The following is a 56,420-nucleotide window of genomic DNA, read 5'->3' on the forward strand; positions in this document are numbered from 1 at the left end:
CACAAGGTGGTACTCGAAGCCGGCAGCGAAATGACGCTCAACGCTGGCGGCAGCTTCCTCAAGCTCGACGGCGGCGGTGTCACCCTGGCCGGCCCCAAGGTCAAGATCAACGCCGGGGGCAGCCCCGGCTCGGGCTCCGGCCAGGCAGTGGAGACACCGCTGCTGCCGGGCAGGGCCGTGCCGGAAGAGCATGAGGCGATACCGCCCACCGTGCTGCCCAAGCTCAAGGACTACCAGCTCAGCGAAGCCACGCTGCTGCCGCTGTGCGGCAAGATCAATGACACCCAATGCAGCCGCGAGGATTGTCCATGTCTAGCTGGCTGACGCGACTCCCCGAACGCACGCGGGATACGGGAGAACTGACATCCTGGGTCGACGCTCAGCGGCCCGCCTATCTCGTCCTCGACCAGCGTCGTTACCCCGAGGCCAGTGCTGATCTGCTGGGGCAAGCGGGCAAGTGCGACTTCGTCACGCTCTTCGCCACCACGCCATTGGCGCCGCTGATCGATGCCAGCCCCTGGCTCATCGAACTCGATGTCGGCAGCGAGGCCTGGCAGCACGGTGAGGCGCTATGCCGAGAGCAGCGCCTGGGCTGGGCCTTTCAGCCGGCGCATAACGCCGGGCTGGATGACCTGGCCGATCATCTACGCCGCCTGTTCGTGCTTGACGACTCCCACGGCGGGCAGTCGCTGATCAATATCCAGGACCCGACAGCCTGGACGGCGCTGCTCGCCGCAGGCAGCGACAATGCCTACGCCCAGCTCATCGGGCCGCTGGGGCAAGTCATCACACCCACGCCGCTGACGCACTGGCAGGCGTGGCAACCCGTCGATACCGCTGGCAAGCCCCCGGGCGGAACCATCCACGACGCCAAGGCGCCGCCTCTGACTCACGCAGTAGAGCAGGCCCTGAAAGACGGGCCACGCGCCTGGTGGCTCAGCCGGGTAACCCAGACGCCGCTTTCGGCGCTGCCGCCGGTGTGGCTGGAAAGACTGAAGCGGCTCGAGGCGGCAGGCATTCACCAGGCCCATCATATTCAGCGCCTGCTGCCGAGAGTGCGGCAAGCGCAGCATCCCGAAACGGACTGGTGGTCGCAGGCGAGTACCATGGAACGCCTTGACGCGGCCATGCCAGCCTGGCAGAAAGTCGACGCACTGGAGGCGCACGCATGACCCAGAAAACGTCAACCGAATGGCCTCCGTTCAGCGCGTCCGACAGCGACGGCGGCGCTATCTGCACAGAGAGCCAGCACGCCTGTCAGGCAACGGAGTGGGTGGATATCCTCTATCTGGTCGGCACCGGGCGCTTCTGGCTATTGACCAAAGAGGCCGCCGAGCTGCTTCACGAGGCCGCCCATGAGCTTCATCAGTGGGCCAGTATCGAAGACCCTGACCAGCGTAACGCCACGCTGTCCGAAAAGGCCGGGATCATGGAGTGCTTCCTGCCCGCCTCCCCCGGCAGTTTTCTCGCAGACGCAGAGCGCGATCGCTACACCGAGCTGGAACGGGAGCTGGCCAAGGCCAGGGTCTGGCACACCGGGCTGGACACCACCATCGAGACATCGCCTCTCCCCTCAGGGCGCGAAGCCGACGAGCGGCAATGCCGGTTGCGCTACCAACGCCAGCAGCAGGCCACCGAGATACGGCGCCTCGAGGATGAACTCAACGCCCTGCGTAATGCCGGACGGCGGGCCGGGCGTGACGCGGGCTATGTGGTTGACGGCGATGCCTACTACGGCCCCTGGGAGAGTGAGATCCAGCAGGCCCTGGAGACCTACCGCCGCACCCGCCGCGAAGCGATACGCCAGTACCAACAGGGGCCGGGCATGCGGGACGCCACAGAGGGCGACACCGAGCAGCGCTACACCCTGCAGGAGGTACTCACCGAGTACCAGGCATTCCTCGAGCACTGCGAGACGCAGCCCCCCAACGCCGCCAGCGCCCAGTGCCATCTCGCCGATATGATTCAAATGGCGGAGCTGCGTAGCGGCACGCTCTACGCCGCCTACCTGGAAAGCATTCTCCACCTGGCGGCACTAGGCATCGCCACGCCGGAATACGCCTTGGCCGCACCATCCGCATCGGACACCACCCTGCACGAGGGCGTCGGGGACTTCGATCACTACAACGACCTGCTACGCGAACAGGCCGATCTGCTGGCGGCGGTGGAGACCAAACTGGAAGAGTGGCAGACCGGCACCGCCGGCCACGCCGCCCTGCCGCTATTCCTGTTCGCCGACGAGCGTGAGCGCTACCAGCAGTTGAGCGAGCAGCTCGATGCCCTGCACGCACATGCCAAGCGAGCCGTGGACGCCATGCGCCCGCGGCGTGTGCTGTTCTGGCAGGCCGACCTGGCCGATGAGCGCAACGCCTTCGGCTATGAACAGCGCCACCTCGACCTGCTGGTGCGCAACGACTGGCCACTGCGTGAATATACCGCCGCCGGTGGCGAGCGCGAACTGTGCCATGTCAGCCTGCACCTGCTGATGGACTACATGAGCGATCCGGAGCGACGCCGTATCGCACCGCTACTCGACACCGACGGCGTGCTGCCGGCCACCCGCTCGGACGCCCCGGAAACGGCGCTGTCGCAGTGGCTCGATCTCAAGGGCTGCGAGCCCATCGACTGGCGCGGCGAGTGGCACGACGACCCGCTGGGCCTGTTCCAGCCCGAGGCGTTCTATCACTATCTCGATGAAGCGGGCTATGAAATCGACAGCCTGGCCAGCGACGACGCCAGAACCCGTTGGGGCGACACCCTGCAGCGCCTGCTGTTCACCGGCCCCGCCAGAGAGACCCTGCGGCTGTTCGACGCCAGCGCCCAGGCCCAGGCCCTGCGCCTGATCGGGCTGACCCAGGGCGAGCTCTCATCCACCATCACCCTCGACTTCCCCGAGCCGCTTCGCCTGGCCGACAACGCCAAGGCGGATGACGAATGGACGACCCGGCAAGGCAGCGTCGAGGCGTCCAGCGACTCGGGCCCCCTGCGCCGAGAGTGGACGCTCAAGGGCGACTACCATCTGGTGCGTGGCGAACTGATCCTGAACGTGCTGGACCTACCCGAGGAGGACGAGGCGCAATCCGCCACACTGCCGCTCAAGGATGGTGGCGAACTGGACCTGGGCCGCTACGCCCTGCGCCTGGAGACCGTGGCCAAGGGCTTCGCTGGCGCCAGCCTGGCTATGTCCGGTGCCCTGCGCCTCGCCTTCGACGGCGAGCCGAGCATCAGCGCCGATGAGCCGGTGCACCGCTTGGGCATCGGCGGCCGGCTCAACGCCTTTGTCGGCATGCGCGGCGGCCTCGAGCACCGCGGCGAGCTACGCTGGGAGCCGCCAGAAGACATCGCCATGCGTGCCCCCATGCACCAGGCGGTGGATGCCTTTACCCGGCGCAACCAACTGGACGAGCTGCAAGCGTGGCGCAGCCTGGGGGTGATCGCGTGGCACCGCGAGCATGGCGCGGGCTGGGGCGGCAGTGGCGACTTCCATCTCGGGCTGCGCAATGGCAAGTTCGTGCTGCGGGCCAAGGCCTCGGTGTTCTGCGGCAAGGGAGTCGGCGGCGGCGTGACCATGGAGCTCGACAATCGCCACCTGGACTTGTGGCTGACGATGCTGCACCGCGATCTGGTGGCCAGCGGATTCGAACGGGTCGACTGGCTGGATGACGACGCCTTCGAGGAACTCAGCAATCTCGGCTACGTGCTGATGATGACCCTGCTCAATGCCGGCCTGGTGATGGCCAAGGGGCGCGCCTGGCTCAGGCAACTGCGCGATGAGTTGACGGAAACGGATCGTGCGGGGCAGATCGCTTATGCACTGACCCGCCGTCTAAGGCGGGCCCAGGAAAACCTGCGTGTTGCCTGGGTCCAGCAGCTCACCCCCGAGGCCCTGGGTGCGCTGCTTTGGCTATTGACCAGCACACCGCGCGAATTTGAAGTCGAAGAGGCGGTTACCGGCGGTCGGGGCCGCGGGCCCAGGCGTAGGCGCTTTAACGAGCATGAGGCACGCGACCTGCAGCAGATGGCCATCGCCAACTGCGTGGGCTGGATTCACGACGGCATGCTCATCTGCACCTACGGCCCACTGCGGCCGGCATCCGGCCCCAACCCAGCTAGCCTGCTGTTCGAGAAAGCCCTGCTGCGGCTTGACCGCCATGGTCAACGCACCCATGACGTGCGTGGGCTTGGCTATTGCCGCAATCGTTATATCTTGGATCGGTTTATGAAAAGCTCGGCACTCTCAAACGAGCAATCCAATATTACGAAAGAAAGATATTTTACTGCCGCCAATAGTCTGGGCCGGCATGCCGACGCCCATTGCGAATACCTGCCCGATGGGCAAGGCGGTATGCGCGTGATCTACGAGGAACCCCAATGATCAAAGGATCTATAGCCCTGCTACTCTCTGCCCTGCTGCTTGGCCCGGCCAGCGGCTGGGCGCTGGATGCCGAGACCCAGGCCGCCAAGGACGAGGGCATGATTGCCTACAACCTTGGCTTTTTGCTCGATGCCGTCCCCCATCTGGAAGTGGCCGCCGAGGCCGGCGACGTCGACGCCATGTATTACCTGGGGGAATCCCATCGCATCGCCCATATGGGCATGACTCGCGAGGCCCTGGCGTGGTACCAGCGTGCCGCCGAACGGGGTGCCCCCTACGCCATGCTGCGCCTGGATGAAGGCGGCGCCTGCCGCCTGGGCGATGTGTGCCCCGAGGGCGGCGATGACTGGCGACAGGCGGCCCTGGAGGTCACCCTGCCTAAAGCGGAGGAAGGGGATCCCGGCGCCATGGGCGTGCTGTTCGATATCTATAGCGCTCTGGAGCAGCCCCAGGTGGCGGATGACTGGCTGGAGCGTGCCGGCAAAGCCGGCGACGCGGAGTCGCAGTACTGGCTAGGCATCCTGATCGGCGATGGCCTGGGTGACTACCCCGATGACGCACAGCGAGAGGAAGTCGCCGAGGCCTGGCTTCGCCGGGCCGCCGAACAAGGCCATGCCCCGGCCATGAACCGCCTCTCGGCCCTGCTAAGCCAGGAAGGTGAATATGAGGAAGCCTGGGAGTGGATGGATAATGCCTCGAATGAAGGGCATATCGATGGTCGCTTGGGCGTGGGCTGGTGCTACTTAGAGCCGGATCGTGATCAAAAGTGTCTGGTTAAACAGGACGTAGTGAAGGGATGGGCGATTCTATTCGCGATGGTTGAGGAATCGGGCAATGTCTCGGCGGAATGGTTGCTGAAGACCCGAGATGAATTGCTGACCAACGAACAGCTCGAAGAAGCCGAGGCTCTGGCCGAGGAGTGGCTGGCCAAGGAGCCGCCACTGTCCGAGTTCCCGCCCCGCTTTGGTTATTGACCATGCGCTGGATCAGTATCGGAGCCCTCGCCCTGCTGCTGCTTGGCCCGGCCAGCGGCTGGGCGCTGGATGCCGAGACCCAAGCCGCCAAGGACGAGGGCCTGCGCCTCTACAACGCTCATCTCCGCAGCCAGGCACCGCCCTACCTGGAGCCCGCCGCCGAGGCCGGCGATGCGGAGGCCATGTACTATCTCGGCGAGATTCACCGGCTGCGCCATATGGGCATGACCCGCGAGGCCCTGGCGTGGTACCAGCGTGCCGCCGAACAGGGCGACCCCTACGCCATGCTGCGCCTGGATGAAGGCGGCGCCTGCCGCCTGGGCGATGTGTGCCCCGAGGGCGGCGATGACTGGCGACAGGCGGCCCTGGAGGTCACCCTGCCTAAAGCGGAGGAAGGGGATCCCGGCGCCATGGGCGTGCTGTTTGACGTCTATAACACCCTGGGCCAACCGGAGGAGACCGTCGGTTGGCTCGAGCGTGCCAGTGAGGCCGGTCACGTGGAGTCACAGTACCGCATGGGGCATCTCATTCATGATGGCTATGGCGACTACCCAGGCGAGGCCGAGCGGCGAGAGGAAGCCGAAAGCTGGTATCGCCGGGCCGCCGAAGGGGGATATCCACCGGCCATGAACCACCTCTCTGCCCAATTAAGCCAGAGGAGGCAGTATAAGGAAGCCTGGGAGTGGATGGTCGAAGCATCTGAAGCAGGCGTTCTTGATGCTCGTCTGAGTGTTGGATGGTGCTATCTGGAGCCGGATACCGAAGAAAGATGCCAGGTCGAGCAGGATGTAGTGAAAGGATGGTCGATTCTGTCCGCGATGGTAGAGGAAACGAGTAACGACTCGGCAGAATGGGTACTTAAAACCCGCGGCGAATTGCTGAGCGACGAACAGCGCAAGCAAGCCGAGGTCCTGGCCGAGGAGTGGCTGGCCAAGGAGCCGCCGCTATCCCAGTTCCCACCCCGCTTCGGCTATTGACCATGCGCTATATCGGCATCGGAGCCCTCGCCCTCCTGCTGCTTAGCCCAGCCAGCGGCTGGGCGCTGGAGGCCGAGACCCAGGCCGCCAAGGGCGAGGAGACGCCCGACCCCAACACGGCGCAGGGCAAGGACAACAAAGTTCGCTGACGCTCAGCCACCGAACGGCGCGAGATCACCACGCCCTTCGCGCAGGATCTTGGGCGGCAGTTCGCGCAGGTCGATCACGCTGGTGGGCTCCAGGTGGCAGGCGCCGCCGTCGATGATCGCATCCAGATGGTTGTCATAGCGATCGCGGATATCTTCCGGATCGGTCATCGGCAGCGCTTCGCCCACCGGGATCAGCGTCACGCTCATCAGCGGCTCGCCCAGCGCCTCCAGCAGTGCGTGAGTGATGCGGTGGTCGGGTACGCGCACGCCGATGGAACGCCGCTTGGGATGCAGCAGCAGGCGCGGCACCTCGGAGGTAGCATTGAGGATGAAGGTGTAGGCCCCCGGGGTGTTGGCCTTGAGCAGGCGAAATACGCTGTTGTCGACCTTGGCGTAGGTGCCGATGTCGGAGAGGTCCGAGCACACCAGGGTGAAGTTGTGCTTGTCATCCAGGGAGCGCAGCCACTTGATCTTCTCGATCGCCTTCTTGTCGCCCAGGTGACAGCCCAGCGCATAGCCGGAGTCGGTGGGATAGGCGATCACCCCGCCCTGGCGCACGATCTGCACCGCCTGGTCGATCAGACGCTTCTGCGGATTGTCAGGATGGATCTGAAAAAACTGGCTCATGTCTGGATTCTCTTTCTGAATAGCTTCATGGCGCCCACTATAGCTTGCCGCGAGCCGACCCGTCGCAATTTGACGCGACGAAGTCGGCAAGCGAGGCGTGCGTCCATACCGGCGGCACGGCGGTGCGCGGCACCGGACTCATGCTGCCCGGCGCCAGGTGCCCGCCGGGGAAGTGAAAGTCGCTGCCGACCGAGGCGTGCAGACTGCGCTCGGCCAGCTGGCGTGCCAGGTCGCGCGTCACATCGGCGTTCTGAAAACCGCTGACGAGCTCGGCGGCCTGGCCGCCGGCAGCGGCGAAGTCGTCGAGCAGTAAGCCACGCTTGCGCCGGGTCAGGCCATGGCGCAGCGGGTGGGCCAGCACCGCCACCCCGCCCGCCTCGACAATCCAACCCACCACGTCGGCCAGGCCCGGCCAGTGGGCCTTGACGTCACCCGCCTTGCCATTGCCCAGGTGCTTGCGAAAGGCCGTGGCGATATCGGGCACCAGGCCCGCTGCCACCAGCGCCCGGGCAAAGTCGGGACGCCCCAGCGGGCGGTAGGGGCCGGCCTGCTCGCGCGCCTTGGCGAGGGCATCGTCGAGGCCGAGCTTTTCGATGCGCTGTGCGATCACCTCGGCACGTGCCTCGCGGGCCCGGGCCTGGGCCTGCAGGCCTTCGGCCAGGGCGCCCCGAGCACCGTGCGGCAACAGCCCTACCACATGGATCGAGATACCCTGCCAGCGGGTCGAGAGCTCGGTGGCAGGCAGCAGGCTGACACCGAGCCGACTTGCCGTCTCGGCGGCCTCAGCGACCCCATCCATGGTGTCGTGGTCGGTCAGCGCCATCAGCGTGACCCCACGCTCGGCACACAGCGCTACCAGGTTCGCGGGCGAGAGGGCACCATCCGAAGCGGTGGAGTGCATGTGCAGGTCGATCCCCAAGGGGCCGGGGTCCCCAGCGAATCGCTCGGGCAGGCAGGGCTTCAGCATGACGCAGGCAAGCAACTTTGTCAGAATAATGGCCCATGGTGCGCGTCCGACAAGGGTCGGTCAACGCACGGTTGGAGTCCGCGGTGAAACCGCCTGCCCGAGGAAACGCTGCGATGCTGTATGCAATCATCAGTGAAGACGTGAAGAACAGCCTGGAACGCCGCCTGGCTGCCCGCCCCGATCACCTGGCCCGACTGGAGAAGCTGCGCGACGAGGGTCGCCTGGTGCTGGTTGGCCCGCACCCCGCCGTGGATGCCGAAGACCCCGGCGAAGCGGGCTTCACGGGCAGCCTGGTTGTCGCCGAGTTCGATAGCCTGGAGACTGCACGGGCATGGGCCGATGCCGATCCGTACATGATCGCCGGGGTCTATGCCAAGGTAACCGTCAAGCCATTCAAGAAAGTCCTACCCTGAAGGCTGCCCCCCTGCCTCGCGCGATTATCCACAGGGGTTTTGCTCACAGCTTCTGTGGATAACGCTGTTGAAACGCCGCGGATGGCTTGCGTAATCCGCCATGCCACGCCGCCGCGACGCTATTGGTCAATTTTCAAGCAGCCCGCCAGGCCCTGGAGAACCCCGTGCCCCGCACTCCCGCCGCCCTACCACCGCTGGCCGCTCTCGAGCCCGCCCGCCTCGACTGGTGTTGCGACGACACCAGCGAGAGCGCCCCGCGCTCGACCCAGTTCGACGATGTCTACTTCTCGCGCCACGACGGCCGGGCAGAAACCGAGCATGTCTTCATCCAGGGCAACGACCTGCCCCGACGACTTGCCGCCTGGGACGAGGCGCGTCCCTTCGTGATCGGCGAGACCGGCTTCGGCACCGGGCTCAATATGCTCTGCGCCTGGGCCTGCTTCGACACCCATGCCCCGCCGCAAGCGCGGCTGCACCTGGTCTCCACCGAACGATTTCCGCTGCACCGCGACGACCTGTCGCGCGCGCTGGCCGCCTGGCCGGACCTGGCCAGCCGTGCCGAACGGCTGGTGCGCCAGTGGCCCGAGCCGGTGGCCGGAGTACACCGGCTTTGGCTCGACGAGCGGGTCACCCTGGACCTGCACTTCGGCGATGCCGCCGAGCGCCTGGCGCTGCTCGAGGGACGAGTGGATGCCTGGTTCCTGGACGGCTTCGCGCCGGCCAAGAATCCGGAGATGTGGCGGGCCGAGCTGTTCGAGGCCATGGCCGCCGTGTCGCGCCCGGGTGCAACCTTTGCCACCTTCACCTGCGCCGGGGTGGTCAAGCGCGGGCTGGCCGCGGCCGGCTTTACCTGGCACAAGGTGCCGGGCTACGGGCGCAAGCGCGAGATGCTCAGCGGCGAGATCGGCTCGCCGCCCGCCGACGAGCGCCGCGCGCAGACCCCCTGGTTCACCCCACCGCCGGCACGACCGCCGCGCCGCGTGGCGGTGATCGGGGCCGGGATCGCCGGCGCCAGCACTGCCGCCGCCCTGGCCCGGCGAGGTATCGAGGTCACGCTGATCGACCGCTTCGATCGCGCCGAGCTCGGCAATGTCCATCTGCAGGGGGCGCTCTACGTCAAGCTCGCGGTCGAGACCAACCTGCAGAGCCGCGCCTACCTGTCCGGGCTGCTCTACACTCGCCGCTGGCTGGACCAGCTCGATCCTGACCAGGCGCTGTGGCGCCCCAGCGGCGTGCTCCAGCTAGCCATGAACGAAAAGGAACAGGCGCGACAGGCGCGCTTCCTGGCCAACCACCCGCTGCCGGAAAGCGTGGTGCGTGGCCTCGACGCCGAGGCAGCCAGCGCCGCCGCGGGCATCCGCATCGAGACGCCAGCGCTGGACTATCCCGATGCCGGCTGGGTCAAGCCGCTGGAGCTGTGCGCACGCCTGGCCGCAACGCCGGGTATCACGCTGCGCCTCGGCGAAGTGGCGGCGCTGCAGAGTGGCGCGACGGGTTGGACCCTCGCCCTGGCCGACGGCGAGCGTATCGAGGCCGACCAGGTGGTGGTCGCCGCCGCCGGCGAAGCGGCCAGATTCTCCCAGCTATCGGCGCTGCCGCTGCAGCCGGTACGCGGCCAGGTCAGCCAGTTGGCCTTGCCCGAGGGCGCTCCGGCGTTGGGCCGCGTGGTGTGCGCCGGCGGCTACGTGCCGCCCGCCGCAGACGGGGTGCTCAACTTCGGCGCCACCTTCGCCCCCGGCGACACCGACATGACCGAGCGCGAGGGCGACCACGCCGCCAACCTGGCGGAGCTCGAACGCGGCCTGCCCCACTTCGTGGCGGCACTGCGCGAGGCTGGCGCCGAACTCATGCCCGAGCGACTCACCGCTCGCACAGGGGTACGTGCAGCTAGCCCCGACAAGTCGCCCTACGCCGGGCCGGTACCCGATACCCAGGCCTGGCGCGAGGCTTACGCCGTGCTGGCCAAGGACGCCAGCCGTGTTCCCGACGTGCCCGGGGAGCATCACAGCGGCCTGTGGATCAGCGCCGCCCACGGCTCGCGGGGACTGGCCAGCGCGCCGCTATGCGCCGAGCTGATCGCCTCGCGCATGTGCGACGAGCCGCTGCCGCTGGAGTGGCCGCTGGTGGATCACCTGCATCCGGGCCGGCGCGTGATTCGCGACCTGATCCAGGGCAAGTCGCCAGCCTTGCTACGGTGACTCCTCGACCAGGACCGACGGACAGCGCGTGACGAATCGCGGCCCCGGCCTGCCCAGGTGATAGCCCTGGCCGTAGTCGATGCCGAGTGCCTCGACGGCGGCCAGCACGTCCTCGTCCTCGATGAACTCGGCGATGGTGCTCACGCCGAGGCTCTGGGCCAGGGTGACGATGCTCTTGACGAAGGCCATGTACTTCTCGTCGCCGAGCATGTTGCGGATGAACTCGCCCTCGATCTTGATCACATCGATGGGGAACTGCTTGAGATAGCGGAATGAAGAGTAGCCCGAGCCGAAGTCGTCGATGGCGAAATTGAAGCCTTCCAGCTTGAGATCGAGGACGAACTTCTCCAGCAGCTTGAGGTTGCTGACCGTCTCGCGCTCGGTCAGCTCGAAGACGATGCGCTCCGGCAGGATGTCGTAGTCGATGGCCAACTGGTGAATATGGCTGATGAACTCGCCGATGATCAGCGACTTGGGCGAGAGGTTGATGAACAGCATGCCCTCGTAGCCCTGCTCACGGACCTGAGCGAAGGCCTTCTCGATCAGTTGGTAGTCCATCTTGTGAATCACGCCGATGCTCTCGGCGATATCGATGAACTCGCCGGCCGGCACCAGGCGGTCGTCGAGCTGGATGCGCATCAGCAGCTCGTGAATGTTCACCTCGCCGGTGCTGACGTTGGCGATGGGCTGGAAATACGGCACGATGCGCTGCTCTTCCAGCGCACTGAGCACCATCTGGTTCTTCTCGCCCGCTTCGCGGAACACCTCTGCCACTTCCTCCTGGTCCGGTAGCGCCACACAGTTCTTACCCTTGCGCTTGGCCTTGTACATCATGTTGTCGGCCATCAGGAAAAGATCGTGTGGGTTGGTGGCATGGCTGGGATAGCTGGCGATGCCAATGGAGCTCGTCGCCCTTACCGTGCTGCCATCGGGGGCAGTGAGCACCAGGCTGCTCAAATTGCCGGCAATACGCAGCGCCACCGAATAGGCCTGCTCCTCCTCGGTTTCGGGCAGGATGATGGTGAACTCGTCGCCGCCGTAGCGGGCCAGGAAGTCGCCGGGCCGCACCGACTGGTACAGGGTGTCGGCCACCGCATGCAGGAACTGGTCGCCGAAGGCATGGCCGTGACGATCGTTGACCGTCTTGAAGTTGTCGAGGTCGAGCATCAGCAGGCTGAAGTGATACCGATGCCGAGTCGCCCGGCCCACCTCGTAGACCAGCATGTCCTTGAAGATACGCTGGTTGTGCAGGTTGGTCAGCGGATCGCGGGTGGCGTAGAACTCCAGATCCTTGGTGTACTTGTAGATCGCCTTGACCGACCCCACCAGATTGAGCAGCGTCGACAGGATACCGTCGATGACGATATGCCGGATCGGATCCTGGGCCAGGTCGGACTGCACGCCAATGCCGACGATACCGCCGATCTTGGGCGTCTCGAGCAGCAGTGACTTGGTCTGCAGGCGAATGTCTTCCGGCGACAGCTGAGCCATCACCTCGCTTTCGCTGCAGCTGATCGCCGTATGGTGATACACCTTGATGATCGTACCGCCAGGCTGCCCGGCGTGCTTCTGCTCGAGCAGCTGGGTCAGCACCTTCTCGAAGGCGTCTCGCGTCTCGGCCGCCACCTCGCGATACCAGAAGACCTCAAGCTCGTAGCCCTCATCCTCCAACTGGAAGACGGTCACCAGGGTGTGCGCCTGGATGATGGTGTTGATGTCGGCCAGCAGCTCCTTGATGAACTCGCGCCAGTCGCGCACCACTTCGGAGGTGATGATGAACTTGCTCAGCAGGCGTATCTCGAATTCGAGGATATCCTTGTCCACCGCCACGTTCCTGAGCCGGCCGACCAGGGCATTGACCTGCTGCATGGCATCGTTGAGCTCGTGAAAGCGCACCGGGGTATCGCTGAGGTCGAGGTTGCGGAAGTCGGCTACGGAGTTGACCGCAGCCAGCCTGCCGCGGAACTGAACGAGGGTGGCCTCGATACGCTCGGCGAACAGCTTGGACATGCCCAGCGCCAGCAACAGGACCACCAGCGCTGAGACGATGAACAGGGCGACGTAGTTGAGCCGCATCTCACGGCTGATCGGCGCCAGGTCGTGCTGGATGTCGATGACGCCAAGGACGTCCCCCGTGGTGGCAACCAGCGGCATGATGCGCCGTACCTTGCCGTCTTCGCGCCACACACGATCAGTGCCCGAAGCCATGGCGGAGCGGATGACGATGTCCATGGGAGACGGGTCGGGTGACCCCAGGCGCTCGGATGCCCCGTTGCCACGGTAGAACTCGAAGCGGTAGCCGGAGTCCTCATGGGCCAGCCGGGTCTCCTCGATGAAGGCTTCCATCTGCTCGCCGCTCCACCCCTGGCTCATCACTTGCCGCATGGCATTGTAGCTCTGACGGGCCAGCAGCTCGGAGGTCTGCTCCGCCTTGCGGGTCAGGATGTTCTCGTAGAGCAGCGAGGAGACCAGGGTGACACCCAGGAAGACGGTCAGCGAGGCAGAAATGACCGCCACCAGGACGAATCCCTGGAGGGTTTTCAGGCAAGCAAGAAGCGAACGAGCAAACGACAGCATCACGAGACCCTGCACAAGGGCGCCAGCTCCGTCCCTGGAGGAGCCGCCGTCAGCAAAAATGAGAAGTGCCATTCTTGCTGGTGCAGGACTCTCAGCACATGACCTATATCAATTTACAGTTACATTTGCGACCAATTGCCACACATCGGGGTGCTGTCATTGGCTCAGTCCTCTTCGTCGTCGGCCAGGTCGCGGCCGAATTCGCGCCATTGGGCCAGCGTCATCACCTCGGTGGTCTCGGTCTGCAGGTCATGGGCAATCAGCAGATCGCCGCGCTCCAGCTGACGCTTTAGCTCGCCGACCCAGCCGCGCATGCCCTCGCCGGTGTCGGTGGTGTCGTAGCCCTGGCGGGTGACGAAGGCTTCCAGCAGGGCATCGAGGGTCTCTCCCGGCAGCATGCGGTAGGGCACCTCGATGAAGCGACCGCTCATGACGGCTCTCCTTCGCTGGCCGCGGCGCCCTCACCGCGCTCCCAGGCCGCCAGCCGCTCGAGGAAGGCGGCCTCGTCGAGGACCTCGACGCCCAGCTCCCGGGCCTTGGCCAGCTTGCTGCCGGCGGCCTCGCCGGCCACCACGCCGGTAGTCTTCTTGGAGACGCTGCCGGCCACCTTGGCCCCCAGCGCCTGCAGGCGCTCCTTGCCTTCGTCGCGGGTCATGCTTTCCAGGCTGCCGGTGAGCACCCAGGTCTGTCCGGCCAGCGGCTGGGGCCGCTCGCCAATGGTTTCCTCGGCCCAGGTCACGCCCTGTTCGCGCAGCGCGGCGATGGTCTCGCGGTTGTGCGCCTGTCGAAAGAAGGTATGCACGTGCGCGGCCACCACCGGACCGACATCCTCCACCGCTTCGAGTTCGGCCTGCTCGGCGGCCATCAGCGCATCCAGGGTGCCGAAGTGGCGCGCCAGATTGGCCGCCGTGGCCTCGCCCACTTCACGGATGCCCAGGGCGAAGATGAAGCGCGGCAGGGTGGTCTGCCTGGCCTTCTCGAGCGCTGCCACCAGATTGTCGGAGGACTTCTGGGCCATGCGCGGCAGGGTGGCCAGGTGCTCGGCCTCGAGGCGGAACAGGTCGGCAGGCGTCTTGACCCAGTCGCGCTCCACCAGCGCCTCGATCAGCTTTTCCCCCAGGCCGTCGATGTCCATGGCCCGGCGCGAGGCGAAGTGCTTGAGGGCCTCCTTGCGCTGGGCGGCGCAGTAGAGCCCGCCGGAGCAACGCGCCACCACCTCGCCCTCGAGGCGCTCGATCTCGGAGTCGCACACCGGGCAGCGATCGGGAAAGACGATATCGCGGGCATCTTTGGGGCGCCGCTCGGGTAGCACTCGCACCACCTGGGGAATGACGTCCCCGGCCCGCCGGATGACCACGCTGTCGCCGATCTTGACATCGAGGCGGGCGATCTCGTCGGCGTTGTGCAGGCTGGCGTTGGAGACGGTGACCCCCGCCACCGAGACCGGCTCGAGTCGCGCTACCGGTGTAATCGCCCCGGTACGCCCGACCTGGAATTCGACGTCGTTGAGGCGGGTGGTCTCTTCCTGGGCGGGAAACTTGAAGGACGTGGCCCAACGGGGAGCCCGGGCAACGAAGCCCAGCTCGCGCTGCAGGCGCAGGTCGTCGACCTTGATCACCACACCGTCGATATCGTAGCCGAGGCTGTCACGCTGCTCGCCCAGGCGACGACAGTAGTCGATGATGCCCTGACTTCCCGTGACCACCTGGAGCTGGGCGCTGGTGCGAAAACCGAAGCGCTTGAGGTGAGCCATCAGCTCACTGTGGCTGGCATCGCCCGGATCCGGCTCGATGCGCGCCACCTGGTAGGCACTGAACTCCAGCGGCCGGGTGGCGGTGATCCCGGGGTCGAGCTGCCTAAGGCTACCCGCCGCCGCATTGCGCGGGTTGGCGAATACCTTGCTGCCCTCCTCGCGCGCCCTCTCATTGAGGCGCTCGAAGCCTTGGTGGCTCATGATCACCTCGCCGCGCACCTCCAGTAGCTCGGGGGCATCGCCACGCAGCTTGAGCGGGATAGAGCGCAGCGTGCGCAGGTTGGAGGTAATGCCCTCGCCGGTCCGACCGTCGCCCCGAGTCGCACCGCTGATCAACACGCCGCGCTCGTAGACCAGCGCCACAGCGGCGCCATCGAGCTTGGGCTCGCAGCAGAAGCGAAGCGTCTCGCCATCGGCTTCCAGGCGGTCGGCGACACGCCGAACGAACGCCTCGACCTCCTCCTCGCTCAGTGCATTGTCGAGCGAGAGCATGGGCACCGCATGTTCGACCTCGGGAAAGCCGGCATCGGGAGGCGCCCCGACCCGCTGGGTCGGCGAATCGGGCGTGACCAGCTCGGGGTGGGCCTGCTCCAGCTCCTGCAGGCGCCGCAACTTGCGGTCATACTCGGCGTCGGTGAGATGCGGTTCGTCGAGCACGTAGTAGCGGTAGTTGGCGTCGTCGAGCTCGGCACGCAGCTTGGCGACTTCATCAAGAACGGTCTTGTCGGGCTGGCTCATTCGGTTGCGGATCTCAATGGCTGTTGTCTTGCCGCCCCTGAACACGACAACCCCGTGATCGCTCACGGGGTTGTCGTCGGGGTGCGGCATGGCACTCGAACAGGTATCAATTCACCTGATAGCGGTTGAGGCGGTTGCGGCGCTCGAACTCCTGCACGCGCTGGCGGGCAAACTCCACGGTCTGCGCAGTCATCACGCTGTGGTTCTCGTCCTTCAGCTCGCCACCCAGGTTACGCACGATGACCATCGCGGTCTCGACCATCGCCTCGAAGGCCGCAGCGGTATCCAGCGCTCCCGGCAGAGGCATCAGCAAGGTGACGCCGGGAGTACGAAACTCGTCCATTGCCTCGATCGGGAAGGTACCCGGCTTGAGCACGTTGACCATGGAGAACTGCAGCTCGCTGTCGGGATCCTCGGTCTCGAAGCGGTGGAAGATCCCCATGTCGCTGCTGTAACGCAGGCCGCAGGCCAGCATCAGGTCGAGCAGTGCCTCGCCGGAGAAGCCTTCGTCGTCGCGCGATAGCACGCTGATGACGATGATCTCGTCGGCCTGGCTCAATGTCTCGCGGGCGCGCTCGGCGCTGACGTTGTGGCGCAGCGCCCGGGCCAGGGTCGGATGGGCGCGAACCACCTCGTCGTCGATGTTGACGGCTTCGACGGTGGCGGCTGAGGCCACCGGCTGAGGGTGTTCGACGGGCTCCTCGAACGCGCTCTCCCGTGACCTTGCACGCGGCGGGGCGAACAGCGGATCGTCGTCATCGGCCATTTCTATGGCCTCGGCTTCCAGGCGACGTCGCTCGGCTTCCCGTGCGGCCTGGGCCTCGGCGGCCTCACGCTGACGCTGGGCTTCGAGGGCAGCCTTCTCGGCTCGTGCCTTCTCGCGCCGCGCCTTTTCCTCCTGCTTCTGCTCGCGGCGCTTCGCCAGACGCTGCTGCATGGAAAGGCCGAAGCGCTGGACCGATTGCCCCATGCGAAGCGAGCCGCTCTTGATCGAATGGCCCATGCCCTCGAGGTCGACCAGCCGGTAACGCTCGTCCTCGTCCTCGTCGTGGCGCGTGTCATGATCGTCGGGGTCGGCGGCCAGCGGCTCGGCGCTGACCCGCGGCGCCGTCTCTTCGAGCTCGGCATCGTCCAGGGCGGAAAGGGTGGGCTCGCGGCGCGGCTCGGCAGGCTCCGGCTCGGCCTGCTGCTGGACAGCCGCTTCAGGTTGGGGATCGGGAGCGGGGGTTGCGCTTTCAGCCTGGCGTGAGGGGGGCGTATCGGCATTGCCCAGGCCAACCTCAGGCTCGACGCGCTCGCGGCTCACCTCGACCTCGGCAGGTTCTGCCGCTGCCGCTTCACTGGGGGCTCCCGTCATGGCGCTGGCTCCAGCGGCCTCGGCAACGGATGCCGGCCCGGGGTTTGCCCGCGCCTCGGCTTCGGCGCCTTTCAGGCCCGCCAGCACCCGCGAAGGCCCGGGGTGCTCCTGGCGTTCGAGCTTGGGTTTCGTCTGCACCTGCGAATAACTCGCCGGCTTGACTACCCGAGCACCGCCATTGGGCAGCTCCCAGTTGGCATCGTCGCCGGCCTCTTCCTGGCCTTTGACTGGGTTGTTGTTATCCCCTACCTGGTCCAGGCGGGGCACTCGGCGCTGGCGTTTGAGGCGACGCACTCCATCAATAACGATGAGCGTCACCAGGGCCAGCCCCAGAATGATCAGCCATTCTCTAAGTTCCATGGGTCGTCTTGCCTATCACTAGGGCGCCATGCCGGATGGATGTTCGTAAACAGCATAGCGCGATTGCCGAAAAAAAGGCCACTTTTTTTGTTTGTCAAGCCCCGGCATTATCGCCTGAGAGTCAAAATGACCCTGCGCCTTTCCCTGTCAATTCGCTTCTTCTAACTGCTGCATGACCGTGATGTGTCTTCTGATATCGCGTTTGGCGCTCGCTTTCAAGCCCTTTTCATGCCTCGGCCAGCGCCGCCGCTTCTTCCACGCCGACCGCCACCAGACGTGAGACGCCGGGCTCTTGCATGGTGACTCCCATCAATCTTTCGGCGGCCTCCATGGCGATCTTGTTGTGGGTGATATAGATGAACTGAACCGAGTCGGACATGTCTTTCACCAATTTGGCATAGCGTCCTACGTTGGCATCATCGAGCGGGGCGTCGACTTCATCGAGCATGCAGAAAGGAGCCGGATTGAGCTGGAAGATAGCAAAGACCAGCGACAATGCCGTCAATGCCTTTTCCCCTCCCGAGAGAAGATGAATCGTGCTGTTCTTCTTTCCCGGAGGTCTTGCCATGATGGCAACACCAGTGTCGAGCAAATCCTCTCCGGTCAGCGTCAACCATGCGGTTCCACCACCGAAGACTCGCGGAAAAAGCGACTGCAGACCCTCGTTGACTCGCTGGAAGGTGTCGCGAAAACGCGTCCGGGTCTCCTGGTCGATGCGACGTATGGCTCGCTCGAGGGTCTCCAGTGCCTCATTCAACTCGGCCTGCTGGGCCTCGAGGTAGTCCCGCCGCTCGGCCTGCTGGTCATACTCCTCGATGGCCGCCAGGTTGATCGCCCCGAGGCGGCGGATGCGCTCACCGACCTCCTCGAGGCGGGTCTGCCAGGCCGACTCGGTGGCGTTGAGATCCAGCTGCGTCTCCAGCGCCTCAGCCTGATGGCCCAGCTCGGCTAGCTGTTCGTCCTGGGTCTCTGCCTTCAGCGCCAGCGCCTGGACCTGCATGCGCGCCTCCTGCAGGCGTTCGCGGATGCCCTCGAGATTGCGCTCGTGGTTCTGCCGCGCCAGCTCGTCCTCACGCAGCCGCTCGACCAGTTCGGCGGCACGCGCCTTGGTCTCGTTGAGGGCACGCTCGTCCCCTTCGCGCCGATACAGCAATTCATCAAGCCGTTCGCGCTGCTCTTCATCGGGCTCGCGCAGCTGCTCGAGGGTTTCGGTCAGCTCCTCACAGCGCGCCAGCAGGCGTTCGCGGGTGTCTCTGCTGCGCCCTTGCTGTTCGGCCAGGCCGGCACGCTCGGTGCTCAAGCGCTGGTACTCCAGCGCCAGCTGCTGGGCTCGCTCCTGCAACGGACGCTGGCGGGCACGCAGCGAGGCCAGCCGTTCACGCGCCTCACCGCGCGCGCGCTCCAGCCGCTCGCGCTGCTCGGCACCCGCCTCCAGCCGGGCCATGGCCTGCTGCCAGCGCTCGCGTGCCTCCTCGATGGCCAGCCGTGTCTCCTCTCGGGCCTCGTCCAGAGCGGCCAGCTCTTCGGCCAGCTCACCGGCGCGCCCCTGCAGGTGCTCGAGGCGGCTGGCCAGCCCGCTGTCCTGTACGGCCAGCTGCTGTTGCTCACCGGCCAGGCGCCGTTCCTCCTGGCGGATTGCCTCGAGTTCGTGCTCGGCCCGTTCGGCACGCTCGCGCTCGGCCTCGATCGCCTGGTCGCGGGCAGCCAGGCGGGTCTCGAGCTTGTCGAGCTCTGCCGCCGCCTGCTCGAAGCGCCGTCGGCTGACCAGCAACGCATCCGGACCGGCCCCCTGGCCGCGGTGCCGAACCCAGTCGCGCCCCAGCCACAGGCCCTCGGGTGTGATCAGGCTCTCGCCGGCGTCGAGGCCTTGGCGCTCGGCCCAGGCCAGCTCGTCACTCTCCACGCAGCGGATCGGCGCCAGCCAGGCCGCGGCGGCACCGGCACCGCGCACCCGGGCGGCCAGGCTGTCCGGGGCGGCTTCGATCTCGGCATGAGGTGCCAGGGCGCCGAGTTCGGCAGGTGGCCCAACGCTGGCCGGGCGGAAAGTCTCGAGGGATGCCAGGCGCGCCTTGAGCCAGGGAGCCAGAACCCAGGAGACACTGGCCTCCCAGCCCGGCTCGACTTCGAGGGATTCGCCCAGACGGGGCAACTCGCCCAGCTCATGAGCGGCCAAGTGATCGGTCAGGGCGTCATCGGGGTCATCGAGGGCCGCCTGGATCAAGGCGTCGAGTGAGGCCAGCTCGCCCTGCAGGCTGCTGCGCCGGCTGCGCTCGGTCTCACGCTCACCCTCCTGGGTGGCGATGCCGTCACGGGCCTCTTCACGGACGGCCTGGAGCCGTTCACGACGCGACTCGAGCTCCTCCTGGGCCAGGCCAAGCTCTGCCAGGCGCTCCTTGAGTTCGTCGCGCCGCGCGGTCAGCTCGGCCAGGTCAGGCAGCTCATGCTGCTGCTGGCGACGTCGCTGAGCGTCGGCCTCGGTTCGGGCAAGCCGGCTCTCCAGCTCGCGCAGGCGGTCCTGGCTGCGCTCGGCATCACGACTGGATTCACGCCAGCCTTCGCTGAAGACGTCAAAGGCGTGGTCGGCCTCTTCCGCGGCAGGCTCGGCCTCTTCCAGCATCGCCTCGAGTTCGGCCAGCTGTTCGGCCACTTCCTCCTGCTCGGGCTGCAGGCTTTCGAGGCGCTCGTCGAGACGCGACAGCCGTTCGCGGTCGTGCTCGCCGAGACGGTCGAGCTCGGTCAGCTCCTGGCGAGCGCTTTCCAGATCGCGTGCCAGCTGCCCCTCGCGACTGCGGGCATGCTCCAGGCTCTGCTCTATCCGGGCAATGGCCCCGGTGGTCTCGAAGAAACGCGCCTGGCGAGCTTCGAGCGTCTCGGCAAGGGTGTCGTGATCGGCGCGGGCTTCCTCGAGGCGGGTCTCGCACTGGCGCAGGCCGAGAACCTCACGCTCGACGGCGGTCTCGAGGTCCCGCACGCGGTGCTCTTCTTCACGCTGGCGAGCCCGCAGGGCGCGGCCACGCAGCAGCGCCAGCTCGCCCTTGAGACGGTGCTCCTCCTGCTTGAGGGTCTGGTAGCGCCGCGCGGCTTCCGCCTGACGGCGCAGCCGCTCGAGCTGCTTGTCGAGCTCCTCGCGTATGTCGTCGAGACGTTCGAGGTTTTCGCGGGTACGCCGCATGCGGTTTTCGGTCTCGCGGCGGCGTTCCTTGTACTTGGAGATGCCGGCCGCCTCCTCGAGGGTGGCGCGCAGCTCCTCCGGCCGCGCCTCGATCAGCCGCGAGATCATGCCCTGGCCGATGATGGCGTAGGAGCGCGGACCCAGGCCGGTGCCCAGGAACAGGTCGGCGATGTCACGGCGGCGACATTTCTGGCCGTTGAAGAAGTAGCTGGACTGGCCGTCGCGGGAGACCTGCCGCTTCACGGCTATCTCGGCATACTGGGCGTAGATGCCGCCCATGGTGCCGTCGCTGTTGTCGAAGCGCAGCTCGATGGCGGCCTGCCCCACCGGCTTGCGCGCGGTGGAGCCGTTGAAGATGACGTCGGACATCGACTCGCCGCGCAGGGTCTTGGCCGAGGATTCGCCCATGACCCAGCGCACCGCGTCGATGACGTTCGACTTGCCGCAGCCGTTGGGCCCGACGATGGCGGTCATGTTGCCATCGAAGGGAACCGTGACCGGGTCGACGAAGGATTTGAATCCGCTCAGGCGGATCGAGGTGAGTCGCATCCCGCTATTCTATGACACGGTCGATCACGACCTCCACGGGATCTCCTTCGACGTTGCCCACTCTCACCCCTTCCAGGTCGCCATACATGTCGCCGGTTTCGGGCGTAGTGCCACCGCTGCGGGTGGCGCGAACCAGCAGGCGCACTTCGCTGACCTGGGACAACGAGGCATCGCTGGACATGGCATGGCGGTCGTCCATGATCAGCGTCGTCGGCAGGTCACCCAGCGTGACCCGGGCCACGGCCAGCGGCGGCAGCTCACCCTCCATGTCGCGGGCGATGATGAACACCTGGGTCTCGTCGTCGAGCAGACCCTGCAGGCGCTCCTCCAGACTGACGCTGAGATGGATGCCGTTGCCCTGAACGATCGCCTCCTGCTCCTCGGGCACCACGCCCATGCGCTGCTGGGCGATCTGGATGCCTTCACGCAGGGCCTCGGCGGAGCTGGAATCAGACATCCCGGCGATGGCCCGGCGCCAGCGATCCACGGCCGTCTCGTAGTCGCCCCGGTCGAAGGAGTGCACACCCAGCATGCCGAGAATCGTAGGCTCGCTGGGATTCTGCGCCAGGGTCTCGTCGACCAGCGCCTGCACCTCACCGGTGAGGCTGCGGCCGGCCTTGAAGAACTTGAGCTGCGCCTTCTGGGCCAGCAGCGACGTGAGCCGCCCCTCGATGGCGATCAGGTTCTCCAGCGCGTTCAGCGCCGCCTCTCCCTGGCCGGAATCACGGTAGATCGGATAGAGCGAAGACCAGACGTTGGGGTTGCCCGGCTGGCGCTCGGCCTGCTGCTCGAGCTGGCTTACCAGGGTCGGCAGGGAGTCGCTCTCCTGGAAGACGTTGAACAGGACAAGGTCGCCCTCGGCACCGTGCTGCTGATACCACAGCACGCTGCCAGCCACCACGGCCACCGCCACCAGTGGCACGACGAGGCGCCCGGCAGCCGGCGCCTGCAGCGGCCGGCGCTGCAGGCCCTCGGTATCTTCCAGCAGGCTGCGGTCGAGATCGAGCCGATCCTCCTCGTAGCGCGCCTGGTCGATGTCGCCACGCTCGAGCGCCGCCTCCAGCGAGGCCAGCCGGCGCTGATAGATCGCCACGTTCTGCTCGGCGGACTTGTCGCTGGTTTCGAAATCGAGCTGGGCGTCATGCACCAGGCGGGCTCGACGCAGCGGCGCCACCAGCAGCCAGAGGGCGGGCAGCAGTAGGATGGCAAAGGCTAGCCAAAGAAGAGTCATTCGGTCCTCCCGCGATTGATCAGGGCCTCGAGGCGAGCGCGCTCCTCGGCGCTGAGCTCACGGGCTGAGGCATTCCGCCGTGCACGCACCACCAGTGCGACCAGCACGCCTCCAAGCAGCACCAGGCCGGCGGGCAGCCCCCAGAGCAGGAAGGTGCGCCCTTCCAGGCGCGGGTTGTAGAGCACGTAGTTGCCGAAGCGCTCGACCATGTGATCGCGTATTTCCATGTCGGCGCGGCCATCCTTGAGCATCATGTAGACGCGATCGCGCATGTCGCGCGACACCGGCGCATCGGAATCGTTGATGGCCTGGTTCTCGCAGGTGGGGCAGCGCAGCGAAGCGGTGAGACTGCGGTAGCGCTGTTCCATTACCGGGTCGTCGAATTCACGCACCTCGATGCCGCCTGCCTGAAGGGTGCCCGCAGCCAGCAGCATCATGAGGCCGGCGAGGACGAATCGAATCACTGCCATTTCTGCACCTCCGGCAGGACGTGGTCACGTATGTCACTGGCCGAGATATAGCCAGTATGGTGATAGCGGATGATGCCATCGCGGTCGACCAAGAAGGTCTCCGGCGCGCCGTAGACACCCAGCTCGAAGCCCAGCTCGCCGTCCGGGTCGAAGATGTTCACCTCGAACGGGTTACCGAAGTCCTGCAGGAAGCCGATGCCCTTCTCGCGGGTGTCCTTGTAGTTGACCCCCACCATGCGAATGCCGCGATCCGCCAGGTCGAGCAGTTGGGGCATCTCGCGCCTGCACTCCGGGCACCACTCGCCCCAGACGTTGACCAGGGTGACTTCACCGTTGGCCAGCAGCGAGCGGTCGACGCGTCGCTCCGGATCTTCCAGCGTTGCCAGGTCGAACTCGGGGAAGTCGCGGGCCATCAGCGCCGAGTCGCGGTGGAAGGGATCCAGCGACAGGCCCTTGTAGAGGAACAGCGACAACCCCAGGAAGCCGATCAGCGGCAACAGGAGTAACAAACGCCGGTTCATGCGGTCGCCTCCCGGCCCTTGCCTTCGGGCTTGGCTGTCGCCGCTGCCTGCTCAGGATCGGGCGCGGTGGCCAGGCGCCGATAGCGCTTGTCGACCACCGCAAGCACGCCACCGATGGCCATCAGCAGGCCACCCAGCCACAGCCAGCGCACGAACGGCTTGTACTGCACGCGCATGGCCCAGCTGTCGTCGCCGAGATCCTCGCCCATGGCCACGTAGAGGTCACGGAAGAAGCCCGGCCGCAGGGCAACCTGGGTCATCGGCATGCCGCGGGCGATGTAGAGCCGCTTCTCGGGGTGCATGTTGAAGGTACGACTGCTGCCGTCGCGCTGCACCTCGATCACCGCGCGGTCGGCCAGGAAGTTGGGCCCGCGGCGGCTGGCAAGGTCGGTCATGGTGAAGGTGTAACCGGCCACGCTGACGTGGTCGCCGACGCTCATACGCACGTTGCGCTCGATGTTGTAGTTCGATACTACCGCTACGCCGACGATGGTCACCGCCACGCCCAGGTGGCCCAGCTGCATGCCCCAGTAGGCCAGCGACAGCTTCTTGAGGCCGGCCATGACCGACGTGGAGTGGCGGGTCTTGTCGTAGAGGTCGCGCACCATGGGTAACACGATCCACAGTGCGGCGATCAGGCCGATCGCCACCGGCGCGCTCCAGCGCTCGGCAAAGATCAGCGGCAGCGCCATGCCCAGTACCACCGAGACGGCAGCGGCGAGCCACAGGCGTTGGATCAGCAGCTTGCTGGTGGTGTCCTTCCAGCGCGAGATCGGCCCCAGCCCCATGAACACGCACATGAGCAGCGTCAGCGGCACGAACAGGGCGTTGAAGTAGGGAGGGCCAACGCTGATCTTGCCCAGGTCGAGGGCGTCGAGCAGCAGCGGGTAGACGGTGCCCAGCAGCACGGTGACGGTCAGGATCACCAGCATGATGTTGTTGATCAGCAGCATGGCGTCGCGGGACAGCCAGCCGAAGCCCACCTTGTGGCTGACCCGCGGCGCGCGCAGGGCGAAGATCAACAGCGACAGCCCCACGGTAATCCCCAGCAGCATCAGGATGAAGAAGCCGCGCGAGGGGTCGTTGGCGAAGGCATGCACCGAGGTCAGCACGCCGGAGCGCACCAGGAAGGTCCCCAGCAGCGACAGCGAGAAGGTGGTGATCGCCAGCAGCAGGGTCCAGCTCTTGAACGAGCCGCGCTTCTCGGTCACCGCCAGCGAGTGCATCAGCGCGGTGCCGGTCAACCAGGGCAGCAGCGAGGCGTTCTCGACCGGATCCCAGAACCACCAGCCGCCCCAGCCCAGCTCGTAGTAGGCCCACCAGCTGCCCAGCGCGATGCCCACGGTAAGGAAGGCCCAGGCGAGGTTGGTCCAGGGGCGTGCCCAGCGCGCCCAGGCGGCGTCCAGGCGACCGCCGATCAGTGCGGCGATGGCGAAGGCAAAGACCACCGAGAAGCCGACGTAGCCCATGTAGAGCGCCGGCGGATGCATGATCAGGCCGATGTCCTGCAGCAGCGGGTTGAGGTCCGCGCCGTCCTGCGGCATTTGCGGCAGCAGCCGCTCGAACGGATTGGAGGTGACCAGGATGAACAGCAGGAAACCCACGCAGACCATGCCCAGTACACTGATGACGCGTGCCACCATGTCCCGCGGCAGCTCGCGTGAATAGCGCACGGCAAAGTAGCCCCAGCCGGCCAGCATCAGGCTCCACAGCAGCACGGAGCCCTCATGGTTGCCCCATACCGCACTGAACTTGTAGTACCAGGGCAGCATGGAGTTGGAGTTGTTGGCCACGTTGAGCACGCTGAAGTCGTCCAGCATGTAGCTGGCGGTCAGCGCCGCATAGGCGATGGCGACGAACAGGAACTGGCCGGCCGCCATGGGCCGGGCATAAGCCATCCACAGCGGCCGGCGCAGCGTCGCACCGGCCAGTGGCACCACCGACTGCACTACGGCGAACAGCAGCGCAATGACGAGGGCGAAGTGGCCGATTTCGGGAATCATCTGGATCTGCATGGGTACTCCGGCTCAGTACTGGCTAGCGCCTTCTTGCGCCTCACCCTCTTCGATGCGTTCGGCTATCTTGGCGGCCTTCTGCTGGAAGTCCGCGGGTGAGTAACCGGCGGCCTCCAGCGCCTCTGCCACCTCGGGGGGCATGTAGTTCTCGTCGTGGCGCGCCAGCACCTGGTCGGCCTTGATGTAGCCGTCATGCTGAAGCTGGCCCACTACCACCACGCCCTGCCCTTCACGGAACAGGTCGGGGAGGATACCACTATAGTGGACGCGCACGTCCTCGACGTAGTCGGTCACGGTGAACTCCACGTCCAGGCTGTCCGGATTGCGATAGACGCTGCCCTCGCGGACCATGCCACCGGCACGGATCTGACGTTCGAAGGGGGCATCCCCCGCGGCGATCTGAATCGGACTGAAGAACAGGTTGATATTGGCCCTCAGCGCATAGAGCGTCAGACCCACGGCAATCGCCGCGAGTGAGACCAGGCCGAGGAACATGAACAGCTTCTGCTTGCGTTTAGGCGTCATTGGTACACCCACCCTTGCTAGTTTGAACCGGTATTGGCCCGGCGGTACGTCCGCCGTGGCGCGCCTCGCGGCGAGCGCGACGCTGCAGCTGACGCATCAGCTGGCGGCGCTCGGCGCGAGCATGAAAGACGATGCCCAGCATGAGGGCGGCGGTCACGCCCCAGGCCGACCAGACGTAGGGCGCGTGACCGCCCATGGCGAGTAGTTCCTGGAAGGTGTCGAAAGCCATCAGTTGACCTCCTCGGCCAGTTCACGTACCCAGCGCTTGCTGGATTCGCGACGCAGAATCTCGCTGCGCGTGCGGGTCAGGACCAGTGCAATGAAGAAGCTGTAGAAGCCGAGCACCATGATCAGCAACGGCAGCCACATCTCCATCGGCATGCCGACACGCCCGGTGATGGTGAAGGTTGCCGGCTGGTGCAGGGTGTACCACCAGTCCACCGAGTATTTGATGATCGGGATATTGATGACACCCACCATGGCCAGCACCGAAGCCGCACGCGAGGCGCTGTCGCGACTGGAGAAGGCGCCACGCAGGGCGATCACGCCCAAGTAGAGGAACAGCAGGATCAGCATCGAGGTGAGACGCGCGTCCCACATCCACCAGGTGCCCCAGGTAGGCACGCCCCACACCGCCCCGGAGAACAGCGCGACGAAGGTCATGGCCGCGCCGAACGGCGCCATGACGGTGGCCGCCATATCGGCGATCTTGATTTTCCAGACCATGAACACCAGCCCGGTGATCGCCATGGAAACGAAGATCGACTGGGCCAGGAAGGCCGCCGGCACGTGCACGTAGATGATGCGGAAACTATTGCCCTGCTGATAATCGGCCGGTGCGAAGGCCAGCCCCCAGATCGTGCCGGTGACGATCAGAATCAGTGCCGCGGCCCAGAACCAGGGCTGCAGACGTGCGCTGATGGCATAGAACCACTTGGGGGAACGCAGCTTGTTAATAAAAGCCCACATTGGCTCTCACCCTCTCAACCGTTGATGCTGATGCGCAGCGATGCCGCGATCGCCAGTGGCGCAAGGCTCAGGGCCAGCGCCAGCAGCGCGCCGAGAATCGCCAGATGCGCCAGTACGCCATCGCCGAGGATGGCCGCCTGGACGGCTCCGGCGCCGAAGATCAGCACCGGGATGTAAAGGGGCAACACCAGCAGCGAGAGCAGCACGCCGCCACGAGAGAGCCCCACCGTCAGCGCCGCTCCGATGGCACCAATCAGACTGAGACTGGCGCTTCCCAGTGCCAGTGAAATTGCCAATACCGCATAGCTGCCTGCCGGTAGTGCCAGCATGATCCCGAGGATCGGCGCCATCAGCGCCAGGGGCAGCCCGGTGAGCAGCCAGTGCACTGTCACCTTGGCCAGGGCCAGCAGCGCCAGCGGCTGGGGCGTCAGCAGCAGTTGCTCCAGCGAGCCATCGTCGTAATCGGCCCGGAACAGGCTGTCCAGCGACAGCAGGGCCGCCAGCAGTGCTGCCACCCATAGCAAGCCGGGCGCGATGGCCGCGAGCAGCGCCGGATCGGGGGAGATACCGATCGGGAACAGGGTGATTACCAGCGCGAAGAACACCAGCGGATTGAGCACTTCGCTGCGCCGCCGCAGCAGCAACACGAGATCCCGCTTGAGCGTGGCCCACACTGCGACAGCGAGGCCGCCACGAGGTTCCTCGCGCGTCACCGCGACCTCCTTGGCGAGCGTGCCTTCAGACACCGACATCGTCCCCTCCCCCGCCGAGACGGATGCGGCGCAGTTCGGCACATGGCGATAGCTCATGGTGCGTGGTGACCAGTACACAGCCGCCACGGCGGGCATGCCCCACCAGGCGCTGCTCGAGCGCCGCGACACCGTCGCGGTCGATGGCGGTGAAAGGTTCGTCGAGCACCCACAGCGGACGCGGGGTAAGCAGCAGCCGCGCCAGTGCCACGCGGCGCTGCTGCCCGGCCGAGAGCTGCCCCGCCGGGACGTCCTCGAAGCCTCCCAGCCCAACCTCCTCGAGCGCCGCGTAGCGCGACTCCTCATCGGGCCCGTGTCCGGCCAGCGCCTGGTACCAGGCCAGATTCTCCAGTGGAGTCAGCGCCGCCTTGACGCCGGGCGCGTGGCCCAGGTAAAGCAGGTTCGAGAGGAAGGAGTCACGCGCTTCACGCATGGGCAGCTCATTCCAGAACAGCTCGCCTTCATAGTCCGCCAGTTGACCGGAGAGGATCTTCAGCAGAGTGGTCTTGCCACTGCCGTTGGGACCCTCTACACGGACGATCTCGCCGGCGTGGATGTCCAGGTCGAGATCCTGGAACAGCCAGCGGTCATCACGTTCGCAGGCCAGGCTTTGCGCTTGTAGACGCAGGCTCAACGGCACTCTCCAGATATGGGTAAATTTCCAGCAAATGCTACACTGAAATGCCGTTTTCCTGCCAGCAATCGAGGTGCGGCACGGCGCCACCCTTGCCCCAAGTCAAGGCAACAGCGAGGCGACGGAACTTGCCAGTGCCGTAGCGCCTGATATGATGCAAGCAACCTGTACATTTCAACAGGTTCGTAGACAGGGGGGAACTGCCAATGCCAACACCTTCCATGCACTACCTTTTCCGACGCCCCAACCTGCCCATCGCGACCTCCTGGGCCAGCGTCGACGCCAACGACCTCGTCGAAGTGCCCCTGCTGGGGGACGTCTCGGCGGGCCTGCCCATCGAAGCCTGCCCCAGCGGGGGCGCCATTCGTGCACCGGCCTGCATGGTGAGGCGCAACACCTACGCCCTGCGCGTGCGCGGCGACTCGATGGTCGACTGCAATATCTTCGACGGCGACGTGATCATCATCGAGCGTCAGGAAAGCGCGGAAAACGGCGAGACCGCCGTGGTGCTGATCAACCAGCAGGAAGTGACGCTGAAAAAGCTCTATATCGAGAAGAACGGCGTTCGCCTGCAGCCTGCCAACGAGAACATGGCGCCGATCTACCTCAAGAACAGCGATATCCAGGTACTGGGCATGGTGATGGGCGTGGTACGTCAGCAGGACGGTCCCGAGCTGACCCACTGATGCGCTATCCGGTACCCGACCTAGCTCCCGATGCCTGGCAGGAGAGTGTCATCGAAGTCGAGCGCAGCCGCTTCATCGCCTGGCTCTGCCATGCGCCCGACGTAGCCGCCTTCGACGCTCTGCTGACGGCAGCGAGACGCACCCACCCCAATGCCAGCCATCACTGCAGCGCCTACATTGCCGGCCCACCCGGCGAACAGAACGCCATCGGCTTCTCCGACGACGGCGAGCCGGGAGGAACGGCAGGCCGTCCCATGTTCCAGGTGTTGGAAGGTGCCGGCCTGGGCCAGGTAGGCTGCGTTGTGACCCGCTATTTCGGCGGCACCAAGCTCGGCACCGGCGGGCTGGCCCGCGCCTACGCCCAGGCCGTGGCCAGGGCGCTGGAGTCACTGCCCAGGCGGGAAATGGTCGAGCGCACCGCCTTCAGGCTCAGGGTCGACTTCGCCGGCGAGGCCGAGGCCCGCACCTGGCTAGAAAGCCGCGGCACGCCGGTGATTGCTGTCGATTATGCCAGCGACGGAGTCATTCTCACCGTGGGCTGGCCCAGCGACATCGAGGCCGACCTGAGTCCGCTGGAAGCGCGATTACGCGGCCGCGTGACCCGGATCGACACCCCTTGAAGCGGCATCCCTATACCTCCCGATAGGGCACACAATCTTGGTATACCACATCAATTGGTATACCGTACTCCTGCATAGGATCTAACCGCACCCTTTCTTCTCCCCATGCCCCGATACCGAACAGGCGGCCACCAGCCGCGCAGCAGCGCGGCCCTCCTGCCAGCAACAGAGCCTTACCGCAAGCGCACATAGAAAATATTGACCCAGGTCAGAAAAAGCCTTGACAGGCCAGCCGAGGGGAAATTACGCTGCATTCATGGCTTTTGGTATACCATGAGCCATTCAGCGAAACCCGGCGAATGGCCGGCACCATGACAGCCAACAACAAGAGCGCGGCCTGATGGTCAGGCGGCGCAAGAGCGACGAACAGGAGTCCTCCCCATGGCACAGTTGATGAATCGCGACGAATTCCGCACCGCACTCGAAGAAGCCATCAAGGGCAAGAGCGCCAACAAGGCCCCGTTCAGCGTGGCCTGGGCCAGCGGCAAGCTGTCCCGTGACCACCTCGCCCGCTGGGCCGAGAACCACTACCACTACGTGGGTCCGTTTGCCGACTACCTGGCCTACATCTATGCCAACACCCCGGAGAGCTACACCGAGGCCAAGGACTTCCTGCTGCAGAACATGTACGAGGAAGAGCTCGGCGGCGATCGTCACACCGACCTGCTGATCCGCTTCGCCGAGGCCTGCGGCACCACCCGCGAGCGTGTCGAGAACCCGGACAACATGTCACCCACCACGCGTGGCCTGCAGAGCTGGTGCTACGCCGTCGCCATGCGCGAGCATCCGGTGGTTGCCGTGGCCGCCCTGGTCGTCGGCCTGGAGTCTCAGGTGCCGTCGATCTATCGCCGCCAGACCCCGACCCTGCGCGAGAAGTACGGCTTCACCGACGAAGAGGTCGAGTTCTTCGATCTGCATATCGTCTCCGACGAGATCCACGGCGAGCGCGGCTACCAGATCGTGCTGGAGCACGCGGACACCGTCGAGCTGCAGCAGCGCTGCCTGAAGATCTGCGAGATCGGCGCCCAGATGCGCCTGCTCTACACCACCGCGCTGTACTACGACTATGTCGCCGAAGAGCTGCCGCTCTCCGAGCTCGACATGGCGGCCTGATCGAGCCCTCCCCAGCCTCGTGTCGCGTCATCTGCTGGCCTGCTGCCGGCAGATGGCCGCCACGCGGCCGGGACCATGAAGACAGCCCGTGAAGACAGCCAGCGACGACAAAGAGGTAAGCGTCTTGGATAACGCAACCCAGTTTCTCAACTATATCGACGGCCAGTGGGTCGCCAGCGCCTCGGGGGAGACCTTCGAGAACCGCAACCCCGCCGATCAGGACGAGCTGCTCGGCCGCTTCCAGGCCTCCAGCGCCGACGATGCCCGTCGCGCCATCGAGGCCGCGGATCGTGCCTTCGCCGCCTGGCGCGAGACCCCGATCTCGCAGCGCGCCAAGATCCTCAATCAGGCCGCCGACTATCTGATGCAGAACGTCGAGCAGTTTGCCGAGGAGCTGACCCGCGAAGAGGGCAAGCTGCTGGGCAACAGCCGCGACGAGATCGCACGCTCGGCCCAGACCCTGCGCTTCTACGCGGTGGAAGGCCAGACCATCACCGGCGAGACCTTCCCCCAGGACGACGCCAAGATGATGGTCTACACCCAGCGCGAGCCGCTCGGCGTGGCCACCATCATTTCGCCGTGGAACTTCCCCATCTCGATCCCGGCACGCAAGATCGCCCCGGCCCTGATCACCGGCAACACCGTGGTGTTCAAGCCCTCCTCCGACGCACCGCTGATCGGCTATCGGCTGGCCGAGGCCCTGCACCATGCCGGCGTGCCGGCAGGCGTGTTCAACTTCATCACCGGTGCCGCCTCGGCGATCGGCGAGGAACTCACCGCCAACCCGACGGTCAAGGCGATCTCCTTCACCGGCTCCACCGCCGCAGGCGAGCGCATCCATCGCGCCGCGCCCATGGCCACCCGCACCCAGATGGAACTCGGCGGCAAGAACCCGCTGATCGTGCTCGACGACGCCGATATCGACACCGCGGTCGACCTCACCGTCAAGGGCGGCTTCTCGCTGACCGGTCAGGCCTGCACCGGCACCAGCCGCGTACTGATCAGCCGCGGTCGCAAGCAGGAATACCTCGCGCGGCTGGTGGAGAAGGTCAAGACCCTGAAGATCGGCAACGGCATGACCGATGGCACCCAGATCGGCCCGCTGGCCACCCGCCAGCAGCTCGACAGCGTGCTCGGCTACGTCGAGGCGGGCAAGCAGGAGGCCACCCACGTGCATGGCGGCGAGCACCTCACCGAAGGCGACTACGCCAAGGGCTTCTACGTGGCACCGGCCATCTTCAGCGACGTGACCCAGGAGATGCGCATCTCTCGCGAGGAGATCTTCGGCCCGGTGGTCGCGGTGATCGAGGTCGACGGCTACGAGGATGCCATCGCCAAGGCCAACGACACGCCTTATGGCCTCTCCGCCGCCCTGGTGACCAACGACATCGGCTATATCCAGCGCTTCCCGCTCGATATCCAGGCCGGCACCGTCAAGGTCAACCGCACCACCACCGGCAACCTGGTCAACGCCCCCTTCGGCGGCCTGAAGCAGTCGAGCACCTCCACGTTCCGCGAGTCGGGACGCGCCGGGCTGGACTTCTTCACCCAGACCAAGACCGTCTACATCGGCCGCTGAGCGCGGTCGCTACAACGACAACCTGACGACGAGACGAGACCCATGAAACAGGTATTTCGACTGGAACTGGAAGAAGCCAAGCTGATGGTGGAAGCCGCCAAGAAGCGCTCCGAGGAGATCGGCGTGCTGGAGACCATCTGCGTGGTGGACGACGGCGGCTACCCGCTGGCACTGGAGCGCATGAACGGCGCCCGCGTCACCGGCCCGCAGATCGCCTGGAACAAGGCCTTCACCGCGGCCGGCCACAAGCGCTCGACCCACCTGTTCAACACCGCCCCCAACGGCCCCGCCCTGCCGGGCAACGAGGCCTTCGGCATCCAGTGGAGCTTCGAGGGCAAGTTCGCCGTGTTCGTCGGCGGCTTCCCCATCGTGGTCGACGGCGAAGTGATCGGCGGCGTGGGCCTGAGCGGCGGCAACGGCGAGCAGGACACCCAGGCCGGCCTGGCCGCGCTCAAGGCGCTCCAGGATCACCTGCGCGAAGCCGGCCACGAAGTGGTGGTCGAGGCCGACATCAAGAAGTAAGCCCGGCCGAACCGAACGACCGTCGGCAAGGCGCTCCCGCCCTTGCCGACACCCCAGACGACCGGCCAAGCACCGACACGGCAACAACGACAACGACCCTGCCTTGATCGGGTGCACCCTCAGGAGGCTGCCATGAGTTATCGTATTACCCTCTCCAACACTTCAGCCGACACGTCAGAAAGCTTCGAGGCCCAGCCGGGTGAACCGCTGCTCGAGGCTGCAGAGCGGGCCGGCTATCCGCTCGCCCACGACTGTCGTTTCGGCGGCTGCGGCGCCTGCCGCGTCAAGCTGGTGGAAGGCAGCGTCGAGTACGAGGAGTTCCCCTTCGGGCTGACCGAGGAGGAGGCCGAGGAGGGCTATGCGCTGGCCTGCCAGGCGTGCGCCCAGAGTGACCTGACCATCAGCGCCAAGCTGCTGCCGGCGGGTCACATTCCTGCCGACTTCCATGTCGCCACCATCGAGACACTCGAGAAGCTGAGCCACGACGTGACCCACCTGGTGCTGCGCATCCCCACGGCGAGCGAGGTGGCCTTCCACCCAGGGCAATACCTCAACGTCATGCTCGACGACGGCAGCCCGCGCAGCTTCTCCATGGCCTCGCCCCACCGCGGCGAGCTGTTCGACTTCCACGTCCGGCGCGTGCCGGGCGGGCACTTCACCGGCCGGCTGGAGACGCACTACCAACCTGGCGACACCCTCGACGTGGAGCTGCCGCTGGGTAACTTTCGCCACGATGCCGAGAGCCCGCGTGACCTGCTGATGGTAGGCGGCGGCACCGGCCTGGCGCCGCTCAAGAGCATCATCGAGTCGTTGCTCGACAGCGACGACCGTCCGGCTATCAGCCTCTACTGGGGGGTGCGCAGCGCCGAGGACCTCTACCTCGACGACCAGCTCAGCGAGTGGGCTCGGACGCTGCCCGGTTTCCGCTACGTGCCCGTGCTCTCGGAACCCGACTCCGAATGGGGCGGGCGCCGCGGCTTCGTGCATGAGGCGGTATGCGAGGACCACGACGATTTGAGCGCCTTCGATGCCTACCTGTGCGGCCCGCCGCCGATGATCGCCGCCGCCAAGACGAGTTTTTCCCAGCGCGGTATCGACATCGAACGGATCTACGCCGACAGCTTCAACTTCACCCATGAGCTCGAAGGCAGCGTTGCCTGACGCATCCCCGGAACCAGCGAGGTAATCGACATGCCGGATATCACTTTTATCACCAACGGCGGCAAGGTCATCACTGCCCCCGAAGATTCCAACCTGCTGCGCATGTCCCTGCGCGAAAAGGGCGGCATTCCATTCAAGTGCGGCGGCGGGCTGTGCGGCACCTGCAAGTGCCTGGTCGAGGAAGGCCTGGAGAACACCGACGCCGTAAAGAAGAAGGAAGAGAAGCTGCTCACCAAGGAAGAAATCGAGCAGGGCTACCGTCTGGCCTGCCAGACCTTCCTTAAGGGCGACGTCAAGGTCTCCTGGGAGGAGTCGCCCAAGGGCGGCAATGCCGGCGCAGGCCAGGTCAAGCCCAAGGCAGAAGCGTAGGGAGCCATGACGATGCTGAACGTAGGACTCATCGGCTATGGCACGGCGGGCAAGGATGTCGCCGGGGCTATCCTTGGCGGCCAGGCAGGTAACACGCGCCTGGCCGCCGTGCTGGTGCGCAACGCGGCCAAGTACGCCGACGTCGCCCTGGACGACTGCCTGATCACCGACAGCGAGGCGGCCTTCTTCGAGCGCCGCCCCGACGTGGTGGTCGAGACGGCCGGACATGAGGCAGTGATTCGCTATGCCGAATCATCCCTGGCGCATGATTGCGACTTCATGGTGGTCTCGGTCGGTGCCTTCTGCGACGAGGCGCTGTACGACCGGGTCATGGCCAGCGCCAGCCGCCACGGCAAGCGGGTGCTGGTGCCCTCGGCGGCCATCGCCGGGCTGGACCGTATCGCCGCCGCCGCCCAGGGGCCATTGGATCGCGTTACGCTGACGACCCGCAAGCCGGTCAAGGCCTGGCGCGGGACCTTCGCCGAAGAGGTGGTCGATCTCGACACTGTGGCGCAGCCGACGGTGATCTTCGAGGGCAACGCCCGCGAGTCGTCGCGGGTGTTTCCCGAGAGCGTCAACGTCTCGGCGGCGCTGAGCCTGGCCGGCATCGGCTTCGAGGCCACCCAGGTGCGAGTCCTGGTCGATCCCACCATCGACAAGAACGTGCACGAAGTTTCCGCCAAGGGCCGATTCGGCGAGGTGCGCATCGAGGTGCAGAACACCCCTTCGCCCAACAATCCCAAGACCGGCTATATCGTCGCGATGAGCGTTGCCAGGGCGCTGAAAAACCTCTCTTCACCGCTGGTGATCGGCTAGCCTCCCCGCCGAATTTCTCAAGGAGCTCGCGAAATGAAGAAAGCCTACTGGGTCTCCTGCTACCGTGAAATCAGCGACAGAGCCAGGTATGCCCGCTACATCGAGCTTGCCCTGCCCGCCATCACCGCTGGCGGCGGCCGCTTCCTGGCCAGGGACGTTGCCGCCTTCGCCTATGAGGAGGGCCTCAAGGATCGCACCATCATCATCGAGTTCCCCGATCTCGAGAGTGCCCGTGCCACCCATGATGGCGAGGCGTACGGGGCGGCGCTGGAAGCGCTCGGCGACGGCGCGGTCAGAGACATTCGTATCGTCGTCGGCGCCTGACCCTCAGGGCGCCGCCAGGCGGCTGGCGAAAAACAGCAACCCGGGCGCCATTGGCGCCCGGGTTGCGTTGTGCTGAGCGACGGGGCGTCAGACGTGGGAGCGGCTCATGTAGGCCTTGCGCGACTTCTCGAGGTGGATGCGGGTAAAGCTCTCGGCCAGATCCTCCTCGCCGTTGCGAATGGCGCCGAGGATGTCCTTGTGCTCGCGCAAGGCTTCCTTGGTGCGTCCCGGAAGCGCGCTGCTGAGGTTGGAGAAGGCGCGTACGTAGTCCTTGAGGTCGACCAGCATCTCGTGGAGTTTGGGGTTGCCCGCGGCTCGGCCGATCAACTCGTTGTACTGGACGTTGAGCTCCACCTCGTCGCCGCCGCCATTGTCGAGCGCCGCGTCGATCTCGGCGATGAGCCGGTCGATATCGCCCGCGATCTCGTCATTGACCTTCTGCGCGGCCAGGCGTGCCGCCAGCGACTCGAGCGAGGCCAGGATCATGAACACCTCGAGGATCTCGGCCTGGGTGATCTCGTTGACCACCACCCCCTTGCGCGGCACCGTGCGCACGAAGCGCTGGGTCTCGAGGCGAAACAGCGCCTCCCGAATGGGCGTGCGGCTGATATTGAGCTTCTCGGCCAGCACCCGCTCGACCAGGCGATCCCCCGCCTTGTACTCGCCCCGCAGGATGGCGTCCTTGAGGTAGGCGTACACCTTGTCGCGGATGGGGGAGAGGTCTTCCTGGGTCCAGCTTTCGGCCATTCGGGCTACCATGAGCGTTCTCGGGGAATAGTAAATTACGTTAACAGTTTAACATTTTACCATGATAGGGAGGCCCAGTGGTATGCGGCACACCAAGGACCAGAGTCAAACGCAAGCAGCCCTCGGCCATGCGGCACGAGGGCTGCTTGCGTTGGCGGGAGTGGCGTCACTGCAGCGGCGCCTTCTCCAGGCGAGCATCGATGGAGCCGAAGGTGACCAGCTGCTCCAGCTCGGCACGAGCCGCCTCCACTGAATCGAAGCGCTCGAAGAACTTGAGCGGCACGCTGTTGGTCTTGCCGTCCTCGGCGGTCTCGACGATGCTCACCCGCCCCTGGTCACCGCTGACCTCGGCAATGGTGAAGTCGGCCTTCTTCTTGCCATAGAAGAAGTACTCGTAGGTTTCCACAGGGGAGATCCCCTGCCCGGGGCGGGCATCATACTCGCCCAGCTTGCTTGTCAGGATGATGTACATATCAGTGCTCTCTTGTTAGTGGGGGTCTTCGCCTTGCGCGGGTCAACGCGCGGGGCAATGCGCAGGCTCAGCCGGCAAGCTCCCGCTCGCGAGCTGGCTGCGGGTCCGTCGAATCGCTGAGCAGGGCACGCACCGCAGCGCCAAGCTCATCAAGCGCTTCCTCGACGATGGCCTTGCCGATCTCGTAGCTGCCCTGGGTGGCATCGCCGATACAGCCGTTACGGGTCATCTCCTCGTAGCGATAGAAGCCCTGGATGGGGTTGCCGGGGCGCATGCCTTCCCAGCGCCCGCCATGGACGATGTCGCCCTTCACCAGCCGCTCGGGGCGCACCAGGTGCGGGGCGAGGTAGTACGCCTCGGAGACCTCGCGCTCGCAGCTGTGGCCGAACAGGGTCGAGGAGATATGCGCCTTCATGGCCTGCTTGGCGGAGGCCGTGGTCTTGGCGTAATAGCAGTCCACCTCCAGCTCCTGGGCGAAGCTGGCGCAGGCCAGGCCCAGCGTGCCCTGGTTGCCGCCGTGACTGTTGAGGAACAGCACCTTGTCGATGCCGTGACGCTTGAGCGAAACCACCATGTCACGCAGCACGGCCAGCAGGGTCTCAGGGCGCAGGCTGATGGTACCGGGGAAGTTCAGGTGATGCGGGGAAACCCCCATGTTGACCGTCGGGGTCACCAGCACCAGGGGATGCAGGCGTTGCGCAAGATGCTTCGCCATTTCGGTGGCCAGCACGGCATCGCAGCTCTCGTTCATGTGCGGGCCGTGCTGCTCGTGGGCGCCGACCGGCACGATGGCCAGCTTCACGGTCTTGAGCGCCGCTTCGACCTCCGGCCAGGTCATCTCTGTCAGCAGGTAGCTTTCCATCCCGCTCTCCTTCGTGCGCCTGCTCAGCGAGTGTCAGCAAGGGCAGGCAGTGTTGTCAGGGGGCAAGCGTCTTGGCGCTTGGTATACCATAAACCAACACTAGCCGAATCCCACCGCTCCTGTAAAGCCACATGTGCCGACACTCCTCCAACCTGAGGCATCAGGCCTGGCGGCAGCTCAGCATGGCCACTTCACTGGAGAGGGTGATGTGCTCCTCGATCAGCTCCCTGGCACGCCGTGCATCGCGTGCCAGGGCCAGATCGACCAGCTCCTGATGCTGGGCATCAAGCTGATGGCGCAGCTCCAAAGCGCGCGGCGCCACGCGGCGATAGCGGTCGAACTGGTCATGCAGCTGACTGATGAAGCGCAGCAGCCAGGCCGAACCGCAGGGGGCCACCAGGGCATTGTGGAAACGCGAGTGCAGTTGCTCCCACTCCACCACGAAGGTGCGCTTGTCCGTCAGCGACAGCCGGTGATTGGCTGCCAACAGCTGGGACTCCCACTCCTCGTCGCCGTGGCGCACGGCCAGCTCCAGCGCCCTGCCCTCCAGCTGCCGTCGCATCTCGGTGATATCGGCAAGCTCCTCCCGGCTCAGCTCCAGCACGCGGAAACCGCGCTGATTCTCCTGGCGCAGCAGACCATAGGCCGCCAGGCGATTGAGCGCCTCGCGCAGCGGGCTTAGCCCCACCTGGTAGGTTTCCCGCAGCCGCGTGATCGATAGACGCTCACCGGCGCGGTAGCGGCCATTGAGCAGGTCCTGGCGTAGCGTCTCGTAGATCCGACTCGCCGCGGTCGCACTGCCCTGTTTCAACATATCGGTCATGGCGTGACTCCAAGCATTTTTTGGAATTTGGTATACCTTTCTTGACGGATGCCTATTGCAGTCATATTCTAGGTCAAATAATCGATTATTTCTAGAAAAAATACAGCGGCCGACACAGCAAGCCACTGATATTAAAGAAATGATCATACGGAACCGACAAGGATTCTCGCTGACATGGCGGCATCACAACAGGGCAAGATATTCTTTTCCTTCCTCCGAATCGGCCTACTGGGCTTCGGCGGCGGCCCTTCGATGATCCCTCTGGTACACCAGGAAGTCGTCAAGAACCACGGCTGGATGACGGATGAAGAGTTTGCCGATGTGCTGGCGATCGCCAACACCCTGCCGGGCCCCATCGCCACCAAGATGCCCGGCTATATCGGCTTTCGTGTCGGCGGTGCGCTCGGCTGCATCAATGCCGTGCTGGCGGTGATCCTGCCGATGATCGTGGCCATGATCCTGCTGCTCGGCCTGTTCAGCCGCTATCGCGACGTGGCCTGGATCCACGGCATGAGCCAAGGCATGGTGCCGGTGGTCATGGTGATGATGGGCCAGCTTGCCTGGGACTTCCTGAACAAGTCGCGGCTGGCGCTGGGCTGGGGGGTCAGCCTGATCATGGCCGGCGTGGCGGGGGTGTTGATCTACTGGATCGGCCTCCACCCCGGCCTGGTCATCGGCGCCCTGCTGGTCGCCGCCATGCTGCCGCTGACGAAAGGCAAGGTGTCCAAGGAGGCGACCCAGTGATTTACGTACAGCTCTTCCTGGCCTTCTTCATCCCCAATATCGTCGGCTACGGCGGCGGCCCTGCCATCATCCCGCTGATCGAGGCGGAGGTCGTTGGCCGCTACGGCTGGATGAACTCCCAGGAATTTGCCGAAGTCCTCGGCCTGGGCAACGCCCTTCCCAGCCCCATCGCCACCAAGATGGCAGGCTATGTCGGCTACGAAGTGGCCGGCGTCGGCGGCGCGGTCATCGCCGTGCTGGCGACCGTGGTGCCCACTCTGCTGCTGATGCTGGGCGCCCTGGGCCTGCTCTATCGCTACCGTGACTCGCCCCGGGTCAAGCGCATGAGCCAGTGGGTTCGCCCGGTCATCGCCATCATGATGGCCGGCATGGTACTGAGCTTCTTTTCCGAGGGCCTGGCCGGCGCCGGGCTCGTCCACACCCTATTGATCGGTGTAGCGGCCGCCATCGCGCTGCTCCGCTTCAAGGCACACCCCGCTCTCGTGGTAGTTGGCGCACTGGCCTATGGCGGCCTGATGCTGGGCTAGCGCTGCGCTACCGATCACCTCATGGATAGCCACCCTGCACTGGAGGAAAGGAGTATGCAACGACGACCATCCCAATGACGAGTACTCATGCGCGAAAGACGTCAGCACCGCTTTCGTGACATGCAAGGCGACACACGACCGACCGTGGCAATTCAGCAACCGACAACTACAAGCAGACGATGGCCGCCCTGCCTTCCCCGGCCCCATCGTCCAAGCCTGACGACACGACAAGGTGCAATATGGAACAGATCGAACAGGTACAACTTACCGCATCGCACTGGGTCTTCCTGCTGTTGATCCTGGCGATCTTCATCTCCATCGGCTTTCGCAAGGGGGTCATCGTCCCCTCCATCGCCGGTATCTTCATGCTAGGCCTGCTGGCCGACGCGCCCCATGAGGGCGTACTCAATCAAATGATCTTTGCGGTGCAGGTGGTCTTCCGTGCCCTGCTCAATGCCGGCACCGAGCTCTTCGATATCATGCTGGTCATCGCCTTGATGGTTGCCATGCTCAAGTCGCTTCAGCACCAGGGAGCCGACAGACTCATGGTGGCACCGATGAAGAAGCTCATGGTCGGGCCCTGGACCGCCTTCTTCGTGGTCGGCATCACCATGTACATCGCCGCCGCCTTCTTCTGGCCGACACCAGCCGTGGCACTGGTCGGCACGGTACTGATCCCCGTCGCCATGCAGGTGGGGCTGCCGGCCATCGGCGCCGCCATGGCGGTCAACCTGTTCGGCCACGGCATGGCACTGTCCGCCGACCCGGTCATACAGGGCGCGAGCCGCCTGACCGCCAGTGCCGCGGGCATCGAAACCACTACACTGGTGCCCTATACCCTGCTGTTCTCGCTGGTCGTCGGCGGCGTGGCCATCACCATGGCCTGCCTTGCCCTGCGTCGCGACATGCGCTCCGGTGCTCTCGAGGCGCCCAAGGGCGATGAGGTCTTCACTCCCCGCTCGGCCGGTGCCGCTGCCGTGCAGACCGATACCGTCAAGGAAGAGGAAGAGCCCGAGGCCGGCCCCTACGCACGTATCTTCGCCATCGCGGTGCCCATCATCCTGCTCGGCATTGCCGGCCTGATGATCTATCGCGCCGTGTTCATGCCCGACCAGGCAATTCGCGGCGGTGGCGCCACGGCGCTGCTGGGGGGCACGGCGACCCTGCTGCTGGTGCTCTCCTCGTTCGCCTCCCACGGACACCATGCACTGGACGGCATCAGTACCTACACCCGCGAGGGCTTCTTCTTCGCCATCAAGATCTTTGCCCCGATCATTCCGATCGCCGGGTTCTTCTTCCTCGGCCACCCCGGCCACTCGGCTGAAGTCATCGGCGCCGGTGCGGCCGGCTTCCTGTTCGATATCGGCCACAATATCGGCAACTACATCGATGGCAACGTGTTTCTGCTGACCTTCGGCATGGCCTTCATCGGCCTGCTCTCGGGCATGGACGGCTCAGGCTTCTCCGGCCTGCCGTTGGTAGGCTCCCTGTCGGGGGCGCTGGGCACCGCCGCCAACGTCGACATCCACGTGCTGGCGGCCCTGGGCCAGGTGGCGGCGATCTTCGCCGGCGGCGGCACGTTGGCGGCATGGGCCTTCGGCGTGGCAGCCGATGCCGGTATCGCCGGGGTCAGCCCTGCGGCCCTGGTACGGCGCAACTTCGTGCCGGTCATCTCTGGCATCATCGTGGCCTCGCTGCTCGCCGTGTTCCTGTTGATATAGCGGCGCGGAGCCTGTCCAGGCAGTGAAACCACCTCACCCGGCGCCCCATGGCGCCGGGTGAGTTCGTTGAGGGACATCAATCATGAGCAGACCCCTAGGAATTAGCGCAATGGAGGGTTGACGAATGCCATCAAGTGGCACATGGTATACCATATGCCATGAGGCAAATCGACACGAACCAAGCGCACCCCGATGCGCAACCTGACGACAATGAGCTAGGTGACGACTATGCCCCTGATCAAGATTCACAAGAACGGCGAGGTCTTCGAAGGCGAAGTCCAGCCCAACACCAACCTGGTGGTGCGCGCCGGCATCCGCCAGTTCCCCTACCCCCACCTGAGCTACGGCTGCGGCATGGGCAAGTGCGCCAAGTGCATGTGCAAGGTCATTTCGGGTGGTGAGGCGCTGCCGGAGCCCAACTGGAAAGAGAAGAAGATGCTCGGCACCCGCCTCGAGCAGGGCTACCGGCTGGCTTGCCAGCTGTGGGTGGAAGAGGACCTCGAACTGGCCCAGGAGAGCGCCACTGCCGCAGCCAGCCCCAAGCCTGCCGGCAGTACCACTGCCCCCTGAGCCCGACGTGGCGACTCCCCTGCCGGGAACCGACACGCAAGAGCCCGCCGACGCAAGCCGGCGGGCTCTTTGCATTGGGGAGTGTCAGCCCAGGAACTTGATCATCACCCCGGCAGCCACCGCCGAACCGATCACCCCGGCCACGTTGGGTCCCATGGCGTGCATGAGCAGGAAGTTGTGCGGATTGGACTCCAGCCCCACCTTGTTTGCCACCCGAGCCGCCATTGGCACCGCCGAGACACCGGCTGCGCCGATCAGCGGGTTGATGGGCATACGGCTCATGACGTTCATCAGCTTGGCCATGAGCACCCCGGCCGCCGTGCCGATGGCGAAGGCCACGATACCGAGCGCCATGATGCCCAGCGTTTCCATCGCCAGGAAGCTCTCGGCCATCAGCCGCGAGCCCACGGCCAGCCCGAGCACGATGGTGACGATGTTGATCAACGCGTTCTGCGCGGTGTCGGTCAAGCGCTCGACCACGCCGCATTCACGCATCAGGTTGCCAAAGCAGAACATGCCCAGCAGCGGTGCGGCATCGGGCAGGAACAGGCCAGCCAGCATCAGCAGCAGCAGGGGAAAGACGATCTTCTCCAGCTTGGACACCGGACGCAGCTGCGTCATGGCGATCTCGCGCTCACGGCGGGTGGTGAGCAAACGCATGATCGGCGGCTGGATCATCGGCACCAGGGCCATGTAGGCATAGGCCGCCACGGCAATGGCGCCCAGCAGTTCCGGGGCCAGCACGCTCGACACGTAGATCGAGGTCGGTCCGTCGGCGCCGCCGATGATGCCGATGGCGGCAGCCTGCTGCAGCGAGAAGTCCATGATCCCCAGCGACGACAGCCCCACCGCTCCGAACAGCGTGGCGAAGATGCCGAACTGGGCCGCAGCACCCAGGAACAGGGTGCGCGGATTGGCCAGCAGCGGACCGAAGTCGGTCATGGCCCCTACGCCCATGAAGATGAGCAGCGGCGCGATACCCGAAGCCACGGCCACCTGATAGAAGACGTAGAGCAGGCCATCGCCGTAGCCGACATTCATGGCGACGTCTCGTGCGGCGCGGATCTGATCCGGGGCAGCGCCGTTGTCGACCAGCGCCTTGAGCGTAGCCCGCCACGCCTCCTCGCCGGCCAGCGGATCGAGGGTTGCGCCCAGCGCCGTGGCCATCTGGTGCAGCACTGCCGGTCGCGCCACTTCGATCGCCTGATCCAGCGCCGAGATCGCCAGCCCCGCCTCGGGTACGTTGGCCAGGATCCCGCCAAAGCCGATCGGCACCAGCAGCAGCGGCTCGAACTTCTTGGCAATGGCCAGGTAGAGCAACCCGAAGCCCACCAGGATCATGACGGCCTGCCCGGGGGTCAGGTTGTAGAGGCCGGAACCCTCCCACAGGGTCAAAAGCTTGTCCATTTGGCAGACCCTTAGAGTACGATCAGCGTATCGCCAACGGCGACGCTATCGCCTTCGCTGACCCTGACCTCGGAGACAGTCCCACCGCTGGCGGCGCGCACCTCGGTCTCCATCTTCATGGCCTCGAGGATGATCACGACGTCCCCCTCCTCGACCGTGTCGCCTGGGCGCACATTGACCTTGAAGATGTTGCCGGCCAGCGGTGCGGTGATCGTCTCGCCAGTGGCGGCCGGCACACTCTCGGCGGCGGGGGCGGCCGCCTGGCCACCCTGCCCCTGCACGGCACCGATTTCGCCACCCTCGGCGACCTCTACCACGTACTGCTTGCCGTTGACCTTGACGGTGTAGGTCTCGGGGCCGGTAGGTACCGCGGGGGCCTTGGCCTCGCTCTTCCTGGCAGAGACCGGCAGGTTGGCACTGGCGCTCTCCTTCCCAGGCGCCTGGGGCACCGGCTCGAAGGCGTCGGGATTGTCACGGTTCTTGAGGAACTTCAGCCCGATCTGCGGGAACAGCGCATAGGTCAGCACGTCGTCGATCTCGCGCTCACCTTCGGCGAGGCGAATGCCGTCGGCCTTGGCCTTCTCCTTGAGCTCGGCGGCGAGCCGGTCCATTTCGGCTTCGAGCAGATCCGCGGGACGACAGGTGATCGGCTCGCCGCCCTCCAGCACGCGATTCTGCAGCTCCTTGTTGAAGGGCGCCGGCGCAGCACCATACTCGCCCTTGAGCAGCGCCTGAACCTCCTTGGAGATCGACTTGTAGCGCTCGCCCATCATCACGTTCATCACCGCCTGGGTGCCGACGATCTGCGAGGTGGGCGTGACCAGCGGGATGAAGCCCAGGTCCTCGCGAACCCGGGGGATCTCGGCCAGCACGTCGTCGAGCTTGTCGCCGGCGCCCTGCTCCTTGAGCTGGCTCTCCATGTTGGTGAGCATGCCGCCGGGCACCTGGGCCACCAGGATGCGCGAATCGATGCCCTTGAGCGAGCCCTCGAAGGCCGCGTACTTCTTGCGCACCTCGCGAAAGTAGCTGGCGATGTCCTCCAGCAACTCCAAGTCGAGGTTGGTGTCACGCGGCGTGCCCTTGAGGATCGCCACCACCGATTCGGTGGGGCTGTGACCATAGGTCATCGACATGGAGGAGATGGCGGTGTCGACGTTGTCGATACCGGCTTCCACGGCCTTGAGGATGGTGGAAGTGGACATACCGGTGGTGGCGTGGCACTGCATGTGGATCGGAATCGACAGCGCCTTCTTCAGCCGCGTGACGAGCTCGAAGGCATCGTAGGGGGTCAGCAGGCCGGCCATGTCCTTGATTGCCAACGAGTCGGCCCCCATGTCGGCAATGGTCTCGGCCAGCTCGACCCAGCTGTCCAGGGTATGCACGGGACTGACGGTGTAGGAGATCGTGCCCTGGGCGTGGCCACCCACCTTGCGTACGGCCTGGATGGAGCGCTCCAGGTTGCGCGGATCATTCATCGCGTCGAATACGCGGAACACGTCAACGCCATTGGTCTTGGCGCGCTCCACGAAGCGGTCGACCACGTCGTCGGCGTAGTGGCGATAACCCAGCAGATTCTGCCCGCGCAGCAGCATCTGCTGGGGGGTGTTGGGCATGGCCTCTTTCAACGCCCGTATCCGCTCCCACGGATCTTCTCCGAGGTAGCGGATACAGGCGTCGAAGGTAGCCCCGCCCCAGGACTCCAGCGACCAGAAGCCGACGCGGTCGAGCTTCTCGGCAATCGGCAGCATGTCGTCGAGCCGCATGCGGGTGGCGAACAGAGACTGGTGGGCGTCGCGCAGTACCACGTCGGTGATGCCCAGCGGGCGTTTGGTCTCACTCATGACTATGACCCCGTGAATAGCGTGTTGTGTAGTAGTATTGGCCCCGCCGCCGGGCGTCATTGGCGATGGCGGCGACGATAGCGTTGAATGGCGGCGCTGATGACGGCCAGAGTTTCGGCGTCATCGGCCTTGTCAGAGGAAGTCGAGGTCGGCGCGGGGGCGGAGGAAGCGGGAGCAGGAGCCGGCGCCAGGCGGCGTACCAGCATCGACATGAGGGTGGTGGAAAGCACAAGCATGGTAAGAAAAACAAAAACGATCCCCATGCCTACGCCCATCAGGCCCAAACCGTCGATTAGCAATTGTGGATCCTGCATGCGATCTTCCCCCAATTCTTCACGACATGCTTACGAATTGCTGCAAACATGCCGCCAAGCGTTAAAAAGTCGGCCATATAAACTGCCACAATCCAGATAGAATGCAAGCACCCTATGGTGGAAGCCAGCGTTGTTGCTTTACTACAAGGAAAGGTCGGGCTCGCCCCAATGGAGGGCGTGATCGACGCCCATACCCGCGATCTGCTGACACGCCGACCGGGCTTCGACTGGACGGTGACGGAGTTCGTGCGGGTCGTCGATGCACGCCTGCCACCGCGGGTCTATTACCGCCACTGCCCCGAGCTACACGGGCGGATGATTACCCCTTCCGGCGTGCCGGTCACGCTCCAACTGCTGGGCAGCGACCCGGCAGCCCTGGCCGTTAACGCCGAGCAGGCGGCAGCGCTTGGAGCCGGCGTCATCGACCTCAATTTCGGCTGCCCGGCCAAGCTGGTCAACCGCCACGACGGCGGTGCTTCGCTGTTGCGCGACCCACGCCGCGTGCATGCCGCCGTGTCAGCGGTACACAAGGCCGTGGGCAGCGAAACCAAGGTCACGGCCAAGATCCGCCTGGGCTTCTCGCACCGTCGCCTCGCGCTCGACTGCGCCAAGGCTGCGGAGGATGGCGGCGCCAGCCAGCTGGTAGTACATGCACGCACCCGGGACGAAGGCTACCGGCCACCCGCGCACTGGGAATGGATCGGCCGTATTCGTCGCCACCTGAACATTCCCGTGGTAGCCAATGGCGATATCTGGTGCCTGGAGGACTACTGGAAGGCCCGCACCTTGTCCGGCTGCCGCGATGTGATGCTCGGTCGCGGCGCGCTAGCCGATCCCCTGCTGGCCCATCGCATCCGCCACTGGCTGAATACCGGCGAACACCTGCCTCCCACACCCTGGCGAGTGCGTGCTGCCATCCTCAGCGACTTTGCTGCATTGCAACGTACCACACTTTCGGGGCGACTTGTCACCTCTCTGATCAAGCAGTGGCTGAACCATATGAGAAAACGGAACGCTGAAGCCGAGAGGCGCTTTCAAGCGCTGAAGCGCATCAACGAGCTCGATACGCTGCTGGCAGGCCTGAATGACGAGCGCGAAACCGCTCTCGAGACCACGGCGCACGGGAGTGAGCCCACCCCAGCGTAATCCCCCGGGCAGGCCTGCGCGCATGCGATTCGTAAAGCAGGAGTGGTAAGCACTGGCGATAAAGGGGTTGCGCTAGTGAAAAAAGGGTGTCCTTCGTCACGCGAGGACACCCAAACGATCGCAAGGCCGACGGCAGTGGCTACCGGCCCGGCTAGTCGAGACACACCCTACGCCGACATACACAGGGCAGAAAGCAGAAGACCCGCCCTCGAGGGAGGACGGGTCGAAATCTGGCGCGCCCGGGAGGATTCGAACCTCCGACCACCTGATTCGTAGTCAGGTACTCTATCCAGCTGAGCTACGGGCGCTAAGGGCAAGATCCGGGATCCTGCTTTATTGGATACCACTGCAGAAGTCGATGCGAACTGCCACGCGGCCGAACCACCTGCGATGATCGATTAACCGTACTGCTTGGCGCGCCCGGGAGGATTCGAACCTCCGACCACCTGATTCGTAGTCAGGTACTCTATCCAGCTGAGCTACGGGCGCTCGATCATACCTTGTACAGCAATACCATGTCGCATGGCGGAGAGGGAGGGATTCGAACCCTCGATGGGGCTATAAACCCCATACTCCCTTAGCAGGGGAGCGCCTTCAGCCACTCGGCCACCTCTCCCTCAACGACACGGCGCATATCCTATCGCTTCCCTACCCCTTTGTCCAGCGTATTCAGATATTTGTTTCGCTGTACTCAAGGAAAGTCACACTCGCTCAGGATGCCGAGCCGCCACCTCCCTCCTCAGACTTCTCGCGCTGGATACGCTGGTAGATTTCCTCGCGATGTACGGCGACATCCTTCGGGGCATTTACGCCGATACGAACCTGGTTGCCCTTGACGCCAAGGACGGTCACGGTGATGTCATCACCTATCATCAGCGTTTCACCGACACGGCGGGTCAGGATGAGCATGACTGATCTCCTTCTCAGACGACTTGCAACGGGATGCGCGTCGATCCCATCGACGCAAAGTTGCTTTCATTATGTAACACAATTGCCACTGTGCACCATCACCACCAACCCAACCATGACATCATGAGTGCGTTGAAGGGAAGCCGAGCAGCTCATCGCAGCAGACTTCCCCTAGCGTAGAAGATGCAGTTCGTTCAGTCGTCCGTACCTGTTGTTTTTTCGTTATAGTTTCTTATTCGCTTTCGATATCGCTCTTGTCGAGTCCGAAAGCGGTATGCAGGGCACGGACCGCAAGCTCCATCTGCTTCTCGTCGATCACCACCGAAATCTTGATCTCGGAGGTGGAGACCATGCGGATGTTGATGTTTTCGTCGGCGAGCACACGGAACATCTTGGAGGCCACGCCGGCATGCGAGCGCATGCCCACACCCACCAGGGAGACCTTGGCGATATTGTCGTCGCCGTTGACCTCACCGCCGCCCAGGTCGGGAATCACCTGCTCCTCGAGGATCTTCAGGGTCTTCTTGTAATCGCCCTTGGCCACGGTGAAGGTGAAATCGGTGTAATCGCCGGCCGGCGCCACGTTCTGCACGATCATGTCGACTTCGATGTTGGCATCGGCAATCGGGCCCAGGATGCGCGAGGCCACGCCCGGCACGTCCGGGGTGTTGAGCAGGGTCAGCTTGGCCTCGTTGGCAGTAAAGGCGATACCGGAGATCAGCGGTTCTTCCATGGAGTCCTCGTCTTGGTCGGATTCAGCAACGATCAGGGTGCCGGGGCCATCCTGGAAACTGGACAGCACGCGCAGCGGGACATTGTACTTGCCGGCAAACTCCACCGAGCGGATCTGCAGCACCTTGGAGCCAAGGCTCGCCAGCTCGAGCATCTCCTCGACGGTGATGGTGTCGAGACGCTGCGCCTTGGAGCAGACCCGTGGATCGGTGGTGTAGACGCCATCCACGTCGGTGTAGATCTGGCACTCGTCGGCGCCCAGCGCCGCCGCCAGCGCCACGCCGGTGGTGTCGGAGCCGCCGCGGCCGAGGGTGGTGATGTTGCCCTCCTCGTCGACGCCCTGAAAGCCGGCCACGACGACCACCTTGCCGTCATCGAGATCCTCGCGCATCTCATCGGTTTCGATACGCTGGATTCGCGCCTTGGTGTGGGAGCTGTCGGTAAGGATGCCCACCTGGGAGCCGGTATAGGAGGTGGCCGGCACCCCCAGCTTGTGCAGGGCAAGCGCCAGCAGCGAGATGGTCACCTGCTCGCCGGTGGAGACCAGCATGTCCATCTCCCGCGGCGTGGGCTCGTCGTTGATCTCGTTGGCCATGCCGATCAGCCGGTTGGTTTCACCGCTCATCGCGGAGACCACGACCACGACCTGATGGCCGTTGTCGCGAAACCCCTTGACCTTCTCGGCAACGGCCTTGATGCGCTCTACGGAGCCCACCGAGGTACCACCGAATTTCTGTACGTAAAGTGCCATCTACGGTTTTCCCTCGCTTGTCGAGCGCAATGCGCCCGGATGAGTGAAAGTCGTCCAAGAGCAAAGGCCGAAGCACGACGGCTCGGCCCGAAACCCTGTTACTGGAGCCGCTGCTCGACCCAGCCTGCAACGCTCTGCAGTGCTTCCGGCAGGGCGGCGACGTCGCTACCCCCGGCCTGAGCCATATCGGCGCGACCGCCGCCCTTGCCGCCCACCTGGGACGCCACGTGATTGACCAGCTCCCCTGCCTTGACCCTGGCGGTCAGGTCGTCGGTGACCCCGGCGATGAGACTCACCTTGCCGGCCTCCTTGTCCGCCACGCCGAGCACTACGATACCCGACCCCAGCTTGTTCTTGAGCTGGTCGAGCACGCCCCTCAGCTCCTTGGCCGAGACGCCCTCCAGGCGCGTGGCCAGCACCTTCACGCCGGCAACCTCACTGGCCTGGCTGAGCATGTCGCTGCCGGCGGCGCTGGCCAGCTTGGCCTTGAGCCGCTCGAGCTCCTTCTCCAGGCCGCGGTTGCGCTCGACCAGCGACTCGACGCGCTCCTCGACCTGCTCCGGCTTGGCCTTGAGCCGCTCGCCGATGCGCACCAGTCGCGCTTCCTGCTCGCGGAAATGGGCCAGCGCACCCTCGCCGGTAATCGCCTCGATGCGGCGCACCCCTGACGCGATGCCCTGCTCGCTGACGATATGGAAACAACCGATATCGCCACTGCGCGCCACGTGAGTCCCGCCGCACAGCTCGATGGAGAAGTCGTCGGCGCCGATGGTCAGCACCCGCACGCTGTCGGCGTACTTGGCCTCGAACAGCGCTGCCGCCCCCCTGGCCTTGGCCTGCTCGAGGGTCATCTGCTCGATGCGGGTCGGCGCGTTGGCCAGGATCTGCTCGTTGACCAGACGCTCCACCTCGGCAAGCTGTTCCTGCGTCATCGCCTCGAAGTGGCTGAAGTCGAAGCGCAGCCGCTCGGGGGTGACCAACGAGCCCTTCTGCTGTACGTGGTCGCCCAGCACCATGCGCAGTGCCTTGTGCATCAGGTGGGTGGCGGAGTGGTTGCGGATGGTGGCGCCACGCAGCTCGGCGTTGACCTGAGGTCGCACCTCGGCGCCCACGGCGAGGCTGCCCTCGAGCAGCACGCCATGGTGAAGGTGGTGCCCGCCCTGCTTCTGGGTATCGGTGACCAGGAAGCGGCCGCCCTCCACGTGCAGGTAGCCGGTGTCGCCCACCTGACCGCCCGACTCGCCGTAGAAGGGGGTGCGATCGAGCACCACGATGCCGCGCTGCTCTGGCTCGAGCGCCGCCAGGGCGTTGCCCTCGCGGTCGACGATGGCCATGACCGTGGCGCGATCCTCGAGCTGGTCATAGCCGGTGAAGGCGGTCTCGCCCTCGAGCTCCAGTGCGGCATGGTAGTCGGCGCCAAACTGGCTGGCGGCCCGAGCCCGCTCGCGCTGTGCCTCGAGCGCACGCTTGAAGCCGACTTCATCGAGGGTCACGCCGCGCTCGCGGCAGACGTCGGCAGTGAGATCGAAGGGAAAGCCATAAGTGTCGTAGAGCTTGAACACGGTTTCACCCGGAAGTACCTCGCCATCGAGCTCGGCCAGCGCCTCCTCGAGCAGCCCCATGCCGTGCTCCAGGGTACGGGCGAACTGCTCCTCTTCCTTGAGCAGCACCCGCTCGATCTGGTGACGCGCCTCGCGCAGCTCCGGATAAGCATCGCCCATCTCGACGTCCAGCGCACCCACCAGCCGGTGGAAGAAATTATCCTTGGCGCCCAGCTTGTGCCCATGACGGATGGCACGGCGGATGATACGGCGCAGTACATAGCCGCGGCCCTCATTGGAGGGCAGCACCCCGTCGGCGATCAGGAAGGCGCAGGAGCGGATATGGTCGGCGATCACCCGCAGCGAGGGGTGGCGAGTGTCGGCATGGCCGGTACGCTGTGCCGCCGCCTCGAGCAGGTTCTGGAACAGGTCGATCTCGTAGTTGGAGTGCACACCCTGCAGCACCGCGGCGACACGCTCGAGTCCCATGCCGGTATCGATGGAGGGCTTGGGCAGCGGATTCAGGTTGCCGGCCGCGTCGCGGTCGAACTGCATGAACACCAGGTTCCAGATCTCGATGTAGCGGTCGCCGTCCTCTTCAGGGCTGCCGGGAGGGCCGCCCCACACGTCGGGGCCGTGGTCGTAGAAGATTTCCGAGCTGGGGCCGCAGGGGCCGGTGTCGCCCATCTGCCAGAAGTTGTCCTCGTCGAGCTTGGAGAAGCGCGCCGGGTCGACGCCAATCTCTTCCTTCCAGATCTTTTCCGCTTCGTCATCGCTGATGTGGACCGTGACCCAGAGCTTCTCGGCAGGCAGCCCCAGGCGCTGGGTGAGAAACTCCCAGGCGAAGCGGATGGCGTCGCGCTTGAAGTAATCGCCGAAGCTGAAGTTGCCCAGCATCTCGAAGAAGGTGTGGTGGCGCGCGGTATAGCCGACATTGTCCAGGTCGTTGTGCTTGCCGCCGGCGCGCACGCAGCGCTGGGCCGAGGTGGCCCGCACATAGGGGCGCGGGTCGCGGCCGAGGAAGACATCCTTGAACGGCACCATGCCGGCATTGGTGAACAGCAGCGTCGGGTCGTTGCCCGGCACCAGGGAGCTCGACGGAACGATAGTGTGGCCGTGCTCTTCGAAGTAACTCAGGAAGGCCTGTCTGATGTCTGCGCTTTTCATGGCATATCCGTGGCGATGAGCGGGGTCACCCGACGGGCAGGCGCGCCCGGCAGCGTTTCGCGTGGCCGAATTCGCACGCCTTGGCGTGTCAGGAGCGCCACCAAGGGCGTTCGCAAAGGGAGGCATTATAACGCAGTTGTCAAGCGACTAAAGGGGAGACGCCCAATTGCCCGGGCTCATTCGGCGGCGCCAAGCCGCTCTAGGGCATGACGGACCTGGTCGAAGTCGAAGCCACGAGCCGCCAGGAAGCGTTCGCAGCGGGCGCGTTCACGGGGGGAGTCGCCGGGAGGGGAAAAGCGTCGGGCCAGGGTCACGGCGGCAAGCTCGAACCAATCGACCTCACCCTCCCGCTCCGCCTCGGCCAGCGTTGCGGTCACCAGCTCGCGCTCGATACCTCGCCGTGCGAGCTCGGCACGCACCTTCGCCGGGCCCTGTCCGCGCATCACCCGTGAGCGCAGGAAGCTCTCGGCGAAGCGGGCATCGGACTGCAGCCCTTCGGCCGCCAGTGCATCGAGACAGCCGCCGATGTCCTCGGGAGAATGGGACCGTGCCGCCAGCCGCTGCGCCAGCTCGGTACGGGAATACTCGCGCCGAGCCAGCAGGCGGATGGCGTCGTCCCGCGGGGACGACGCTCGCTCGCTTGCGGACCGGATCGACATGGCTTAGAGCAGGTCGTCCTCGCGCTCGGCGGTGACCGGCTCCTCGGCTTCCTCTTCCTTGGGTGCGGCCGTGACCAGCAGTTGGGCGCGGATCTGGCTCTCGATCTCTTCCATCACTGCGGGGTTATCCTCGAGGAACTGCGCGGCATTGGCCTTGCCCTGGCCGATCTTGTTGCCCTTGTAGCTGTACCAGGCCCCCGCCTTGTCGACCAGGCTGCATTGCACACCGAGGTCGACCACCTCGCCGGCATGGTAGATGCCCTTGCCGTAGAGGATCTGGAACTCGGCCTGGCGAAACGGCGGCGCGACCTTGTTCTTCACCACCTTGACCCGGGTCTCGTTGCCGACTACCTCGTCGCCCTGCTTGACCGAGCCGGTACGGCGGATGTCCAGGCGCACGCTGGCGTAGAACTTCAGCGCGTTGCCGCCGGTGGTGGTCTCGGGGCTGCCGAACATCACGCCGATCTTCATGCGGATCTGGTTGATGAACACCACCATGCAGTTGGCGTTCTTGATGTGGCCGGTGATCTTGCGCAGCGCCTGGGACATCAGGCGCGCCTGCAGGCCGACGTGGGAGTCGCCCATCTCGCCCTCGATCTCGGCTCGCGGCGTCAGCGCCGCCACGGAGTCGATGATGATCACGTCGACGCCGCCGGAGCGCACCAGCATGTCGCAGATCTCCAGTGCCTGCTCGCCGGTGTCCGGCTGCGACACCAGCAGGTCGTCGAGATTGACGCCAAGTTTTTCGGCATAGCTGGGATCGAGGGCGTGCTCGGCGTCGATGAAGGCACAGGTCTTGCCCTGGCGCTGGGCCTGGGCGATGACCGACAGGGTCAGGGTGGTCTTGCCCGAAGACTCCGGGCCGAAGATCTCTACCACGCGGCCATAAGGCAGGCCACCGATACCCAGGGCGATGTCGAGCCCGAGTGAGCCGGTGGAAACCGACGGCATCACGACCCGCGGCGCATCGCCCAGGCGCATCACGGTGCCCTTGCCGAACTGGCGCTCGATCTGGGAAAGGGCGGCATTCAATGCCTTGGAACGGTTCTCATCCTGTGCCATGAGGCTCTCCTCGCAGAACTTGCAGACGCTTGCAGGTGCATGATGGATGGCGGGCTGCCGAGGGGAGCTCGCCTGGACACTGTATGGTTGGACAGTAGTATGACGAAAAAAAAGCCGCGCGACTAGCCACTCGATGAATCCTGTCAGCTAGTCGGCTTCCAGGTAGCGAATCAGGCCGACGATGGCCTCGCGCACCGCCCGTTCGCGCACCGCCCGGCGATCGCCGGGAAACTGGAAGCGCTCGGACCGTTGCTCCTGCTCGCTGCCCCAGGCCAGCCACACGGTGCCCACCGGCTTCTCCGGCGTACCGCCGCCCGGGCCAGCCACGCCGCTGATCGCCACGCCAAGCCTGGCCCCGCTGTCGCGGCAAGCACCGGCCACCATGGCCTCGACCACCTCACGACTGACCGCACCGTGCTGGGCGAGCAGCGCCTCGGGCACGCCCAGCAGTCGGGCCTTGGCGGCATTGGAGTAGGTCACGTAGCCGGTCTCGAAATAGTCCGAGCTGCCGGCTACCGAGGTAATGGCACTGGCTACCCCGCCGCCGGTACACGACTCGGCGGAGGTCACATTGACGCCACGTTCGCGACAGCGCCGCCCCAGCCGCTCGGCGAGGGTGGCGAGGTCGAGGTTGGCCAGGCTGGAGGCACTATGAGGCATCGTATCGCTCCTGGTTCGAGGGGGACGGCGGCCAGCGCCGCCGTTTGGTCCTTGGGCTGCCCGCTACCATAGCGCATCCGCCGCGCGCTGAGCAGGGCATCGACCTCGGGCCGCTCCACGCAGCATGTCTAGCATCCACTGCTCATGCTAACCTTGTCCTTTTCCATGCCCCAGACAATCGACGAGCCAGCCGAGAACGCATGAACGACGCGGTCAAGACGGCCCCCCCGGCCCATACCCCGATGATGGCCCAGTTCCTGAAGATCAAGCGCGAGCACCCCGACGTGCTGCTGTTCTACCGGATGGGCGACTTCTACGAGCTGTTCTTCGACGACGCCAAGCGCGCCGCCGCCCTGCTCGACATCACCCTGACTCAGCGCGGCCAGTCGGCCGGCAAGCCGATTCCCATGGCCGGCGTGCCCTACCACAGCGCCGAGGGCTACCTGGCGCGACTGGTCAAGGCCGGCGAGTCGGTAGCGATCTGCGAGCAGGTCGGCGACCCGGCGACCAGCAAGGGGCCGGTGGAGCGCAGGGTGGTACGCATCGTCACCCCAGGCACGCTCTACGACGAGGCGCTGCTCGATGCCCGCCGCGACAATCTGCTGGTCGCCGTGCATCCGGCCGGCGACTGCTGGGGCATCGCCTGGCTGGAGCTCTCCAGCGGCCGTTTCAGCGTGCTGGAAGTCGAAGGCGAGAGCGACATGCTGGCCGAACTGCAGCGCCTCGATCCCGCCGAGCTGCTCATCGCCGAGAGCCTGTCGCTGCCGCCCGCCCTCGAGACGCGCCCCGGCCTGCGCCGCCAGAGCGACTGGCTGTTCGATCTCGAATCGGCCACGCGCCTGCTGTGCGACCAGTTCCAGGTACAGGATCTGCGTGGCTTCGGCTGCGCTCACCTCGAGGCTGCGCTCACCGCCGCCGGGGTGCTGATCGAGTACGCCCGCGACACCCAGCGCTCGCGCCTGCCTCACGTTACCGCCGTGGGCGTGGAAAACCGCGACGACGCCGTAGTGATCGACGCCGCCAGCCGGCGCAATCTCGAAATCGACATCAATCTCGGCGGCAGCGGCGACAACACGCTGGCCAGCGTGCTCGACACCACCGCCACGGCCATGGGCTCGCGGCTGCTCAAGCGCTGGCTCAACCGCCCGCTGCGCGACCGCAGCCAGGTGCAGGGACGCCAGGCCGCGGTTGCCCTGCTGCTGGAGCAAGAGGGCTACGTTGCCCTGCGCGAGCTGCTCAAGGCGATCGGCGATGTGGAGCGCATCCTGGCGCGGGTGGCACTGTATAGCGCCCGGCCGCGGGATCTGGCCCGCCTGCGCGACGCCCTGCTCGCCCTGCCGGAGCTCCAGGGCGAACTGCAGGATTACAGCGAAGGCACCGCGCTGGACGAACTGGCCCACCATATTCGTCCCTATCCCGAGCTGGCCGACATGCTCGCCCGGGGCCTGGTCGACAACCCGCCGGTGGTGATCCGAGACGGCGGTGTGATCCGCGAGGGCTTCGACGCCGAACTCGACGACTATCGCGGCCTGGCCGAGCATGCCGGCGACTACCTGCTGCAGTTGGAGGCCCGCGAACGCGAGCGCACCGGTCTGTCCGGGCTGAAGGTGGGCTACAACCGGGTGCACGGCTATTACATCGAGATTCCCCGCGCCCAGGCCCGCGAGGCGCCGGTCGACTATGTGCGCCGCCAGACGCTGAAGAACGCCGAGCGTTTCATCATTCCCGAGCTCAAGGAGTTCGAGGACAAGGCCCTGTCGGCAAAGTCCCGCGCCCTGGCTCGAGAGAAGCTGCTCTACGACGGCCTGCTCGACTCGCTCAACGCCGAGCTTGGTGCCCTGCAGGGCACCGGGCGGGCACTCGCGGCACTGGATGTATTGGGAGCCTTTGCCGAGCGCGCCCAGGCGCTCGGTTTCTCGCGCCCCAGGCTCGCCGAGGCGCCGGGCATCGAGATCCGCGGTGGCCGACACCCGGTAGTGGAGCACGTCAGCGACACCCCCTTCGTTCCCAACGATCTGGTACTGGACGAGCAGCGCCGCATGCTGGTCATCACCGGCCCCAACATGGGCGGTAAATCGACCTACATGCGCCAGGCGGCACTGATCACGCTGCTTGCCCATACCGGCAGCTTCGTGCCGGCCGATGAGGCCTGCATCGGCCCGGTGGACCGCATCTTCACTCGCATCGGCTCGTCGGACGACCTGGCCGGCGGGCGCTCCACCTTCATGGTGGAGATGACCGAGACCGCCAGCATCCTGCACAACGCCAGCGACCA

Annotated in this window: 51 protein-coding genes, 3 tRNA genes and 1 pseudogene (1 of these 55 running past the window's edge); 23 read left to right on the forward strand and 32 right to left on the reverse strand. The window is 65.4% G+C overall.

Annotated features, from left to right (window positions below; translation table 11 throughout):
• The 6 genes and pseudogenes from H1D44_RS03850 to H1D44_RS03875 form a co-directional block, all read left to right on the forward strand.
• Nucleotides 1-324 (forward strand): annotated as a pseudogene (locus H1D44_RS03850) (DUF2345 domain-containing protein); the annotation flags it as partial.
• Entirely contained in the window at nt 309-1,172 is an 864-nt protein-coding gene (locus tag H1D44_RS03855; protein ID WP_181513541.1) for a DUF4123 domain-containing protein, read from the forward strand. The pseudogene H1D44_RS03850 and the gene H1D44_RS03855, both read left to right, overlap by 16 nt.
• Entirely contained in the window at nt 1,169-4,375 is a 3,207-nt protein-coding gene (locus tag H1D44_RS03860) for a hypothetical protein (protein ID WP_181513542.1), read from the forward strand. The genes H1D44_RS03855 and H1D44_RS03860 overlap by 4 nt, the downstream gene beginning before the upstream one ends.
• The gene (locus H1D44_RS03865) at nt 4,372-5,349 is read left to right on the forward strand and encodes a tetratricopeptide repeat protein (protein ID WP_244964771.1); all 978 of its coding nucleotides are present in this window, start codon (nt 4,372-4,374) and stop codon (nt 5,347-5,349) included. Before H1D44_RS03860 ends, H1D44_RS03865 begins: the two co-directional genes overlap by 4 nt.
• A 2-nt stretch (nt 5,350-5,351) precedes the next feature.
• Nucleotides 5,352-6,326 (forward strand): tetratricopeptide repeat protein, encoded by a 975-nt coding sequence (locus H1D44_RS03870; protein ID WP_181513543.1) that lies wholly within the window; start codon nt 5,352-5,354, stop codon nt 6,324-6,326.
• A 2-nt stretch (nt 6,327-6,328) separates the two neighbouring features.
• Entirely contained in the window at nt 6,329-6,475 is a 147-nt protein-coding gene (locus tag H1D44_RS03875; protein ID WP_181513544.1) for a hypothetical protein, read from the forward strand.
• 3 nt (nt 6,476-6,478) lie between these two features.
• Here H1D44_RS03875 and H1D44_RS03880 read toward each other — a convergent pair whose 3' ends face one another.
• Together H1D44_RS03880 and H1D44_RS03885 are read right to left on the reverse strand one after the other, a co-directional pair.
• A complete protein-coding gene (locus H1D44_RS03880) occupies nt 6,479-7,102 on the reverse strand; it encodes an L-threonylcarbamoyladenylate synthase (protein WP_181513545.1) in 624 nt (207 codons plus the stop codon).
• A gap of 37 nt (nt 7,103-7,139) precedes the next feature.
• Complete coding sequence (locus H1D44_RS03885) at nt 7,140-8,069, reverse strand: PHP domain-containing protein (RefSeq protein WP_181513546.1); 930 nt, start codon at nt 8,067-8,069, stop codon at nt 7,140-7,142.
• Nucleotides 8,070-8,182: 113 nt separating this feature from the next.
• On the opposite strand from H1D44_RS03885, the gene H1D44_RS03890 reads away from it, so the two are divergent.
• Nucleotides 8,183-8,482: a YciI family protein gene (locus H1D44_RS03890; RefSeq protein WP_181513547.1), complete on the forward strand. Its 300-nt coding sequence runs from the start codon at nt 8,183-8,185 to the stop codon at nt 8,480-8,482.
• A gap of 164 nt (nt 8,483-8,646) precedes the next feature.
• The gene (gene mnmC / locus H1D44_RS03895) at nt 8,647-10,680 is read left to right on the forward strand and encodes a bifunctional tRNA (5-methylaminomethyl-2-thiouridine)(34)-methyltransferase MnmC2/FAD-dependent 5-carboxymethylaminomethyl-2-thiouridine(34) oxidoreductase MnmC1 (protein ID WP_181513548.1); all 2,034 of its coding nucleotides are present in this window, start codon (nt 8,647-8,649) and stop codon (nt 10,678-10,680) included.
• On the opposite strand, the gene H1D44_RS03900 is transcribed toward mnmC, so the two are convergent.
• The 14 genes from H1D44_RS03900 to ccmA form a co-directional block, all read right to left on the reverse strand.
• Complete coding sequence (locus H1D44_RS03900; RefSeq protein WP_238984388.1) at nt 10,672-13,197, reverse strand: putative bifunctional diguanylate cyclase/phosphodiesterase; 2,526 nt, start codon at nt 13,195-13,197, stop codon at nt 10,672-10,674. The genes mnmC and H1D44_RS03900 overlap by 9 nt on opposite strands.
• A 224-nt stretch (nt 13,198-13,421) precedes the next feature.
• Nucleotides 13,422-13,688: a YheU family protein gene (locus H1D44_RS03905; protein WP_181513550.1), complete on the reverse strand. Its 267-nt coding sequence runs from the start codon at nt 13,686-13,688 to the stop codon at nt 13,422-13,424.
• Nucleotides 13,685-15,748: an NAD-dependent DNA ligase LigA gene (gene ligA, locus H1D44_RS03910; RefSeq protein WP_181513551.1), complete on the reverse strand. Its 2,064-nt coding sequence runs from the start codon at nt 15,746-15,748 to the stop codon at nt 13,685-13,687. The genes H1D44_RS03905 and ligA overlap by 4 nt, the downstream gene beginning before the upstream one ends.
• Nucleotides 15,749-15,854: 106 nt before the next feature.
• Nucleotides 15,855-17,465 (reverse strand): cell division protein ZipA, encoded by a 1,611-nt coding sequence (zipA, locus tag H1D44_RS03915; protein WP_181513552.1) that lies wholly within the window; start codon nt 17,463-17,465, stop codon nt 15,855-15,857.
• 226 nt (nt 17,466-17,691) lie between these two features.
• Complete coding sequence (gene smc / locus H1D44_RS03920; RefSeq protein ID WP_181513553.1) at nt 17,692-21,186, reverse strand: chromosome segregation protein SMC; 3,495 nt, start codon at nt 21,184-21,186, stop codon at nt 17,692-17,694.
• A 4-nt stretch (nt 21,187-21,190) separates the two neighbouring features.
• Nucleotides 21,191-22,417 carry a c-type cytochrome biogenesis protein CcmI gene (gene ccmI, locus H1D44_RS03925; RefSeq protein ID WP_181513554.1) on the reverse strand — a complete coding sequence of 409 codons (1,227 nt, stop codon included), beginning with the start codon at nt 22,415-22,417 and terminating at the stop codon, nt 21,191-21,193.
• Nucleotides 22,414-22,887 (reverse strand): cytochrome c-type biogenesis protein, encoded by a 474-nt coding sequence (locus H1D44_RS03930; RefSeq protein ID WP_181513555.1) that lies wholly within the window; start codon nt 22,885-22,887, stop codon nt 22,414-22,416. Before H1D44_RS03930 ends, ccmI begins: the two co-directional genes overlap by 4 nt.
• A complete protein-coding gene (locus tag H1D44_RS03935; RefSeq protein ID WP_181513556.1) occupies nt 22,878-23,408 on the reverse strand; it encodes a DsbE family thiol:disulfide interchange protein in 531 nt (176 codons plus the stop codon). Before H1D44_RS03935 ends, H1D44_RS03930 begins: the two co-directional genes overlap by 10 nt.
• On the reverse strand, nt 23,405-25,423 hold the full coding sequence (locus tag H1D44_RS03940; RefSeq protein WP_181513557.1) for a heme lyase CcmF/NrfE family subunit: 2,019 nt from the start codon (nt 25,421-25,423) through the stop codon (nt 23,405-23,407). The genes H1D44_RS03935 and H1D44_RS03940 overlap by 4 nt, the downstream gene beginning before the upstream one ends.
• A gap of 12 nt (nt 25,424-25,435) precedes the next feature.
• Nucleotides 25,436-25,948: a cytochrome c maturation protein CcmE gene (ccmE, locus tag H1D44_RS03945; RefSeq protein ID WP_181513558.1), complete on the reverse strand. Its 513-nt coding sequence runs from the start codon at nt 25,946-25,948 to the stop codon at nt 25,436-25,438.
• Entirely contained in the window at nt 25,938-26,177 is a 240-nt protein-coding gene (ccmD, locus tag H1D44_RS03950; protein WP_181513559.1) for a heme exporter protein CcmD, read from the reverse strand. The genes ccmE and ccmD overlap by 11 nt, the downstream gene beginning before the upstream one ends.
• On the reverse strand, nt 26,177-26,917 hold the full coding sequence (locus H1D44_RS03955) for a heme ABC transporter permease (RefSeq protein WP_181513560.1): 741 nt from the start codon (nt 26,915-26,917) through the stop codon (nt 26,177-26,179). Before H1D44_RS03955 ends, ccmD begins: the two co-directional genes overlap by 1 nt.
• Before the next feature lie 14 nt (nt 26,918-26,931).
• Nucleotides 26,932-27,669, reverse strand: coding sequence for a heme exporter protein CcmB (gene ccmB, locus H1D44_RS03960; RefSeq protein ID WP_181513561.1), 738 nt, complete (start codon nt 27,667-27,669; stop codon nt 26,932-26,934).
• A complete protein-coding gene (gene ccmA / locus H1D44_RS03965) occupies nt 27,656-28,300 on the reverse strand; it encodes a cytochrome c biogenesis heme-transporting ATPase CcmA (RefSeq protein WP_181513562.1) in 645 nt (214 codons plus the stop codon). The genes ccmB and ccmA overlap by 14 nt, the downstream gene beginning before the upstream one ends.
• 206 nt (nt 28,301-28,506) lie before the next feature.
• Here ccmA and H1D44_RS03970 point away from each other — a divergent pair, with 206 nt between their 5' ends.
• The 9 genes from H1D44_RS03970 to H1D44_RS04010 all read left to right on the forward strand — a co-directional run bounded on the left by H1D44_RS03970 (nt 28,507) and on the right by H1D44_RS04010 (nt 35,490).
• Nucleotides 28,507-28,986 (forward strand): LexA family protein, encoded by a 480-nt coding sequence (locus H1D44_RS03970; RefSeq protein WP_181513563.1) that lies wholly within the window; start codon nt 28,507-28,509, stop codon nt 28,984-28,986.
• On the forward strand, nt 28,986-29,606 hold the full coding sequence (locus tag H1D44_RS03975) for an IMPACT family protein (RefSeq protein ID WP_181513564.1): 621 nt from the start codon (nt 28,986-28,988) through the stop codon (nt 29,604-29,606). Before H1D44_RS03970 ends, H1D44_RS03975 begins: the two co-directional genes overlap by 1 nt.
• Before the next feature lie 381 nt (nt 29,607-29,987).
• Nucleotides 29,988-30,719 (forward strand): iron-containing redox enzyme family protein, encoded by a 732-nt coding sequence (locus H1D44_RS03980; RefSeq protein WP_181513565.1) that lies wholly within the window; start codon nt 29,988-29,990, stop codon nt 30,717-30,719.
• 124 nt (nt 30,720-30,843) lie between these two features.
• A complete protein-coding gene (locus H1D44_RS03985; protein WP_181513566.1) occupies nt 30,844-32,298 on the forward strand; it encodes an aldehyde dehydrogenase family protein in 1,455 nt (484 codons plus the stop codon).
• Between the two features lie 42 nt (nt 32,299-32,340).
• Nucleotides 32,341-32,820 (forward strand): GlcG/HbpS family heme-binding protein, encoded by a 480-nt coding sequence (locus H1D44_RS03990; protein ID WP_181513567.1) that lies wholly within the window; start codon nt 32,341-32,343, stop codon nt 32,818-32,820.
• 132 nt (nt 32,821-32,952) lie between these two features.
• Complete coding sequence (locus H1D44_RS03995; RefSeq protein WP_181513568.1) at nt 32,953-33,981, forward strand: 2Fe-2S iron-sulfur cluster-binding protein; 1,029 nt, start codon at nt 32,953-32,955, stop codon at nt 33,979-33,981.
• A gap of 30 nt (nt 33,982-34,011) precedes the next feature.
• A complete protein-coding gene (locus H1D44_RS04000) occupies nt 34,012-34,350 on the forward strand; it encodes a 2Fe-2S iron-sulfur cluster-binding protein (protein WP_181513569.1) in 339 nt (112 codons plus the stop codon).
• 12 nt (nt 34,351-34,362) lie between these two features.
• Nucleotides 34,363-35,166 carry an aspartate dehydrogenase gene (gene nadX / locus H1D44_RS04005; protein ID WP_181513570.1) on the forward strand — a complete coding sequence of 268 codons (804 nt, stop codon included), beginning with the start codon at nt 34,363-34,365 and terminating at the stop codon, nt 35,164-35,166.
• Between the two features lie 33 nt (nt 35,167-35,199).
• Nucleotides 35,200-35,490 carry a DUF1330 domain-containing protein gene (locus H1D44_RS04010; RefSeq protein WP_181513571.1) on the forward strand — a complete coding sequence of 97 codons (291 nt, stop codon included), beginning with the start codon at nt 35,200-35,202 and terminating at the stop codon, nt 35,488-35,490.
• Between the two features lie 87 nt (nt 35,491-35,577).
• On the opposite strand, the gene H1D44_RS04015 is transcribed toward H1D44_RS04010, so the two are convergent.
• The 4 genes from H1D44_RS04015 to H1D44_RS04030 all read right to left on the reverse strand — a co-directional run bounded on the left by H1D44_RS04015 (nt 35,578) and on the right by H1D44_RS04030 (nt 38,394).
• Nucleotides 35,578-36,249, reverse strand: a complete 672-nt coding sequence (locus tag H1D44_RS04015) for a GntR family transcriptional regulator (protein WP_238984387.1) — start codon at nt 36,247-36,249, stop codon at nt 35,578-35,580.
• Between the two features lie 154 nt (nt 36,250-36,403).
• Complete coding sequence (locus H1D44_RS04020; protein ID WP_181513572.1) at nt 36,404-36,709, reverse strand: ferredoxin; 306 nt, start codon at nt 36,707-36,709, stop codon at nt 36,404-36,406.
• A 67-nt stretch (nt 36,710-36,776) separates the two neighbouring features.
• Nucleotides 36,777-37,571, reverse strand: a complete 795-nt coding sequence (locus H1D44_RS04025) for a creatininase family protein (RefSeq protein WP_181513573.1) — start codon at nt 37,569-37,571, stop codon at nt 36,777-36,779.
• A 160-nt stretch (nt 37,572-37,731) separates the two neighbouring features.
• Complete coding sequence (locus H1D44_RS04030; RefSeq protein WP_181513574.1) at nt 37,732-38,394, reverse strand: GntR family transcriptional regulator; 663 nt, start codon at nt 38,392-38,394, stop codon at nt 37,732-37,734.
• 174 nt (nt 38,395-38,568) lie between these two features.
• Here H1D44_RS04030 and H1D44_RS04035 point away from each other — a divergent pair, with 174 nt between their 5' ends.
• From H1D44_RS04035 to H1D44_RS04050, 4 genes are all read left to right on the forward strand, one after another.
• Nucleotides 38,569-39,138 carry a chromate transporter gene (locus tag H1D44_RS04035; RefSeq protein ID WP_181513575.1) on the forward strand — a complete coding sequence of 190 codons (570 nt, stop codon included), beginning with the start codon at nt 38,569-38,571 and terminating at the stop codon, nt 39,136-39,138.
• Nucleotides 39,135-39,665 carry a chromate transporter gene (locus H1D44_RS04040; protein WP_181513576.1) on the forward strand — a complete coding sequence of 177 codons (531 nt, stop codon included), beginning with the start codon at nt 39,135-39,137 and terminating at the stop codon, nt 39,663-39,665. Before H1D44_RS04035 ends, H1D44_RS04040 begins: the two co-directional genes overlap by 4 nt.
• Before the next feature lie 239 nt (nt 39,666-39,904).
• Entirely contained in the window at nt 39,905-41,386 is a 1,482-nt protein-coding gene (locus tag H1D44_RS04045) for a hypothetical protein (RefSeq protein WP_181513577.1), read from the forward strand.
• 228 nt (nt 41,387-41,614) lie between these two features.
• Nucleotides 41,615-41,956: a 2Fe-2S iron-sulfur cluster-binding protein gene (locus tag H1D44_RS04050; protein WP_181513578.1), complete on the forward strand. Its 342-nt coding sequence runs from the start codon at nt 41,615-41,617 to the stop codon at nt 41,954-41,956.
• 84 nt (nt 41,957-42,040) lie between these two features.
• Here H1D44_RS04050 and H1D44_RS04055 read toward each other — a convergent pair whose 3' ends face one another.
• Genes H1D44_RS04055 through H1D44_RS04065 form a run of 3 tightly spaced genes read right to left on the reverse strand, consistent with a single transcriptional unit; the run spans nt 42,041 to nt 45,518 of the window.
• Complete coding sequence (locus tag H1D44_RS04055) at nt 42,041-43,363, reverse strand: sodium ion-translocating decarboxylase subunit beta (protein WP_181513579.1); 1,323 nt, start codon at nt 43,361-43,363, stop codon at nt 42,041-42,043.
• 11 nt (nt 43,364-43,374) lie between these two features.
• The gene (gene oadA / locus H1D44_RS04060) at nt 43,375-45,204 is read right to left on the reverse strand and encodes a sodium-extruding oxaloacetate decarboxylase subunit alpha (RefSeq protein ID WP_181513580.1); all 1,830 of its coding nucleotides are present in this window, start codon (nt 45,202-45,204) and stop codon (nt 43,375-43,377) included.
• A gap of 56 nt (nt 45,205-45,260) precedes the next feature.
• On the reverse strand, nt 45,261-45,518 hold the full coding sequence (locus H1D44_RS04065) for an OadG family protein (protein ID WP_181513581.1): 258 nt from the start codon (nt 45,516-45,518) through the stop codon (nt 45,261-45,263).
• Nucleotides 45,519-45,686: 168 nt separating this feature from the next.
• On the opposite strand from H1D44_RS04065, the gene H1D44_RS04070 reads away from it, so the two are divergent.
• Nucleotides 45,687-46,664: a tRNA dihydrouridine synthase gene (locus H1D44_RS04070; RefSeq protein ID WP_181513582.1), complete on the forward strand. Its 978-nt coding sequence runs from the start codon at nt 45,687-45,689 to the stop codon at nt 46,662-46,664.
• A 231-nt stretch (nt 46,665-46,895) separates the two neighbouring features.
• On the opposite strand, the gene H1D44_RS04075 is transcribed toward H1D44_RS04070, so the two are convergent.
• From H1D44_RS04075 to H1D44_RS04115, 9 genes are all read right to left on the reverse strand, one after another.
• A tRNA-Arg gene (locus H1D44_RS04075) sits at nt 46,896-46,972 on the reverse strand.
• Between the two features lie 104 nt (nt 46,973-47,076).
• Nucleotides 47,077-47,153, reverse strand: a tRNA-Arg gene (locus H1D44_RS04080).
• Between the two features lie 34 nt (nt 47,154-47,187).
• Nucleotides 47,188-47,280, reverse strand: a tRNA-Ser gene (locus tag H1D44_RS04085).
• 95 nt (nt 47,281-47,375) lie between these two features.
• Nucleotides 47,376-47,573: a carbon storage regulator CsrA gene (gene csrA / locus H1D44_RS04090; protein ID WP_181513583.1), complete on the reverse strand. Its 198-nt coding sequence runs from the start codon at nt 47,571-47,573 to the stop codon at nt 47,376-47,378.
• 232 nt (nt 47,574-47,805) lie between these two features.
• A complete protein-coding gene (locus tag H1D44_RS04095; protein ID WP_181513584.1) occupies nt 47,806-49,056 on the reverse strand; it encodes an aspartate kinase in 1,251 nt (416 codons plus the stop codon).
• A gap of 98 nt (nt 49,057-49,154) precedes the next feature.
• Nucleotides 49,155-51,764: an alanine--tRNA ligase gene (gene alaS / locus H1D44_RS04100; RefSeq protein WP_181513585.1), complete on the reverse strand. Its 2,610-nt coding sequence runs from the start codon at nt 51,762-51,764 to the stop codon at nt 49,155-49,157.
• Between the two features lie 176 nt (nt 51,765-51,940).
• Nucleotides 51,941-52,423: a regulatory protein RecX gene (locus H1D44_RS04105; protein ID WP_181513586.1), complete on the reverse strand. Its 483-nt coding sequence runs from the start codon at nt 52,421-52,423 to the stop codon at nt 51,941-51,943.
• A 3-nt stretch (nt 52,424-52,426) separates the two neighbouring features.
• A complete protein-coding gene (recA, locus tag H1D44_RS04110; RefSeq protein WP_181513587.1) occupies nt 52,427-53,485 on the reverse strand; it encodes a recombinase RecA in 1,059 nt (352 codons plus the stop codon).
• A 147-nt stretch (nt 53,486-53,632) separates the two neighbouring features.
• Nucleotides 53,633-54,145, reverse strand: a complete 513-nt coding sequence (locus H1D44_RS04115) for a CinA family protein (protein ID WP_181513588.1) — start codon at nt 54,143-54,145, stop codon at nt 53,633-53,635.
• 200 nt (nt 54,146-54,345) lie between these two features.
• Between H1D44_RS04115 and mutS the strand changes: the two genes are divergently transcribed.
• Nucleotides 54,346-56,420 carry the 5' portion of a DNA mismatch repair protein MutS gene (gene mutS, locus H1D44_RS04120; RefSeq protein WP_181513589.1) on the forward strand. The gene runs 517 nt beyond the window's last position, so 2,075 of the gene's 2,592 nt are visible here — the first part of the coding sequence; the start codon lies at nt 54,346-54,348; its stop codon lies off the right edge, out of view.

Origin of the sequence: Billgrantia kenyensis, assembly GCF_013697085.1 — a bacterium.
GTDB classification, from domain to species: Bacteria; Pseudomonadota; Gammaproteobacteria; order Pseudomonadales; family Halomonadaceae; genus Halomonas; species Halomonas kenyensis.

Excerpts from the sequence above, each read along its gene's own strand:
- H1D44_RS03855 (WP_181513541.1), top strand. The coding sequence starts at position 309 with ATGTCTAGCTGGCTGACGCGACTCCCCGAACGCACGCGGGATACGGGA.
- H1D44_RS03860 (WP_181513542.1), top strand. The coding sequence starts at position 1,169 with ATGACCCAGAAAACGTCAACCGAATGGCCTCCGTTCAGCGCGTCCGAC.
- H1D44_RS03865 (WP_244964771.1), top strand. The coding sequence starts at position 4,372 with ATGATCAAAGGATCTATAGCCCTGCTACTCTCTGCCCTGCTGCTTGGC.
- H1D44_RS03870 (WP_181513543.1), top strand. The coding sequence starts at position 5,352 with ATGCGCTGGATCAGTATCGGAGCCCTCGCCCTGCTGCTGCTTGGCCCG.
- H1D44_RS03875 (WP_181513544.1), top strand. The coding sequence starts at position 6,329 with ATGCGCTATATCGGCATCGGAGCCCTCGCCCTCCTGCTGCTTAGCCCA.
- H1D44_RS03880 (WP_181513545.1), bottom strand. The coding sequence starts at position 7,102 with ATGAGCCAGTTTTTTCAGATCCATCCTGACAATCCGCAGAAGCGTCTG.
- H1D44_RS03885 (WP_181513546.1), bottom strand. The coding sequence starts at position 8,069 with ATGCTGAAGCCCTGCCTGCCCGAGCGATTCGCTGGGGACCCCGGCCCC.
- H1D44_RS03890 (WP_181513547.1), top strand. The coding sequence starts at position 8,183 with ATGCTGTATGCAATCATCAGTGAAGACGTGAAGAACAGCCTGGAACGC.
- H1D44_RS03905 (WP_181513550.1), bottom strand. The coding sequence starts at position 13,688 with ATGAGCGGTCGCTTCATCGAGGTGCCCTACCGCATGCTGCCGGGAGAG.
- ligA (WP_181513551.1), bottom strand. The coding sequence starts at position 15,748 with ATGAGCCAGCCCGACAAGACCGTTCTTGATGAAGTCGCCAAGCTGCGT.
- zipA (WP_181513552.1), bottom strand. The coding sequence starts at position 17,465 with ATGGAACTTAGAGAATGGCTGATCATTCTGGGGCTGGCCCTGGTGACG.
- smc (WP_181513553.1), bottom strand. The coding sequence starts at position 21,186 with ATGCGACTCACCTCGATCCGCCTGAGCGGATTCAAATCCTTCGTCGAC.
- ccmI (WP_181513554.1), bottom strand. The coding sequence starts at position 22,417 with ATGACTCTTCTTTGGCTAGCCTTTGCCATCCTACTGCTGCCCGCCCTC.
- H1D44_RS03930 (WP_181513555.1), bottom strand. The coding sequence starts at position 22,887 with ATGGCAGTGATTCGATTCGTCCTCGCCGGCCTCATGATGCTGCTGGCT.
- H1D44_RS03935 (WP_181513556.1), bottom strand. The coding sequence starts at position 23,408 with ATGAACCGGCGTTTGTTACTCCTGTTGCCGCTGATCGGCTTCCTGGGG.
- H1D44_RS03940 (WP_181513557.1), bottom strand. The coding sequence starts at position 25,423 with ATGCAGATCCAGATGATTCCCGAAATCGGCCACTTCGCCCTCGTCATT.
- ccmE (WP_181513558.1), bottom strand. The coding sequence starts at position 25,948 with ATGACGCCTAAACGCAAGCAGAAGCTGTTCATGTTCCTCGGCCTGGTC.
- ccmD (WP_181513559.1), bottom strand. The coding sequence starts at position 26,177 with ATGGCTTTCGACACCTTCCAGGAACTACTCGCCATGGGCGGTCACGCG.
- H1D44_RS03955 (WP_181513560.1), bottom strand. The coding sequence starts at position 26,917 with ATGTGGGCTTTTATTAACAAGCTGCGTTCCCCCAAGTGGTTCTATGCC.
- ccmB (WP_181513561.1), bottom strand. The coding sequence starts at position 27,669 with ATGTCGGTGTCTGAAGGCACGCTCGCCAAGGAGGTCGCGGTGACGCGC.
- H1D44_RS03970 (WP_181513563.1), top strand. The coding sequence starts at position 28,507 with ATGCCAACACCTTCCATGCACTACCTTTTCCGACGCCCCAACCTGCCC.
- H1D44_RS03975 (WP_181513564.1), top strand. The coding sequence starts at position 28,986 with ATGCGCTATCCGGTACCCGACCTAGCTCCCGATGCCTGGCAGGAGAGT.
- H1D44_RS03980 (WP_181513565.1), top strand. The coding sequence starts at position 29,988 with ATGGCACAGTTGATGAATCGCGACGAATTCCGCACCGCACTCGAAGAA.
- H1D44_RS03990 (WP_181513567.1), top strand. The coding sequence starts at position 32,341 with ATGAAACAGGTATTTCGACTGGAACTGGAAGAAGCCAAGCTGATGGTG.
- H1D44_RS03995 (WP_181513568.1), top strand. The coding sequence starts at position 32,953 with ATGAGTTATCGTATTACCCTCTCCAACACTTCAGCCGACACGTCAGAA.
- H1D44_RS04000 (WP_181513569.1), top strand. The coding sequence starts at position 34,012 with ATGCCGGATATCACTTTTATCACCAACGGCGGCAAGGTCATCACTGCC.
- nadX (WP_181513570.1), top strand. The coding sequence starts at position 34,363 with ATGCTGAACGTAGGACTCATCGGCTATGGCACGGCGGGCAAGGATGTC.
- H1D44_RS04010 (WP_181513571.1), top strand. The coding sequence starts at position 35,200 with ATGAAGAAAGCCTACTGGGTCTCCTGCTACCGTGAAATCAGCGACAGA.
- H1D44_RS04015 (WP_238984387.1), bottom strand. The coding sequence starts at position 36,249 with ATGGTAGCCCGAATGGCCGAAAGCTGGACCCAGGAAGACCTCTCCCCC.
- H1D44_RS04020 (WP_181513572.1), bottom strand. The coding sequence starts at position 36,709 with ATGTACATCATCCTGACAAGCAAGCTGGGCGAGTATGATGCCCGCCCC.
- H1D44_RS04025 (WP_181513573.1), bottom strand. The coding sequence starts at position 37,571 with ATGGAAAGCTACCTGCTGACAGAGATGACCTGGCCGGAGGTCGAAGCG.
- H1D44_RS04030 (WP_181513574.1), bottom strand. The coding sequence starts at position 38,394 with ATGACCGATATGTTGAAACAGGGCAGTGCGACCGCGGCGAGTCGGATC.
- H1D44_RS04035 (WP_181513575.1), top strand. The coding sequence starts at position 38,569 with ATGGCGGCATCACAACAGGGCAAGATATTCTTTTCCTTCCTCCGAATC.
- H1D44_RS04045 (WP_181513577.1), top strand. The coding sequence starts at position 39,905 with ATGGAACAGATCGAACAGGTACAACTTACCGCATCGCACTGGGTCTTC.
- H1D44_RS04050 (WP_181513578.1), top strand. The coding sequence starts at position 41,615 with ATGCCCCTGATCAAGATTCACAAGAACGGCGAGGTCTTCGAAGGCGAA.
- H1D44_RS04055 (WP_181513579.1), bottom strand. The coding sequence starts at position 43,363 with ATGGACAAGCTTTTGACCCTGTGGGAGGGTTCCGGCCTCTACAACCTG.
- oadA (WP_181513580.1), bottom strand. The coding sequence starts at position 45,204 with ATGAGTGAGACCAAACGCCCGCTGGGCATCACCGACGTGGTACTGCGC.
- H1D44_RS04065 (WP_181513581.1), bottom strand. The coding sequence starts at position 45,518 with ATGCAGGATCCACAATTGCTAATCGACGGTTTGGGCCTGATGGGCGTA.
- H1D44_RS04070 (WP_181513582.1), top strand. The coding sequence starts at position 45,687 with ATGGAGGGCGTGATCGACGCCCATACCCGCGATCTGCTGACACGCCGA.
- csrA (WP_181513583.1), bottom strand. The coding sequence starts at position 47,573 with ATGCTCATCCTGACCCGCCGTGTCGGTGAAACGCTGATGATAGGTGAT.
- H1D44_RS04095 (WP_181513584.1), bottom strand. The coding sequence starts at position 49,056 with ATGGCACTTTACGTACAGAAATTCGGTGGTACCTCGGTGGGCTCCGTA.
- alaS (WP_181513585.1), bottom strand. The coding sequence starts at position 51,764 with ATGAAAAGCGCAGACATCAGACAGGCCTTCCTGAGTTACTTCGAAGAG.
- H1D44_RS04105 (WP_181513586.1), bottom strand. The coding sequence starts at position 52,423 with ATGTCGATCCGGTCCGCAAGCGAGCGAGCGTCGTCCCCGCGGGACGAC.
- recA (WP_181513587.1), bottom strand. The coding sequence starts at position 53,485 with ATGGCACAGGATGAGAACCGTTCCAAGGCATTGAATGCCGCCCTTTCC.
- H1D44_RS04115 (WP_181513588.1), bottom strand. The coding sequence starts at position 54,145 with ATGCCTCATAGTGCCTCCAGCCTGGCCAACCTCGACCTCGCCACCCTC.